General features: G+C 37.6%; 54 protein-coding genes, 1 pseudogene and 1 other annotated feature (2 of these 56 running past the window's edge). Of the genes and pseudogenes, 36 read left to right on the top strand and 19 right to left on the bottom strand.

The window, feature by feature from the left end; translation table 11 throughout:
- The 3 genes from BV906_RS02975 to BV906_RS02965 form a co-directional block, all read left to right on the top strand.
- Positions 1-254: the end of an AAA family ATPase gene (locus BV906_RS02975; protein WP_087971974.1), read on the top strand. It extends 2,839 nt beyond the left edge of the window; only the last 254 of its 3,093 coding nucleotides appear in the window; its start codon lies off the left edge, out of view; its stop codon occupies positions 252-254.
- Between the two features lie 81 nt (positions 255-335).
- Positions 336-992 carry a ribonuclease H family protein gene (locus BV906_RS02970; protein ID WP_087971973.1) on the top strand — a complete coding sequence of 219 codons (657 nt, stop codon included), beginning with the start codon at positions 336-338 and terminating at the stop codon, positions 990-992.
- A gap of 545 nt (positions 993-1,537) precedes the next feature.
- Positions 1,538-2,710 carry a hydroxymethylglutaryl-CoA synthase gene (locus tag BV906_RS02965; RefSeq protein WP_087971972.1) on the top strand — a complete coding sequence of 391 codons (1,173 nt, stop codon included), beginning with the start codon at positions 1,538-1,540 and terminating at the stop codon, positions 2,708-2,710.
- A 65-nt stretch (positions 2,711-2,775) separates the two neighbouring features.
- Here BV906_RS02965 and BV906_RS02960 read toward each other — a convergent pair whose 3' ends face one another.
- On the bottom strand, positions 2,776-3,105 hold the full coding sequence (locus tag BV906_RS02960) for a hypothetical protein (RefSeq protein ID WP_087972160.1): 330 nt from the start codon (positions 3,103-3,105) through the stop codon (positions 2,776-2,778).
- A 90-nt stretch (positions 3,106-3,195) separates the two neighbouring features.
- The gene (locus BV906_RS02955) at positions 3,196-4,578 is read right to left on the bottom strand and encodes a class II fumarate hydratase (RefSeq protein WP_087971971.1); all 1,383 of its coding nucleotides are present in this window, start codon (positions 4,576-4,578) and stop codon (positions 3,196-3,198) included.
- Between the two features lie 332 nt (positions 4,579-4,910).
- Here BV906_RS02955 and BV906_RS02950 point away from each other — a divergent pair, with 332 nt between their 5' ends.
- From BV906_RS02950 to BV906_RS02935, 4 genes are all read left to right on the top strand, one after another.
- Positions 4,911-6,125 (top strand): glycosyltransferase, encoded by a 1,215-nt coding sequence (locus tag BV906_RS02950; RefSeq protein WP_087971970.1) that lies wholly within the window; start codon positions 4,911-4,913, stop codon positions 6,123-6,125.
- Entirely contained in the window at positions 6,094-6,819 is a 726-nt protein-coding gene (locus BV906_RS02945; protein ID WP_245843803.1) for an HAD-IIB family hydrolase, read from the top strand. The genes BV906_RS02950 and BV906_RS02945 overlap by 32 nt, the downstream gene beginning before the upstream one ends.
- A 161-nt stretch (positions 6,820-6,980) precedes the next feature.
- The gene (locus BV906_RS02940; protein ID WP_087971968.1) at positions 6,981-8,372 is read left to right on the top strand and encodes an NAD-dependent succinate-semialdehyde dehydrogenase; all 1,392 of its coding nucleotides are present in this window, start codon (positions 6,981-6,983) and stop codon (positions 8,370-8,372) included.
- 120 nt (positions 8,373-8,492) lie between these two features.
- On the top strand, positions 8,493-9,263 hold the full coding sequence (locus BV906_RS02935) for a protein kinase domain-containing protein (RefSeq protein WP_176330258.1): 771 nt from the start codon (positions 8,493-8,495) through the stop codon (positions 9,261-9,263).
- On the opposite strand, the gene BV906_RS19080 is transcribed toward BV906_RS02935, so the two are convergent.
- A complete protein-coding gene (locus tag BV906_RS19080) occupies positions 9,260-9,496 on the bottom strand; it encodes a hypothetical protein (protein ID WP_176330247.1) in 237 nt (78 codons plus the stop codon). The two genes, BV906_RS02935 and BV906_RS19080, sit on opposite strands and share 4 nt — an antisense overlap.
- Positions 9,497-9,715: 219 nt before the next feature.
- On the opposite strand from BV906_RS19080, the gene BV906_RS02925 reads away from it, so the two are divergent.
- From BV906_RS02925 to BV906_RS19700, 3 genes are all read left to right on the top strand, one after another.
- On the top strand, positions 9,716-10,684 hold the full coding sequence (locus BV906_RS02925; RefSeq protein ID WP_087971966.1) for a bile acid:sodium symporter family protein: 969 nt from the start codon (positions 9,716-9,718) through the stop codon (positions 10,682-10,684).
- A gap of 477 nt (positions 10,685-11,161) precedes the next feature.
- Positions 11,162-12,214: an FUSC family protein gene (locus BV906_RS02920; RefSeq protein WP_087971965.1), complete on the top strand. Its 1,053-nt coding sequence runs from the start codon at positions 11,162-11,164 to the stop codon at positions 12,212-12,214.
- A 190-nt stretch (positions 12,215-12,404) separates the two neighbouring features.
- Positions 12,405-14,387, top strand: coding sequence for a methyl-accepting chemotaxis protein (locus tag BV906_RS19700; RefSeq protein ID WP_245843801.1), 1,983 nt, complete (start codon positions 12,405-12,407; stop codon positions 14,385-14,387).
- Positions 14,388-14,432: 45 nt separating this feature from the next.
- Here BV906_RS19700 and BV906_RS02910 read toward each other — a convergent pair whose 3' ends face one another.
- Entirely contained in the window at positions 14,433-15,899 is a 1,467-nt protein-coding gene (locus BV906_RS02910; RefSeq protein ID WP_087971964.1) for a potassium/proton antiporter, read from the bottom strand.
- A 143-nt stretch (positions 15,900-16,042) separates the two neighbouring features.
- Between BV906_RS02910 and ybaK the strand changes: the two genes are divergently transcribed.
- Both ybaK and BV906_RS02895 read left to right on the top strand, forming a co-directional pair.
- Entirely contained in the window at positions 16,043-16,525 is a 483-nt protein-coding gene (ybaK, locus tag BV906_RS02905) for a Cys-tRNA(Pro) deacylase (RefSeq protein WP_087971963.1), read from the top strand.
- Between the two features lie 563 nt (positions 16,526-17,088).
- Complete coding sequence (locus BV906_RS02895) at positions 17,089-17,580, top strand: spore coat protein (RefSeq protein WP_087971961.1); 492 nt, start codon at positions 17,089-17,091, stop codon at positions 17,578-17,580.
- A 144-nt stretch (positions 17,581-17,724) separates the two neighbouring features.
- Here BV906_RS02895 and BV906_RS02890 read toward each other — a convergent pair whose 3' ends face one another.
- From BV906_RS02890 to BV906_RS02870, 5 genes are all read right to left on the bottom strand, one after another.
- Complete coding sequence (locus tag BV906_RS02890; protein ID WP_087971960.1) at positions 17,725-18,858, bottom strand: zinc-dependent alcohol dehydrogenase; 1,134 nt, start codon at positions 18,856-18,858, stop codon at positions 17,725-17,727.
- A 112-nt stretch (positions 18,859-18,970) separates the two neighbouring features.
- The gene (locus tag BV906_RS02885; RefSeq protein WP_087971959.1) at positions 18,971-19,186 is read right to left on the bottom strand and encodes a hypothetical protein; all 216 of its coding nucleotides are present in this window, start codon (positions 19,184-19,186) and stop codon (positions 18,971-18,973) included.
- 128 nt (positions 19,187-19,314) lie between these two features.
- Positions 19,315-19,758: a YndM family protein gene (locus BV906_RS02880; RefSeq protein WP_087971958.1), complete on the bottom strand. Its 444-nt coding sequence runs from the start codon at positions 19,756-19,758 to the stop codon at positions 19,315-19,317.
- Positions 19,759-19,881: 123 nt separating this feature from the next.
- A complete protein-coding gene (locus BV906_RS02875; RefSeq protein WP_087971957.1) occupies positions 19,882-21,351 on the bottom strand; it encodes a sodium:solute symporter family protein in 1,470 nt (489 codons plus the stop codon).
- Between the two features lies 1 nt (position 21,352).
- Positions 21,353-21,535: a hypothetical protein gene (locus tag BV906_RS02870; protein WP_087971956.1), complete on the bottom strand. Its 183-nt coding sequence runs from the start codon at positions 21,533-21,535 to the stop codon at positions 21,353-21,355.
- A gap of 246 nt (positions 21,536-21,781) precedes the next feature.
- Here BV906_RS02870 and BV906_RS02865 point away from each other — a divergent pair.
- A pseudogene (locus BV906_RS02865) lies at positions 21,782-22,638 on the top strand (MBL fold metallo-hydrolase).
- A 70-nt stretch (positions 22,639-22,708) separates the two neighbouring features.
- Here the strand turns inward: BV906_RS02865 and BV906_RS02860 are convergent.
- A complete protein-coding gene (locus tag BV906_RS02860) occupies positions 22,709-23,026 on the bottom strand; it encodes a PepSY domain-containing protein (RefSeq protein WP_087971955.1) in 318 nt (105 codons plus the stop codon).
- Positions 23,027-23,241: 215 nt separating this feature from the next.
- Here BV906_RS02860 and BV906_RS02855 point away from each other — a divergent pair, with 215 nt between their 5' ends.
- Positions 23,242-24,306: a M42 family metallopeptidase gene (locus BV906_RS02855; RefSeq protein WP_087971954.1), complete on the top strand. Its 1,065-nt coding sequence runs from the start codon at positions 23,242-23,244 to the stop codon at positions 24,304-24,306.
- A gap of 52 nt (positions 24,307-24,358) precedes the next feature.
- Positions 24,359-24,868: a DUF84 family protein gene (locus BV906_RS02850; protein WP_087971953.1), complete on the top strand. Its 510-nt coding sequence runs from the start codon at positions 24,359-24,361 to the stop codon at positions 24,866-24,868.
- Between the two features lie 111 nt (positions 24,869-24,979).
- Here BV906_RS02850 and BV906_RS02845 read toward each other — a convergent pair whose 3' ends face one another.
- A complete protein-coding gene (locus tag BV906_RS02845) occupies positions 24,980-25,420 on the bottom strand; it encodes a YtoQ family protein (protein WP_087971952.1) in 441 nt (146 codons plus the stop codon).
- 196 nt (positions 25,421-25,616) lie between these two features.
- Here BV906_RS02845 and BV906_RS02840 point away from each other — a divergent pair, with 196 nt between their 5' ends.
- The 12 genes from BV906_RS02840 to motS all read left to right on the top strand — a co-directional run bounded on the left by BV906_RS02840 (position 25,617) and on the right by motS (position 38,810).
- Complete coding sequence (locus tag BV906_RS02840; protein ID WP_087971951.1) at positions 25,617-26,006, top strand: thioredoxin family protein; 390 nt, start codon at positions 25,617-25,619, stop codon at positions 26,004-26,006.
- A gap of 27 nt (positions 26,007-26,033) precedes the next feature.
- On the top strand, positions 26,034-26,843 hold the full coding sequence (locus BV906_RS02835; protein ID WP_087971950.1) for a DUF1444 domain-containing protein: 810 nt from the start codon (positions 26,034-26,036) through the stop codon (positions 26,841-26,843).
- 14 nt (positions 26,844-26,857) lie between these two features.
- Positions 26,858-27,460, top strand: a complete 603-nt coding sequence (gene ytpR / locus BV906_RS02830) for a YtpR family tRNA-binding protein (protein WP_087971949.1) — start codon at positions 26,858-26,860, stop codon at positions 27,458-27,460.
- Between the two features lie 527 nt (positions 27,461-27,987).
- Positions 27,988-30,465, top strand: coding sequence for a DNA translocase FtsK (locus BV906_RS02825; protein ID WP_087971948.1), 2,478 nt, complete (start codon positions 27,988-27,990; stop codon positions 30,463-30,465).
- Positions 30,466-30,533: 68 nt separating this feature from the next.
- A complete protein-coding gene (locus tag BV906_RS02820) occupies positions 30,534-31,649 on the top strand; it encodes a nicotinate phosphoribosyltransferase (protein WP_087971947.1) in 1,116 nt (371 codons plus the stop codon).
- Between the two features lie 145 nt (positions 31,650-31,794).
- On the top strand, positions 31,795-33,102 hold the full coding sequence (murC, locus tag BV906_RS02815) for a UDP-N-acetylmuramate--L-alanine ligase (RefSeq protein WP_087971946.1): 1,308 nt from the start codon (positions 31,795-31,797) through the stop codon (positions 33,100-33,102).
- A gap of 284 nt (positions 33,103-33,386) precedes the next feature.
- Complete coding sequence (locus BV906_RS02810; protein ID WP_087971945.1) at positions 33,387-33,794, top strand: DUF948 domain-containing protein; 408 nt, start codon at positions 33,387-33,389, stop codon at positions 33,792-33,794.
- Positions 33,795-33,814: 20 nt separating this feature from the next.
- Positions 33,815-34,414, top strand: coding sequence for a YtxH domain-containing protein (locus BV906_RS02805; RefSeq protein ID WP_087971944.1), 600 nt, complete (start codon positions 33,815-33,817; stop codon positions 34,412-34,414).
- A gap of 147 nt (positions 34,415-34,561) precedes the next feature.
- The gene (locus tag BV906_RS02800) at positions 34,562-35,635 is read left to right on the top strand and encodes a bifunctional 3-deoxy-7-phosphoheptulonate synthase/chorismate mutase (RefSeq protein ID WP_087971943.1); all 1,074 of its coding nucleotides are present in this window, start codon (positions 34,562-34,564) and stop codon (positions 35,633-35,635) included.
- 471 nt (positions 35,636-36,106) lie between these two features.
- On the top strand, positions 36,107-37,108 hold the full coding sequence (gene ccpA / locus BV906_RS02795; RefSeq protein WP_087971942.1) for a catabolite control protein A: 1,002 nt from the start codon (positions 36,107-36,109) through the stop codon (positions 37,106-37,108).
- 105 nt (positions 37,109-37,213) lie between these two features.
- Positions 37,214-38,032, top strand: a complete 819-nt coding sequence (gene motP, locus BV906_RS02790; RefSeq protein ID WP_087971941.1) for a flagellar motor protein MotP — start codon at positions 37,214-37,216, stop codon at positions 38,030-38,032.
- Positions 38,022-38,810 (top strand): flagellar motor protein MotS, encoded by a 789-nt coding sequence (gene motS, locus BV906_RS02785; RefSeq protein ID WP_087971940.1) that lies wholly within the window; start codon positions 38,022-38,024, stop codon positions 38,808-38,810. The genes motP and motS overlap by 11 nt, the downstream gene beginning before the upstream one ends.
- Positions 38,811-39,209: 399 nt before the next feature.
- Here the strand turns inward: motS and BV906_RS02780 are convergent, their stop codons facing one another.
- The 4 genes from BV906_RS02780 to BV906_RS02765 form a co-directional block, all read right to left on the bottom strand.
- Positions 39,210-40,367 (bottom strand): acetoin utilization protein AcuC, encoded by a 1,158-nt coding sequence (locus BV906_RS02780; RefSeq protein ID WP_087971939.1) that lies wholly within the window; start codon positions 40,365-40,367, stop codon positions 39,210-39,212.
- Positions 40,364-41,014: an acetoin utilization AcuB family protein gene (locus BV906_RS02775; RefSeq protein ID WP_087971938.1), complete on the bottom strand. Its 651-nt coding sequence runs from the start codon at positions 41,012-41,014 to the stop codon at positions 40,364-40,366. The genes BV906_RS02780 and BV906_RS02775 overlap by 4 nt, the downstream gene beginning before the upstream one ends.
- Position 41,015: 1 nt before the next feature.
- Positions 41,016-41,669, bottom strand: a complete 654-nt coding sequence (locus BV906_RS02770) for a GNAT family N-acetyltransferase (RefSeq protein WP_087971937.1) — start codon at positions 41,667-41,669, stop codon at positions 41,016-41,018.
- Between the two features lie 201 nt (positions 41,670-41,870).
- Positions 41,871-44,417 carry a transglycosylase domain-containing protein gene (locus tag BV906_RS02765; protein WP_087971936.1) on the bottom strand — a complete coding sequence of 849 codons (2,547 nt, stop codon included), beginning with the start codon at positions 44,415-44,417 and terminating at the stop codon, positions 41,871-41,873.
- Between the two features lie 116 nt (positions 44,418-44,533).
- Positions 44,534-44,748 (top strand) — a binding site (T-box leader).
- Between the two features lie 56 nt (positions 44,749-44,804).
- Between BV906_RS02765 and tyrS the strand changes: the two genes are divergently transcribed.
- Complete coding sequence (gene tyrS / locus BV906_RS02755; RefSeq protein WP_087971934.1) at positions 44,805-46,076, top strand: tyrosine--tRNA ligase; 1,272 nt, start codon at positions 44,805-44,807, stop codon at positions 46,074-46,076.
- 509 nt (positions 46,077-46,585) lie between these two features.
- Here tyrS and BV906_RS02750 read toward each other — a convergent pair.
- From BV906_RS02750 to BV906_RS02740, 3 genes are all read right to left on the bottom strand, one after another.
- Positions 46,586-47,425, bottom strand: a complete 840-nt coding sequence (locus tag BV906_RS02750; RefSeq protein WP_087971933.1) for a malate synthase — start codon at positions 47,423-47,425, stop codon at positions 46,586-46,588.
- A 701-nt stretch (positions 47,426-48,126) separates the two neighbouring features.
- Positions 48,127-48,729, bottom strand: coding sequence for a 30S ribosomal protein S4 (gene rpsD / locus BV906_RS02745; RefSeq protein WP_087971932.1), 603 nt, complete (start codon positions 48,727-48,729; stop codon positions 48,127-48,129).
- A 312-nt stretch (positions 48,730-49,041) separates the two neighbouring features.
- On the bottom strand, positions 49,042-49,524 hold the full coding sequence (locus BV906_RS02740; protein WP_087971931.1) for a GAF domain-containing protein: 483 nt from the start codon (positions 49,522-49,524) through the stop codon (positions 49,042-49,044).
- Positions 49,525-49,652: 128 nt separating this feature from the next.
- Here BV906_RS02740 and refZ point away from each other — a divergent pair, with 128 nt between their 5' ends.
- The 5 genes from refZ to BV906_RS02715 all read left to right on the top strand — a co-directional run bounded on the left by refZ (position 49,653) and on the right by BV906_RS02715 (position 55,188).
- On the top strand, positions 49,653-50,306 hold the full coding sequence (gene refZ / locus BV906_RS02735) for a forespore capture DNA-binding protein RefZ (protein WP_087971930.1): 654 nt from the start codon (positions 49,653-49,655) through the stop codon (positions 50,304-50,306).
- Between the two features lie 175 nt (positions 50,307-50,481).
- The gene (ezrA, locus tag BV906_RS02730; RefSeq protein WP_087971929.1) at positions 50,482-52,179 is read left to right on the top strand and encodes a septation ring formation regulator EzrA; all 1,698 of its coding nucleotides are present in this window, start codon (positions 50,482-50,484) and stop codon (positions 52,177-52,179) included.
- A gap of 310 nt (positions 52,180-52,489) precedes the next feature.
- Positions 52,490-53,629, top strand: a complete 1,140-nt coding sequence (locus BV906_RS02725; RefSeq protein ID WP_087971928.1) for a cysteine desulfurase family protein — start codon at positions 52,490-52,492, stop codon at positions 53,627-53,629.
- 6 nt (positions 53,630-53,635) lie between these two features.
- Positions 53,636-54,838 (top strand): tRNA uracil 4-sulfurtransferase ThiI, encoded by a 1,203-nt coding sequence (thiI, locus tag BV906_RS02720; RefSeq protein WP_087971927.1) that lies wholly within the window; start codon positions 53,636-53,638, stop codon positions 54,836-54,838.
- Between the two features lie 149 nt (positions 54,839-54,987).
- Positions 54,988-55,188 (top strand): alpha/beta-type small acid-soluble spore protein, encoded by a 201-nt coding sequence (locus BV906_RS02715; protein WP_087971926.1) that lies wholly within the window; start codon positions 54,988-54,990, stop codon positions 55,186-55,188.
- Between the two features lie 280 nt (positions 55,189-55,468).
- Here the strand turns inward: BV906_RS02715 and BV906_RS02710 are convergent, their stop codons facing one another.
- Positions 55,469-56,272 (bottom strand): NAD kinase, encoded by an 804-nt coding sequence (locus BV906_RS02710; protein WP_087971925.1) that lies wholly within the window; start codon positions 56,270-56,272, stop codon positions 55,469-55,471.
- Between the two features lie 105 nt (positions 56,273-56,377).
- Here BV906_RS02710 and BV906_RS02705 point away from each other — a divergent pair, with 105 nt between their 5' ends.
- From BV906_RS02705 to tpx, 3 genes are all read left to right on the top strand, one after another.
- Entirely contained in the window at positions 56,378-56,980 is a 603-nt protein-coding gene (locus BV906_RS02705) for a DUF2953 domain-containing protein (protein ID WP_087971924.1), read from the top strand.
- 11 nt (positions 56,981-56,991) lie between these two features.
- Positions 56,992-57,444 carry a GerW family sporulation protein gene (ytfJ, locus tag BV906_RS02700; protein ID WP_087971923.1) on the top strand — a complete coding sequence of 151 codons (453 nt, stop codon included), beginning with the start codon at positions 56,992-56,994 and terminating at the stop codon, positions 57,442-57,444.
- Positions 57,445-57,591: 147 nt separating this feature from the next.
- Positions 57,592-57,671, top strand: the beginning of a protein-coding gene (gene tpx, locus BV906_RS02695; protein ID WP_087971922.1) for a thiol peroxidase. 421 nt of this gene lie beyond the right edge of the window; only the first 80 of its 501 coding nucleotides appear in the window; its start codon is at positions 57,592-57,594; the stop codon falls past the right edge of the window.

The following is a 57,671-nucleotide window of genomic DNA, read 5'->3' as shown; positions in this document are numbered from 1 at the left end:
TTGGAATGTCCGATGTTATCCAAAGCTTCCAAGGCAATATATCCATTAATACGATGTTTATTGATGAAGGATTTGGTTCCCTTGATGAAGAATCATTGACGAAAGCAATCGATACATTAATTGACTTACAACAATCAGGTAGGATGATTGGCGTTATCTCCCATGTACAGGAACTAAAATCTTTATTCCCTGCAACATTGGAAGTAACCAAAACAAAAGAAGGCCATAGCCAGACAAAGTTTGTTGTGAAGTAATTTAGGTGAAAATCGGGGAGTTGAAGGCGTTGCTCTGGGGTATCCTATTAGGAGATTAAATGTAGTAAGGGTGATACTGTCATGAAGGTTAGGATTGAATTGTCATACAAAACACCAAAAGGTACGGAGGCGACATTTACTTCCGATGAGCTGCGGGCTGCACATGCGATTTTAATTGCTGAGGATTTGGTGAAAACCGGGCGCGTTAAACAGTTAACATTTATTGATAGTCACGAAAATTCATGGACAATGAAGGAATTGAAAAAGTTCATGGAAGGAATTCAAACCGAACCACATAATGTGAAGGTTTATTTTGATGGTGGCTTCGATTTGAAGGATAAAAATTCAGGCTTAGGCTGTGTGATTTATTATGAAAAAAATAATAAAGCATATCGACTCAGGAGAAATGCACTCGTTCAAGAGTTGAATACGAATAACGAGGCTGAATATGCTGCATTGCATCTTGGTTTACAGGAACTGGATCTGCTAGGTGTTCACCATTTACCAGTTACATTTGTTGGTGATTCCAAGGTCGTTATCAATCAGTTAAATGGGGAGTGGCCATGTTATGAGGCGGAGTTATCCATATGGATCGATCGGATTGAGGCAAAATTTGAGAAACTGGGGATTACACCAGATTATGAAATCATTTCACGCAAATTGAATCGTGAGGCAGATCATCTAGCATCACAAGCTTTAAGTGGAACGAATATCACGAGTACGATGGAACTATCCTGAACCTGAATACGATTGAAATATGTGTCCATCTACTGTTTAAAAGAGAAAGCTCAGGTGAAAAAGAATGTTTTATCTGAGTTTCTCTTTTAGATCATTTCGACAAAACTGGGGGAATGACAATATCCAAAAGTGTAGGCGACCGTTTAGAAGCGATAGACTGGACTGCACCGCAGGAGATAAAGGAAACACGGCGAACGGAGTGAGTCGATGTTGACTTTCACCACAAGGGTATAAGTGCGACTAAGCCTCATTCCTTCGTCAGTCGGCAAGTCTTCTTTATCGGACGGAGGTGTCAGGAAGTCTGTGAGCTCCTGGGAGCCGCAACTAGCCACAACTTGTATAGACATATGTACTATTTATAGAGTCTACAAAACTCGTGGAGTGAAAGGCACTCATAGTTGCTTTTTTAGGTGTGGTTATATTATCATTTACATATTGGATTTTGAGCGGAAGATGTATTTGTGAATCCTATCACGAAGCAATAGCTTATACATACTACTTTTTTCGTTATAAAAATAATACATAAGTAGATAAGGAGAATAACATTGAATATTGGTATAGATAAAATTGGTTTTTATGCACCACATTTATATGTTGATATGAACAATTTAGCTCTAGCAAGAAACGTAGAGCCAGCTAAATTTACAATCGGTATCGGTCAGGAGAAGATGTCGATTGCTCCGATTACACAGGACCCTGTTACATTAGCCGCAAATGCTGCCCTGGAGATTTTAGATGAGCAGGATAAGGAGAAAATAGATTTCGTTATATTTGGTACAGAATCAGGTATTGATAACTCAAAATCAGCAGGAGTCTATGTTCACGGCTTACTCGGATTAAACCCACATGCCCGTTCAGTTGAATTAAAGCAGGCTTGCTATGGTGCAACAGCAGCAATTCAAATGGCAAAAGGACATGTTGCATTAAATCCGGAGAGTAAAGTATTGGTACTAGCTTCTGATATTGCAAGATACGGCCTGAACACTTCCGGAGAATCTACACAGGGTGCTGGAGCCGTTGCATTAGTTATCAGTGCAGATCCGAAAATTTTGGCATTAGAAGATAAAAGTGCTTATTTGACAGATGATATTATGGATTTTTGGCGACCAATTTATTCGGATAAAGCTTTCGTTGACGGCAAATTTTCTAATGAGCAATATATTTTATTTTTCCAAAAAGTATGGGAATCGTATAAATCAAAATCTGGCTTAGGACTTGCTGACTTTGAAGCGATCTGCTACCATTTACCATACACAAAAATGGGACTCAAGGCATTGAGAACTGTTTTGGAACAAGGAACAGAGAAAGATCAAGAGAGATTAGTGGAGAATTACCAGATTAGTACCACATATAATAGAAATGTGGGAAATATTTACACTGGTTCACTTTATTTGAGTTTACTTTCACTTCTTGAGTTAAATGAAAATTTACAGGCTGGCTCCCGAATTGGCTTATTTAGTTATGGATCTGGAGCAGTTGGAGAATTCTTTACTGGCATTCTGCAACCAAATTATCGTGAGCATTTACATGTTGATTATCACAAACAATTATTTGATACAAGAACAGAAGTATCCGTACCAGAGTATGAAGAAATTTTTGAGAAAACATTACCTATCGATGGTTCAACGGTTGAATTTGATATTGATAGTGACCCTGCAACCATTTGTTTGTCAGGGATGAAGGATAATATGCGTTTGTATATTAACAAGCACAACTAAGATAACACTCAAGAGACCAGATTGTAGAGAAAAATTCAATCTGGTCTTTTTGTCGCGAATTTTTACTATGATTTATATTCGGCATTGTACGAATTACTTCCTGCATGTACAGAAAGTAGTGTATTTGCATACCCAACAAGTCTGTTTACAATTTCATCTGCAATGGAATATACGAGGGGGTGCAATGCTTGATCATATAATTCTGGATCGTCAAAAATTATTGTTGTGTTGATGAAAATATTCTGATTCCCCCATAAATTGTAATGAATAATAGCTTTACCTGCTGCCCCGCCGGTTTTCCTGTCTTCAAATCCGGGCAAAAAAACATACCATTCTTCAGCCGTAGACGAGCGGAAGTTTTTCGTGAATTTTAAGCCATTTATTTCTTGTTCCATGCGCCTTTTTAAAATAGGGTCTATAACTTCAACCACATTATTCTTCTTCAAGCTACCACCTCTTGGAATTTATTGTTACCTTCAAAATAGTTAAACCATCCCTTTAGGATTTAATGCCTTTATAATCTCTGGCGTGTCTAAATTCCTTTCCTGAAGTACTTGCTTTATTGTTACATTTTTATCATCCGCTTCTTTTCCAATTTGAGATGCAAGATCAAACCCCATAATAGGGCTTAAAGCAGTTACGAGTGCCAGGCTCTCCTGCATGTAATTATTGCAAATTTGCTCATTACCCTGAATGCCGATGATACATTTATTTACCATTGTAGGAATAGTGTTTGAGAGTATTTCAAGTGAATCCAGTAAGGTGTGAGCGATTAGTGGCATCATGACGTTAATTTCTAACTGACCTGCCATCCCGGCCGTTGCAATTGCGGTTTCATAGCCGATAACTTGGCAGCATACCATATGGGTCATCTCTAAAATAGCCGGATTAACTTTTCCTGGCATAATTGTTGAGCCGGGTTGAACAGATGGAAGGGTGATTTCAGCTAAACCTGTTCTTGGGCCAGATGCTAATAGGCGTAGATCACTAGTTATTTTAATTAGATGAATGGATAATTCTTTTAATGCAAGCATCGTACGAATCGGTGCATTTGTATTTTGTATAAACTGGAACATATTTGACGGTTCACGAAAAGGCAGGTTTGTCCGTTTGCAAACTTCTGCAATGACCTTTGGGATGTATTCGGGTGGTAAGTTCATCTTTGTACCGATTGCTTGTCCACCTAATCCTATTTCATATAACGCGTCAGTTGTCTCTTCAATTTGCTGGTAGGTAGACTTGATTGTTTCCGCATAACCGGAAAATTCCTGTCCTAATCTGATCGGTAGAGCATCGTGTAAATGTGTCCTTCCTGATTTCATGATGGGCATAAACGCAATGGATTTTTTCTCGAGCTCCTTTTGTAAATGTGAAACAGACGGTAGTAGTCTTTGATTAATAATTTCTGCAGCTGCTATATGGATTGCTGAATGAAATGTGTCGTTCGTTGATTGAGTCATGTTCACATGATCATGTGGATGCACGTGATGTGAATCTAACCTTCCATTTAAGATTTCTGAAGCCCGACTTGCAATTACCTCATTAATATTCATATTTTGGGATGTCCCGGCTCCTGCTTGATACACATCAACGACAAACTGGTCATCAAATTTCCCTTCAATTACCTCCTCTGCAGCTTGAATGATCGCCTCTCCAGTAGTTTTAGAAAGTCTACCCAATTCCATATTTGTAAAAGCAGCAGAAGCTTTAATTATTCCTTGTGCTTTAATAAAAGTCCGAGGTAGATGCCTTCCGCTAATTTGAAAATTATTAATGGCACGTTGGGTTTGTGATCCATAATAAGCATCCTTGGGGACCATAATTTCTCCTAGAGTATCTCTTTCTTTACGATGATTGGAAGAATTCATTTATTTAGCTCCTAACATATTATAGAGGTGTATGTAATCATTCATTTTATTGTTTCCTGAGCTGAAGTAATTTATTAACAAGATTCTGAGGAGTATATGATTAAATGTAGAGTAATGAAGTAATCTGCAAGGTTTACCGTTACACAAAAATGAGGACTAGAACATAACAGTTGAAAACATATTGTCCCAGAGTTTTATTTTTATGGAATATCATTTTATTTTTAGTATGTACTGATGGAAAATACAAACTTTAGTTGGATTGCTAAATGTTTAGCTGGAGAAAATCAGGGAAATAGAAAAAAGAGATAATTAAGTTAAGGAGATGTTGTGTTTTGGGGAAAAGAGTTCTCTTTATTTCAGATCACGGAGATCCACTAGCGAAGCTCGGAGGCGAGCAATCTGGTGGACAGAACAACTATGTTAAACAACTGGCGCTTGCATTAGATGATAAAGGAATAAAAATTGATTGTATTACACATTGGAGTAACCCTGAAGCACCGATGATAGAGGGATTTGGTGAAAACTGCCGGGTTATTCGGATAGCGGCAGGACATAAAGGATATATGCCGAAAACGAAAATGTATCGGCTATTAACAACTTTTTATGAAGAACTCAGACAAACAGTACAGCTCGAATCCTATGATATTATTCATTCCCATTATTGGTTATCCGGGTTGCTTGGCCTATATATAAAAGATGAATATAACAAACCACTTGTTCATACATCACATTCGCTTGGTGCGGCCAAATTAGAAGCACAGGAAAAGGTAGAACAAAGGCGTCTGCGTGCTGAAAAAATGATATTGCAAGGGGCAGATCGGGTTATTGCTACTACTCCAAGTGAACGGAATTTAATTAAGAAGTTTGCGGGAAATGATGTGAAAGTGGAACTTTCTTCGATTGGCGTCGATCCCGTATTTCATCCATATACGAAAAGAAAGCAATCTAGTTCATCAACTTTTGCTTTTGCGGGACGACTTGAAAAAACAAAAGGAATATATACATTGCTCGAAGCTTTTCAAGATATTCATATGCAATCGAACCGTCCACCCCGTCTCGTTATTGCTGGAGGAGGAGAAAATGATGTAGATTCCATCGCGAAAATACCATATGATTCAGATTTAAGAGGGATGATAAAAGGAATGGAATCATATGTTGATTTTATTGGTCCACAGTCCCAAGGAGAACTGGCTGAATTATTCAATATGGCTACTGCTGTAATCGTACCTTCCTATTATGAATCCTTTGGAATGGTTGCTGCAGAAGCACAGGCATGTGGAACACCTGTCATCGCATCGGATGTAGGTGGTTTAAAGAATGTAGTTGCAGATAAGGAATCTGGATTACTGACTAAGCCGAAATGCTCCAAACAATTAGCAGAAGCAGTAAATGAACTGACATATGACAGTCTTTTAGTAAAAAGACTCGGGGTACAAGCATCTAAACGTGCGAAGAACTATTTCAACTGGGATACAATTGCCCAGCAAATGAGTAAGACATATGAGGTGTTAAGCGATGTCGGCAGTCACGCACATGTTGGCGACTGACCTTGATGGCACCTTTGTTGGTGATACGAATGGTCTAAAGCTACTAATCAATTATTATGAAAGTCTGCCATACGAAGTTACATTGGTTTATATAACAGGCAGACATCTTGAATCAGCAACTTCTCTTATCAAAGAAGAAAACCTCCCTATACCGAAACTCCTCGTGACAGATGTTGGTACAAGTATTTATGAAGGAGATACCTGGCAAGCTGATCCTAAGTGGCAGAAAAAAATGAAGAAGGATTGGAACCCGGATGCCATTCGTGCAGTCGCTAAGGACTTTCCGCAAATTAGGGTTCAACAGTTACCGGATGACCGTCGAGTTTCTTTTCAAATAGAAGCAGATAACAGTTCTGCATTGGCGGGGAAGTTTAAAATGGCTCTTGAAACGGCTGGGATTGCGCATAAATTTATATTCAGCTCAGGCAGAGATATTGATATTTTACCGACCGGCAGTGGTAAGGGTGAGGCACTTCGTTTTATTGTGGAAAAATACACAAATAGTGATACCTCCATTCTTGTGGCGGGTGACTCCGGTAATGATCTGGAAATGTTGACATTGGGTTATCCATCTGTCATCGTTGCCAATTCACAAGAAGAGCTGCTGGAGATTGAGGAGCACCCCAAATTATACCGGGCAACGAAGAATTGCGCTGGAGGAATACACGAAGCTTGGATGCACTTCTATGGCTGAGTACACTTTCATTCCATAAGTTTTGTTGGTAGATAGTCTAGGTTTAACTCTAGGCTATCTGTTTGTCCTTGGTGCCCCCCAGGTACTAGTTTACTATCCACTAATTAAACAAGGAGTATAATCAAACGATAAGAACCCTAATTATACAGGAGGTTTTAATTATGTCTGAAACACAATCAATGATTGATGTATTCAACCCGGCGAATGGAGAGAAGATTACCTCTATTGCGCTTGGGGGAAAGAAAGAGGCATCTGCTGCTGTTGATGCTGCATATGAAGCGTTCAAGGAATGGTCGGAAAGAACTGCATATGAACGCAGCAATCTGTTAATGAAATGGCATGACTTAATTGAGGAAGAATTGGAAGAACTGGCGAGAACAATGACAATGGAACAAGGTAAACCACTGAAGGAAGCAAAAGGTGAAATCATTTATGCAAACAGCTTCATTTCTTGGTATGCAGAGGAAGGGAAGCGAATCTACGGTGAAACGATTCCCTCGTCTTCACGCAATAAAAGAATATTAGTTCACAAACAGCCTGTAGGAGTCATCGCAGCAATTACTCCGTGGAACTTCCCTGCGGCGATGATTACAAGGAAAGTTGCACCGGCACTTTCGGCAGGCTGCACAGCGGTTGTAAAACCTGCAAGTGCTACCCCACTTACTGCAATAAAGCTTGGTGAACTGGCGTTAAAAGCGGGAATTCCCGAAGGAGTATTGACTATTTTACCTGGTGATTCCGGTGAAATAAGTGATGCTTGGATGGAAGATACAAGAGTCCGTAAAATCTCTTTTACAGGCTCAACCGAAGTCGGTAAATTACTTATGGAAAAATCAGCTGCTACCGTAAAGAAAATCTCATTGGAGCTTGGGGGACATGCTCCACTCATCGTAATGGAAGATGCTGACCTAGACAAAGCAGTAGAAGGTGCAGTTGGATCAAAATTCCGCAATGCTGGACAAACATGTGTCTGCAGTAACCGGATCTACGTACATGAAAATATTGTGGACGTCTTTAATGAAAAATTTAAAGAAAAAGTGGCTGAATTAAAAATTGGAAATGGTCTTGAAGAAGGTGTCGATGTTGGACCGCTCATTGATAAAGATGCCTTTGAAAAGGTAAATAAACATATCCAGGATGCATTGGATCAAGGCGCTGAACTCCTTTACGGTGGTAAGTGCTATGAGGAAGGTAATGGATTTTTCGTTGAGCCTACGGTGATCGCAAATATTTCTGATGATATGCTTTGTATGAATGAGGAAACATTTGGCCCACTGGCACCAGTGTCCACATTTACTTCTGAGGATGAAGTGATTAAACGTGCAAACAACTCAGCCTATGGCCTTGCCGCATACCTATTCACTGAAAATATTTCCAAGGCAGTTCGTGTTGGCGAAAAACTGGAATATGGGATTGTTGGTATCAATGATGGACTACCATCAACAGCCCAAGCACCATTCGGTGGATTCAAAGAAAGTGGGATTGGCCGGGAAGGTGGCCATCAGGGGATGGACGAGTATTTAGAAGTGAAGTATTTTTCAATCGGAATATAGAGAATGGAAAGACCTGTTGAAGATTTGTCCAACAGGTCTTTTCATTTCCAAAACATAACTTTCCCGAATATAATAAGAGCGATACTATTTAGAATTCATAGGGAAGTGGTAGCCATATTGATGAAATTCTTTCTGGATAACTATTATAAAAACGGACAATTGTTGAATAATCATTATGAGATTTTGAAATTAATTGGTTCCGGGAGTTTTGGAATGGTATATCTCTGCAGGGATGTAAGAGAAAATGAAATAAGAGTTGTGAAGCAGCTTAGGACAAGTAAGCGAATTAAAAAAGATGGTTTGCATCTTTTCACAAATGAGATATCGATTCTTAAAAAAATGAATCATCCCAATCTCCCGAAACTTTATAATTCTTTTTCACTGAAAAAGAATTATTTTTATGTGATGAATTACATCGAGGCAGATAACATAGACGACCAAATCTTTTCACATAATAAAACATTTAATGAGGAAGAATCATTAAGCACATTTTCAAAGTTGCTTAAAATGGTTGATTATCTACATAACCAACATATTTACCATCAGGATTTGAGAATACCGAATATTATGTTGAAAGAGTCGGAGCCCTTTTTAATCGATTTTGGTCTTGCTAAGGATATGAGCAAAACATGGCAAAATCAGAGGGGAGAGGTTGAGAAGATGAAACAGCAGGATTATTACGACCTGGGAGATATATTGCTGTTTCTGCTTTATACCACTTATTCGACTAGAAATAAAAAAGCTCTTCCATGGACGGAAGAACTTACGTTGGAACAAGAGACGGTATACTTACTGAAAAGACTATTGGGCATAGAAAAGCGCTATGATACTACTTCAGAAATTAAAGCAGATTTTAAGAAGGCACTTCAAGCATGCAGAAAACAAAATTAGCTGCTACTGTATCTTTTTCTGTTTTTATAGCGTTTGCTTCCGCTCATTGGAGACTGTCTAAACCGGTGATTACTACTACTGCTTCCACGGCGATAGCCATATTTGCGATCACTACTGCTTCCGCGATGATAACGATATCGGTCATCACTGCTTCTTTTACGGTACCTGCTATGTCTTCTTCCGCTACTTCCTTGAGAGAGGTGTTTTAATTGCTTCATTAACTTTTTAAACATCTGAATCACCTTTCTTTCCAAAGCACAATATATTTTAGTGTTGTAATTATACCATACAAAAAAATATAATCATTTATAATAAATTACTATGTTTATTTTAAATTGAGTGAAAAATTTCTATCTTTCTTCTTGTTTTTATGCTAAAATCATCAATTAATCGGATGTTAATTGTTAATTCAAATAGTTTTCCGTTTATTTTTCATAGAGGGGGCAATATAGTTGAAGACGATAGGGAAGATTAGTAGTTTTGCTCAAAGCACGTTCGCATTATGGGTAATTATTTTTGCATTATTTAGTTTTTTTGTTCCGGAAGGCTTTACATGGATTGCTCCACATATTTCACTCCTGTTAGGTATCATAATGTTTGGAATGGGGCTTACACTTAAAGCAGGTGATTTTAAAGGGATAATTAAAGCACCTAAAAGTGTATTAATTGGGGTTGTGGCACAGTATACCATCATGCCATTGCTTGCATTTGGACTGGCATACCTTTTTCAATTGCCGGCAGAAGTAGCGGTCGGCGTCATTTTGGTTGGGTGCTGTCCGGGTGGAACTGCTTCTAATGTAATGACTTTTATGGCAAAAGGAAATACAGCTTTATCTGTAACGATCACATCCATTTCAACATTATTAGCACCAATTTTAACACCTGCCTTGACATTGTTGTTAGCAAGTCAATGGCTTCCAGTATCTTTCGGGGCTATGTTTATGTCGATTGTACAGGTTGTATTACTACCAATCGCATTAGGGGTAATAGTTCGATTGATGTTCAGTAAACAAGTGAAGAAAAGTGTTACTGCATTACCACTTGTCTCAGTTATTGGGATTGTTGCGGTAGCATCTGCAGTTGTTGCAGTGAATAAAGAATCTATCATCACAACAGGATTACTTATTTTTGCAGTTGTTGTACTACATAATGTTTTAGGTCTTCTGGTTGGATTCTTATTAGCTAAAGTATTTAAATTGGATTTAGATGAACAAAAAGCAGTATCGATTGAAGTTGGCATGCAAAATTCAGGACTTGGCGCCACATTAGCCATGGCACACTTTGCTCCAATTGCTGCTGTACCAAGTGCAATCTTCAGTGTCTGGCATAATATTTCTGGACCACTTTTGGCAACCTGGTGGGGAAAAAGAAGTGATAATAAAGGTATAGACGATTCAACTAAAAATAATAAGATAAGCTAAAACGTTTTGAGAGTTAAAAGTATATGAAAACGAAAAAAATCTGTAACGCAAAATACGATTCTTTGCGATACAGATTTTTTTATGTATAAAATAAGAACAACACATTCGACAAAAATCGGGAAGTGACAATATTTAGGAAGTGTAGGCGACCGTTTGGGAGCTATTAGACTGCGCCCCACAGGACGAGGATGGTTTAAAGTATCCACGTGATGTGGCGTTCTTGTTGAACATTCCTTCGCCGGAGATAAAGGAAACACCTTAAGCTGAAAGCGAATGGATGTTGACTTTCACCACGAGGGTATAAGTGCGACTAAGCCTCTAACAAGAAAGTCAGTCGGCAAGTCTACTTTATCGTGGTCAGAACTAAATAAACGGAAATAGACAAAAATCGGGGAGTGACGGCCACTGTTCAGTTTTTGGGAAGTGACAGTTTTTGTTTAAAGGGGTATACTATTTGCTAGTGAGGTGCAGAGAGAAATGGATTTTAATATTGGGCCGCGGATGGTGAAAACTGGTCTAGCGGTTGCTTTGACATTATTAATAACAGGTATCTTAGAGATGGAGCTGGAAATTGTAGCTGCAATGGCTGCGGTATTGGCAATGCAGCCCTCCATTATGCGCTCGTTTAAATATATAAAAGAAGTTGTCATTTCTAATGGAATCGGTCTGATATTTGCATTGCTTGGAATGGTTTTGGTTGGTAATAATCCAATCTCAGTAGGGGCAGTAGTAATTATATCAATTGCAATCAATATCAGGCTTGGATTGAATAAAACGGTGAGCCTAACCGTGTTGACCATTGTGAATATGATGCTTGCGAGTTATGAAGATACAATTAATATCATTTATGTTTTAGAACGATTATCACTTGTTGGTATCGGTGTAATCTCAGCATTTATTGTAAATGTTCTCGTATATCCACCTGATCATCAGAAAATCTTATTTAGTATGATTAAAAAAGCTAGTGAAAAGACAAATTTCTTGTTGCGAGTTATTCCAAATAAAACAATGAGTGTCCCCCATATGAAAGATGAAGACAGGGAAGTTGAAAAACTAATCAATAAATCTAGGGATTATTTTGAAATTATATCTGATGAGAGAAATAGTTTATTCATCCGTAAGAGAATCGATTTCTTACGCAATATCGTTATATATAAACATATGATTCGGGTACTGCGCAAGAAACATACTTTAATTCAGCAACTTGAAATAAATCTTGAAAATATAGAAGTTATTGAGAGTGGAAAATCACATTTAATTAAAAATCTCGTAAGTGAAATGAATACCTATAGTGAGAATGTATTGTTAATGTATGAAGATAGAATTATTTTAGATAGTGATCTTCAAAAAGAAACTAAAATTGCAATGCGGATTACGATTAATAATTTGATTGAAACACTGCAAGGATCTGATTATGAAAAATGGGAATATGTATTTCCAATTGCAAACAGTATCATTGAACTCTTTTATGAGCTTGATAAACTCGAAAGATTTGTTCGAATGAAAGAGATACGTAGAAATAAGCAGTAGGCTACTAAAAATACCGCTACCAACTATTTAAAGTTTGGTAGCGGTATTTTTTATGCTTTCGAACCCTAATATATTATTGATTTACTAGATGAAAGTGATTTTAGATGAAATGTTCTACACAAATACACTTTTCGGACCGATATTAATTCAGGGTGTAAACATAAAAGACGATACATAAGGAGATTACTAGATGAAAAAGATATTTGCAACAAATAGTTTAAAAAAGAAATTAATTACGATATTTCTAGCAATAACAATTATTCCATTGGTTGTTACGATTGCTCTAATTTCTCTTACGACATCCAATGGTTTTAATAAACTGATAACGGATCAACAAGCTAATATGGAACATATCATTCAATCTGAATTTGATAATGTGGCGGGAGATCTTCTAGATATTACCAAAATATATTCACAAAACACGGATTTTGCTGAGGCGCTTCATGTAGATGACCGTGATACACTGCTTAATCTAGTAAATGGGGTTTATTCACGTTTGAATTCTGAACACAACATTGAAGTCCTTGAATTTGGTGATAGCAATGGAATGGTTTATTTCAGAGGACATGAACCGACAACATTTGGGGATGACAAAAGTGATATAGAAGCGATTCAATATGCTCTAGAAGGGGAGTCTATATCCGGTTTTGAATTTGGAAAATCGGGTCTATCTGTACGTGCCTTTTCCCCGATTCTGTTGAATAATGAAATAATCGGGACACTGCAAATGGGAGTGGATGACACATTCCTAAATCAAATGAGTGAAAAACTACAGGGAGTAACCATTGACTTATATAATACAGGAGGAGAAATTGTTCAGTCTTCTGTACCAGAAAACATCGGAGGGAAATTAGATGATGGAACCGTTTTAGCATCGGTTATTGGAGGAGAAAAGGTCGCAGAAACGGATGATCAAACAATGAATTCTTATTTACCGATGATTGATCCAACGGGAAATGATACGATTGGGGTCATTGGAATAACTCAAGATATATCGACAATGAAGGAAACAAATCAGCAAATTTTGTCGATTGGATTGCTGATTGCGTTAATTGTCTTAATTATCGTGTCGATTGTATCTGTCATCTTTAGTGGTTCTATTGCGAATCCAATTCGAAGGATCTCCGAGTTAATGATTGAGCTATCAAAAGGTAATTTGAGGTTGGCGATAAAGGACAGTAAACGAAATGATGAGATTGGCCAATTGACCAAATCCATGCAGGTAATGAGGGATAATTTGCATGACACATTATCACAGGTTGCCACAGCATCCACAAATGTTGCTTCCCAAAGTGAGGAAATGACGCAATCATCAGTAGAAGTTAAAAGTGGTTCGGAGCAAATTTCAATGACGATGCAGGAAATTGCTGCGGGAACCGAAAGACAGGCAAACAGTGCAAGTTCATTGGCAAGCACGATGGGTAATTTTTCCTTAAATATACAGGAGACAAATGTAAAGGGTGAACAAGTAAGGCGCTCTTCCGAAGATGTTCTCCAATCAACAGTTGAAGGCAAGCAACTAATGGATTTATCGAATCAGCAAATGGTTAAGATTGATAGAATTGTGCAGGAATCTGTAACGAAGATGGAGGAACTCGACAAGCAATCACAGAAAATTTCCAAGCTAGTTGAAGTAATCCAGGGCATCGCCAGACAGACGAATCTACTTGCACTGAATGCGGCAATTGAAGCAGCGAGGGCTGGAGAGGCTGGAAAAGGCTTTGCTGTTGTTGCAGATGAAGTAAGAAAACTTGCTGAACAAGTATCTGAATCGGTAACTGAAATTACGGGATTTGTTTCTGCAATCCAATTGGAATCCAGTAATGTTGCAGATTCATTGAAAAACGGATACAAGGAAGTGGAGCAGGGTACGAGTCAAATCAAAACAACTGGTGATACTTTCTTGAAAATCAATAACTCTGTTAGCGAAATGGCAGAAACAATCCGAATCGTTTCAGAAAACCTTTCAGAAATTGAAGCTAACAGTCAGGAGATGAACAATTCTATTGAAGAGATTGCCTCTGTTTCAGAAGAAGCTGCTGCAGGCGTTGAAGAAGCTGCAGCAACCGCCGAGCAATCCGCAAGTTCCATAGAGGAAGTCGCTAGAAGCTCTGAACAACTTGCAAAACTAGCAGAAGAAATGAACGAACTAGTCGCTGGATTCAAACTATAAGAAATTAAAGTGTGGATGCTTTAAAAATATCCACTAGTATGACCTCTATTCTTTTAATATGCTCTTCATTCTTTCAACCTCATTGTCTGGGGTGAGAATGTAGAGCAGGTCATTCTCCTGGAGTGTAATATTACCATGTGGAGAAACGGTTTCACCATTACGCAGAATAAATGTAATATTTGCCTTTGTCGGTAGTCCAAGATTTTTAATTTTCTTTCCGACCGCCTTTGTATTTTCACCTATAACAATTTCTACAATTTCCAAATTATTTTTTCCTATCGATAATAACTCCATATGATTAACTTGTATATTGCTGTCAGGCTTGACCACTTTTAATTTCTCTGCTAACCATGAAATAGTTGTGCCTTGAAATAACGTTGATGTTAACACGACGAAGAATATAACGTTGAAATAAACTTGACTATTTTCAATTCCGGCTATCATTGGGAAAAGTGCGAGTACAATAGGCACTGCACCACGAAGCCCTGCCCACGATAAGAGTAATTTTTCCCGTATATTAAAGTTCATACCAATAGTGGATAGGAATGCTGCAATTGGTCTAGCTATCAACATAAGAATAAAGGATAAGAGTAGTGCTTTCCATATAATTTCCCACTGAAAAAGAGTACTTGGTATGACAAAAAGTCCAAGCGTGATAAATAGGACAATTTGAGCAATCCAGCTGAATCCCTCATTAAACTGAAGAATTGCATTTCGATGTTTTAATCCAGTGTTTCCAATGTAGATGGCTGCAGTGTACACTGCTAGTAGCCCACTTGCATTCAATAAGGATGCTCCACTATATGCGAGAAATGCAAATGAGAGGGCATGTAGAGGATAAAGCCCGCTAGAATTCAATGTAACTCTCTGCAACGCTTTATTTCCAAACCATCCAATCAGTAGACCTATGAAGAGCCCCCCGCCCATATTCCATAGAAAACTACCAAATAACCATAAAACACCATTACTTTCCATTTGTACGAATGAAATAAGTGTAACCGTAAGAAATACAGCCATCGGATCATTGGCACCTGATTCCGCTTCCAGTGTTGCTTCCAATCGATCGTTTATATTTTTTCCTTTTAACATGGCAAAAACTGCAGCAGCATCTGTAGAACCAACGAGGGAACCCATAAGTAAAGCCTCGGGCCAACTAAGCCCAAAAATGTACTTTGCAGCGACCCCCAAAATAAATGAAGTAATCACCACTCCAAGTGTGGCAAGGGATATGGAGGGGATAACGACTGGTTTAATTGTTGTCCAATTTGTTTTAATCCCACCATCAAATAAAATAACAACTAATGCCATCATTCCGATTAACTGTGCTATCTTTGGATTGTAAAAGTCAAATATATTCAGCCCTTCACTTCCAATGAGAATTCCCAGTGTGATAAAGAAAACAAGGGAAGGGGTATTAACTTTCGATGCGAATTTAGTTCCAAGGATGCTGACAATGAGTATAAGTGAAAACGCAAGGATGATAAAATTCGAATCGATAAGCTCTGGTAACATAAAAGTCCTCCATTTCTACAACATTCCTTCCGATATTAGTTTTTCTATACCCATAAAGAGGGAATGCAACACATAGGACATATTAACTAATCTAATTTATGCTAAACTAGATGTAACCATATAACACATAAGAGGGATCTGAAATGAAAAAGAAGAAAATACAAAAGACAAATGCGATTCGCATGCTGGAAAAGGAAAAAATCAGCTATTATGTCCATGAATATCCTTGGAGTGCGGAACATCTGGATGCAAAAACAGCAGCAGAAAAAATAGGAATGCCACTTGATAAAATTTATAAAACATTGGTAACCGTCGGAGAAAAAACAGGGGTAACAATTGCCTGTATTCCTGCTGAACATGAATTGGATTTGAAAGCTTTAGCAAAAGTGAGTGGCAATAAAAAAGTAGAAATGCTCGGTATGAAAGATATCGAGGCGACTACCGGATATATTCGTGGAGGCTGTTCACCAATAGGAATGAAGAAAAACTTTCCGACATATGTTGCAGCGACTGCCAAAACAATGGATAAAATTATACTATCTGCAGGGAAAAGAGGAATGCAGATTGAATTAGCACCAGCAGACTTGTTGAGCGTTACAGAAGCTGTTTACGCAGATTTAACATAATAAAAAACATCTGCTGGTTATCAGACAAACTGCACCTCCCATATACTTAAATTGGAGGTGTTTTTGTATTGCATAAAATAAGTTATGAATAGGTAGAACATCGTATAATTGTTAACTTTACGGAGAAAATTAAAAAGAAAGATTAACTAGGAAAGGAACATCGACCTTGAATTATTTCTTATCACATACAGAAATGGCTAATTTACGGTATATAATTGAAGAAAATGACCGAATCTTAATGCGGTTAGAAACGCTTGCGCAAACTACTGACAACATAGAAATCCGCAATAAGCTTCATACAGATGCGGATTCTGCAAAATTGGCTCAAAGTTATTTGTTATCTTCATTAAAATAAGTATAAATAGTTTCCAACCAGTGTAAGATCTGTTGGAAATTTTTATTTTTTAAAAGTGAATGATAACGTATTTCAATATCCAAAAATGTATGCCAATATAGGTGATTTAAGTATTTCTAAAGTGCCCAATTCATATGTATTCTGTACCCATTGATTAGTTCGTTGAATATAGTGAAATTGTCTAGTTTAAAAGGAGGCAACATACACAATGAAACATAATCAACCGAACCATTTAGCATGGCATGAGACACTGGAAGTACATGAGCTTGTTGTATTTCAATCTGTCGGATTAATGAAATTAAAAAAGTTTATTGGTGAGGTAAAGGACGCTGAATTACGTGCTCTTTATGAACATACGATAAAAGGTTTGGAAGGTAACTTAAATGAACTTCTTCGCTTTTACTCGTTAGCCCCCCGCGAAGGAGAAGAAGATGAAAGAAACACGGATACAGGTTTTTTCTCGGGGGATTTATTGGCTTTTTCGAAAACAGCAGTACGAAATTATGCAATCGCAATTACGGAAACGGCCACACCTGCACTAAGGCAAACATTAAACAAGCAAATGCAGAATGCTATTAACACCCATGAAATGGTTTTTACTTACATGTATAAAAAAGGTCTTTATCCAGCCTATGATTTGAAAAAACTACTTCAAAATGATATGAAAATCGCAAATAACGCTTTAAAGATGCGATACTGATTATTTGAAGTATATATTAAAAAAGGTTGTCCCAATTCAAGAATCGGGCAACCTTATTTATATGCAGTAAAGCACCAGGATTTCCAAATGAAAATTAAGTGTTATTCGTTTTACCAGTAAGTAACTACGCTTTAAACCCGCTCACTATGGCTTTAAGATTACTTTCACACAATCATCTTTACGACTGTTAAAAATATCATATCCGTGTTCCGCTTGATCTAATGAAAGTGTATGTGTGATAATGTCGGTTGGGTCAATTTTACCGTCTTTAATTTGCTCATAAATTTCCTTCATATAACTTCGTGCTGGTGCCTGTCCGGTTTTCAATGTAATATTCCGCATGAAAAATGGGCCTAACGGAAACATATTATACAATCCTCCATATACACCTGTTAGCTGCACGACTCCACCTTTTTTAACTGCCTTGGTAGCAATTTGTATCGGTCCGAGTGTTCCACCTTGAAGCTTTAATTTCTGTTCGACAAATTCAAGTGGGGACTTTTTCCCATCCATTCCAACACAGTCAATAACAACATGTGCTCCGCCTTTTGTTAGTTCTTTTAAAGTTTCACCCATATCATCGTATTTGGTAAAGTCAAATACTTCTGTTCGGTTAATATTACTGGCATGATTTAGGCGGTAGTCGAAATAGTCAACCGCAATAACCCGTTCTGCACCTTTTTGCCAGGCGAATTTTTGCGTCATCAAGCCAATTGGTCCACAACCAAGAACAATAACTGTATCGCCTTCTTTAACTCCTGCATTTACCACACTCCAGTATGCAGTAGGTAGCACATCAGAGAGAAAGAGTAATTTTTCATCTTCCAATTCGCAATCTTCAGGAATCAGAAATGGAGTATAATTGCCAAATGGTACACGAAGATATTCAGCTTGGCCACCGGGGTAGTCACCGAACTTCTCCGAATATCCAAAATAACCACCAGAGTCATAATGAGGATTGGAGTTATCACACTGGCTCTCGAGGTGATTGGTACAATAAGGACAAGTTCCACAAGCAACCGTGAAAGGGATAACGACTCGGTCTCCTTTCTTCACTTTCGTTACTTCGGGGCCAACTTCTTCAACGATACCCATCGGTTCATGTCCGATTACGTAATCTATTGGCAGAGGTATATTGCCTTGGTATAAATGAAGGTCAGATCCACAGATAGCTGTTGAAGTGACCTTAATAATTACATCTTGTGCATCCTGTATTCGTGGTGCTTCTATATTTTTTACTTCCATTTTATATTTCCCTTGATAGGTTACAGCCCTCAATTTGATTCCTCCAGATAGTTAAGATTAATATTAGAATTCTCTAGGAAAGAAAACTTATACAAAATTAAAAGCCTGAGTCATGAAAATTCCATGCTCAGGCTCTCTCAAATAATTAACGGTTGTTGTTATTATTATTGTTGTTGTTGTTGTTGTTGCGATTACGATCTTTGTTATTACGTTGGTTGTTGTTGTTGTTGTTGTCATTGTTGTTGTCTAGAAATTCATTCGCAAATTCAACATTGTCAACATTGTTGTTTTGGTTGTTGTTGTTGTTGTTTCTGTCATTACGATTTCTGTTGTTGTTGCGTTGGTTGTTATTGTTTTCCATGATATTACCTCCAGGTAGTTGTGTTTTGCAAAAACATTTCCTCAAGTGTAGGAGTGGCTTTTACACAACCTATTATTTGCCGAATTTTGAAAAATACTCATAAAAGTTCACTTTTCTTCAAATATGTTTTATTTCTCATCTTTTGGTTGAACATCATCATTATCTGAACTGAACTCTGTTTGATAATTGTTAGGAAAATAGGCAACCTTGCTTTCTCTATACTTTTCATCTTTAAAAACTGAATTTTTTAAGTATCGATGGAGGAAAACTTCGCCAACAGTAATCGCAATCGCTGACACAAATGCAGCTGTCCCAATTGCAATTCCTTCTCCATACATATTGATTCCTGCCAGCCAGACAACGACCCAGGCAAGGGCAAAATCAGCAATCGAAGCTGCAGTATTGCCAATTCGCGGTAGAATGAATAGATCCCCAAGCGAAGCAACAACTGTAAGAATAATACTTGTCATTATTATATCTCCAAATGTAACACCGAAAAATAACCCCAGTACAATCCATAAAACTGCAGTAGTCATAAGAAATTTAATAATTAAAGGCCCCAAATACTTCATATATTCACTTCCTTTCCAGTTTAGTGATTTGATGTTAATAGGTTATCCAAATTATTAGTAACCATTCACGAAATGGAAAGAAATTTTAGGCTAAAAAGGATATTAGAACAATAGTTTATTATGTTACTTGGCCTTTTTTAATGCTTCACTAATATAAGATAAAAATTCATTTGCCTTTGCCTCAGGAGCACGTGTTACAAGACTCACTCCGATAAAAAGCAAGGTTGAAATGGAAATTCCCCACAGTCCGGAAGCAAGTCCTAATGGTTTTAATTGGAACAACTCTAATAAAATAACGATAAGTCCAGCAATCGTGACACTGGATAGCACGCCAGCAGCTGTTCCTCTCTTCCAGAAAAAAGTACCCACTATTGCAGGAACGACGACAATCAAACCCGCAGAGGAAGCAACGGAGAGCACGGCAATTAAACTCAATTCCATTTCAGCAAAGAGATATGCCAAAATAGCTATAATTGGAATGACAATCTTTCCGATACGTAATTGCATTTGATCTGTAGTATTTTTCTTTAAATTTCCATAGACATCCTTGGCAAAAAGGGATGATAAAGTTAACAGAATGGAATCGATGGTTGATACTGCAGCCGCCATAATTCCAACCATGACAATCACACCAAGTATTGGCGGTACGAGTTCCGACGACAGTACTAATGGTGTTGCGAGGTCCGGGTTTTCCAGTCCAGGGAACAGAAGGGTGGCCGAGAATCCCCATACGACCGCGACAATTGTATAAATAAAACCAAACACAAGAAAGCCCATTAACATCGTTTTTAGACTTTTCAATGATGCCGGCATGTATAAACGTTGACTGACCTGTGGATTGGAGATGCTGAAAAAGAACCACGGAATGGTAAGTCCTAGAAAAGTAAGAAAGCTGAAATATCCATTACCAGGCACTGTCATCAATTCCGGTTGGCTTGTCTCTATCTTTTCAAAAAATCCACTTAGTCCTCCAAAACCATTAATTAGAACAATCACAATGAGGGTGGAGCCGATAATCATAAATAAAGACTGCAAAGAATCTGTCCATGCAACCGAACGGATTCCTGCAATATAGGAAAATATAAGGGCGAGGACAGTTGCAATAATTACACCTGTCGAATAAGGGATTGCATTGTTTGTAACACCCTGGAGCAAATAACCAACACCTGAAAGCTGAACAGCGCTATAAGGGATTAGAAATAGACAGTTCGATATTGCTACAATGATTGCTACATGTTTATTATTGTAACGGTCACCGAGCATTTCAGATGGTGTTACATAGCCATATTTCTTTCCAACAACCCAAAATCGTGGTCCAAAAAAGGCAACTAAGGAAACACCCATCAAGTAAATCAGTTCAAACCCGAGTGCGCCGACACCACCGTTATATGTTAATCCGGCAAGTCCGACGAGCATAAATGCGCTATATGTAGTGGCACTGTAACTTAGTGCGGATACAAATCCTCCAAGTTTTCTGTCTCCAAGAAAATAGCTTTCCATATTATCCTGTTTGCCCTTTCTGGACAAATAAGCAACAAACAAGGCAATAGCTATATAAGCAGCTATTGCACTCCAAACTAATGTAGTGGTCATTTTATTTACCCCAATCTTTCGTTAAAAAGTAATTGATAATAATCGTAATCAGTGCGAGAACAATCCATACTAAAAAGCTTCCATACCATTTCATTATATCTGTGAGCAAGGTATAGGGAAGAACGTAAGCCAGCAGAACAATCACAAGTATGGATAATGCCCATTTTAATTCATTGCTTTTCATAAATAACACCCCTAAAAAGTTTATATGTAGAAATTTTCTAGTGAAATAATTCACAAGTTGAAATAAAATAGTTAATTTTTATCATAGCAAAAAGATGATATATTTTCCATTTATTTATATTGAAAATTTATAATAATACAATCTCATACATTTTAATTAATGAAACGTAACAACAATATTTTATTTGAGTTTGCAGAATGTTCTGTGTTCCGCTAAAATTGTAATATAAAGAAGGGGGATGGTTCTATGGAAACACTTGAGGTAGGAAGGGCAATCCTAACGTGGTTAAATGGAGGGGTAACACATTTGGATGGTGGTGCCATGTTTGGTGTGGTTCCTAAAGCATTATGGTAGAAAAAATATCCGCATAATGACAAAAATCAGATCGAACTACGCACAGATCCTATATTACTGCAAATCGATGGAAAAAATTTGCTGATTGATTCGGGGATTGGTAATGGAAAATTAACGGATAAACAATTGCTGAATTTCGTTGTTCCTGAACAATCGAAATTGAAAGACTTATTGGAGAAGCGTGGATTAACTGTCAATGATATAGATGCCGTTCTTATGACCAATTTGCATTATGACAATGCTTGTGGATTAACAAAGAAGATTAAAGAGGATACATATGAGACCGTGTTTAAAAATGCAATTATCTATACATCGGAAGTTGAATGGCATGAGATGAGGAAGCCCAATATTCGTTCTGTGAATTCGTATTGGGAAATGAACTGGAAACCTATCGTTGATCAGGTGGAAACATTTAAAAGGAAATTGAAATTGTAAAAGGATTAAAAATGATCTACCCGAGTGGGCATAGTGATGGACATTCCATCATTGTATTTGAAGATGGGGAAGAAGTATTTATTCATATGGCGGGTATTATGCCAACACATGCACATCAAAATAAATTATGGGTACTTGCTTATAATGATTATCCGATCCGTTCCGTCCATGTTAAGGAAAAGTGGATGGATTTCGGTTATAGCAAAAAAGCGTGGTATACCTTTTATCATGATGCATATCTTCGGGCAATTAAATTTTATGAATCCGGTGTGAAGACAAATGAAGTCAAAAGAGAAAGATACGACTATAACTAAATAATAGAGACTGGCCTAATGGTCAGTCTCCTACAAAAGAATTCCTCGTTTTCATAAGTTGCAAGCAAGGTTAGGCAATTGTTTCTATTGTATCAACGATTCCACCTGTCTCCACATCGACATAGAATTCATATTGCTTATTTTCACCATCAATATTTCGTGTGATACCTCCACGATATGCACGGTAAAGAAGACCGTTTTTTTCGATTTCCTCTGGTTTCATATAGATCCAGGAACCACTAATTGGCCCTTTACGTTTAAACATTTCTTTAGCATTATTCAATGCTCTTTCAGGTGTAATTTTTTGATAGTTACTGATTTGCTCTCTTGCCAAATATCCGATAGCAACCCCAACAGCAGCGGCAAGGAGTACATTTCTTTTACTCATCTGTTCACCCCTTGAAAAAGATTAATGTTATATATATTAGTTGTAAGTATACAGGATTAAAATCAAAATTGAAAATTAAACATATATGATTAGTGGAAAGTTTTGGATTTTTTCAGTTATACTGAAGGAAGTAAAATTTAAAATGTGTCTGGTAAATTCTTTGAACACTGATTGAAGCTACTTAATTTACATAAACATAAATCGGAGGGATTAGTATGAATCAAGAAACACTTGATCTTTTTAAAAATCTAACAGAACTTCAAGGTGCACCAGGAAATGAACATCTTGTGCGTTCTTTTATGAAAAGCGAATTGGAGAAATATTCCGATGAAATTATCCAGGATAATCTGGGTAGTGTATTTGGAGTTAAGCATGGTAAGGGTCCACGTGTCATGGTCGCGGGACATATGGATGAAGTTGGGTTTATGGTGACACAAATTACCGATAATGGAATGATCCGCTTCCAAACACTTGGTGGCTGGTGGAACCAAGTAATGCTCGCGCAGCGTGTTCAAGTCATGACATCGAATGGACCTGTCATTGGTGTCATCGGTTCCATTCCACCACATCTTTTAACAGATGCACAGCGGAGCAAGCCAATAGAAATCAAAAATATGCTGATTGATATTGGTGCGGATGACAGGGCAGATGTTGAAAAAATTGGTGTGAAACCAGGTGACAGCATTGTTCCTGTTACGCCTTTTGAACCAATGGCAAACAACAAGAAAATTCTCGCAAAAGCATGGGATAACCGTTATGGCTGTGGTCTTTCAGTTGAATTGTTGAAAGAATTGCAAAATGAAACACTTCCAAATCAATTATATTCTGGTGCGACGGTCCAGGAAGAAGTTGGGTTACGTGGTTCCAAAGTTTCTGCTAATATGATTCAACCAGATATTTTCTATGCACTGGATGCATCACCGGCAAACGATGCTTCAGGTGATAAAAAGGCATTTGGACAATTGGGAAAAGGTGCGTTGCTTCGTATTTTTGACCGTACAATGATAACGCATCGAGGAATTCGTGAATTTGTTCTTGATACAGCAGAGTCAAATGATATTCCATATCAGTATTTTGTCTCTCAAGGTGGAACAGATGCTGGTAGTGTTCATCTTTCGGGCAATGGTGTACCATCAGCAGTTATTGGAATTTGCTCTAGGTATATTCATACATCTGCATCAATTATTCATGTCGATGACTATGCAGCAGCAAAAGAATTACTCGTAAAACTTGTTAAATCAACGGATCAAAACATGGTAGATCAAATAAAAACATATTAAGTGATGAACAGCTGCTGCTAAGATTGGCAGCTGTTTTACTGAGGTGATGAAGTTGAACATTGCAATCGGATCAAAAAATCCTACCAAAATTTTGGCAGTTACAGAAGTTTTCCCGAATGCTTATATTACGTCATTCGATGTCCATTCCGGTGTCGCAGCACAACCCTTTTCAGATATGGAGACTAAACAGGGTGCAATTAATAGAGCAAAACGATGTGCAGAATTGAAACCTGACACTTTCGGAATTGGTTTGGAAGGCGGGGTCATGTATGTTGATAACCAATTGTATTTATGTAATTGGGGTGCATTAGTAACTCCGGATGGACGCATTTTCACAGGGAGTGGGGCAAGGGTTGTTTTGCCTAAAGAAATCGAAGCAGGTCTGAAAGAGGGAAAGGAACTCGGTGACTTGATGGATGGTTATGCAAGGAAGCAAGAGGTTCGTAAAAAAGAAGGTGCCATAGGAATTTTTACGAATGATCTTGTGTCGCGTAAGGAGATGTTCTCCCATGTTGTTAAACTATTGCGCGGTCAGTGGGAATATTGGAAGTTGCTTTCTTAAAGATTGGGACTGCGGTTTGATGGTTGCTTTTTATAATTTCGAAGTTACTGCTGGTTGATTACTATAAGATAGAAGGCTTGAGAGAAACTACTCTCAAGCCTTCTATCTTACTTATTCAAAAATATAAGCCAAAGCATCAAGAGCCTGGTCGACTGTTTCAACCGTTACATTTGCTTTATTTGATAATTCTTTTAATGGATGGATAAGTGATTCAGGTCTCACAATAATTGTTGGTTTGTTCATTGTAATAGCTGCACTGGCATCCATAGCCGTGTTCCATTGCTTATATTTTTCACCGAATAAGGCGATGACTATGTCTGACTTTTGCATTAAGACTTGTGTGCGCAAGTTATTGATACTTGATGCTGCATCATCTTTATATACATCCCTAGGTTGCTTACCTAAAATAACTTCCCCAACTTGATCGGAACGGTCATGGTTTGTCTGTGGTGCGACAAATGTTAGAGGAATTTTTTTTTCCTCCGCCTTTTTCTGCACTTCTCCACGCCAAACATTATGAATCTGTCCCGCAAGATAAACAGTTAATTCCATCGATATCCCTCCAAAAATAATAGATTCTATATATATAGTAAACAATTATTGAAGTATTGCAAATAAATGAGTTTATAGTAAAATAATGTAAATTAGCGGATAAAATCATAAATCCGCGGAATAAATGAGTTATTCGCGGATAAATTCTGCCTAATCGCGGAATTCCGCATCATACACTCTAGCATAAGATCAGATTATGCAATCCAAGATAATTGAATCGATATCCAAACAAAGATATGATAGGGTAAGAAAGGAAGTTGATCCTATTATGAAACAACTAGAAACGGTTGAACAATTTAATAAATTGAAAAACAATGAACAAGTTATATTTATCTTTTCTGCAGGCTGGTGCCCGGATTGCCGTGTGATTGAACCTATTTTGCCCGAAATTATTGAAGGACACCCAGAGTATCAATTTATCGAAGTGAATCGCGATGAATTTATTGAAATTTGCCAGGAACACGATATATTCGGTATTCCGAGCTTCTTGGCATATGCAGATGGAAAAGAAGTAGGACGTTTTGTCAGTAAAGATCGTAAAACAAAAGAGGAAATTGAACAGTTTATAGGCGGTTTGTCTGCTTGATTTCGAATGGTTCCAGGAGGTAGCAGGATGTCTAAAATGACAAGTTTTAAATTGAGAAAAATATTGGAAGAACGACTTGCAAATGAAAACTTAAACACTTCATTTAATCGTGATAACGATACTTTCCGAGTTGAATGGAAGAATTCAAAGCAAGGGATTAACATTACATTGCCAAATATGGTAGTGAAATATAACCAGCGTGGTGAAGTGGCAATTGATGAGCTTGAGGAGCACGTGAAAGAAGCATTACGAATCATGAATGAAGAGCAGCAGCTGACCGGTATGGAAAAAAGCATTTTCCCGGTTATGCGTTCCCCCTCATTCCCGACAGAAACAAAAGCCGGTGCTAAATTGGTTTATAAAGATCATACAGCGGAAACACGTATTTTTTATGCGCTTGATTTAGGAAAGTCCTATCGCCTCATTGATGAGAAACTTCTTGAACGGGAAGGTTGGACAAAAGAGCGATTGGATGAGATAGCTGCATTTAACGTTCGCTCATTATCTCATGATTATAAACATGACCGAGTGGCAGATAATGATTTTTATTTTGTGGCAACACAGGATGGTTACGATGCTAGCAGAATTTTAAATGATGCTTTTTTGGAAGAAATGAAGGCAAATGCCAAAGGCGACCTGACTGTTGCAGTACCACACCAGGATGTGCTGATTTTTGCTGACATTCAGAATAAAATGGGTTATGATATTTTAGCACAGATGACGATGAAGTTTTTTGCTGAAGGTCGCATTCCAATCACATCTCTTCCATTTATTTACGAAGATAAAAAGTTGGAACCTATATTTATTCTTGCAAAAAATAAACCTGAAAACAGCTAGGGAGGAATAGAGGAATGGATGTTTTTTATAATCCGGATGGTATTGGTGATGTTCTGCTAATTCCAATTAATGATGGAGATCGTTATGAGCTCACACATGAAAAATTTGGCGATATTACAAAAATAGTTTCTACAGATGGCAAGCTGCTAGGATATAACATTTTCCAGGCTTCCAAGCATTTTGATCTTAAGGAAAAAGGTAAAATAAAATTAACGCAAGGTTTTTTAGATGAAATTAAACAGATTTTTGAATCCAATAATTTGAACGACCCCCTTGATTTTGATTTGAGTGCGAAATTTGTAGTGGGGTATGTTAAACGTAAAGATCCACATGAAAATGCAGATAAGTTAAGTGTTTGTACAGTGGATGTCGGTAGTGAAACATTGCAAATCGTTTGTGGTGCACCGAATATCGATGCAGAGCAAAAGGTAGTTGTAGCCAAAGTTGGAGCAACCATGCCAAGTGGAATGAAAATCAAACCATCGGAACTGAGAGGCGTTCCATCCAATGGTATGATTTGTTCGCAAAAGGAACTTGGACTGCCTAATGCACCACAAGAAAAAGGTATCTATGTACTTGATGATTCCTATACGGTAGGCGAAGAATTTGTATTTTAATACTTTAAAACAACCCCTTTATTCGATAAATCGATTCAGGGGTTGTTTTTTTAACTTCCTGATTAATTGGGGAATGCGGTTACCCATTTCACCGAAATGAATTGTTGCTTTCTAAATATCAAAGTTGAGATAAATTGCGAAGTAACTGCTGGCTGTTATCCAAAGACATGCGCTTTTGCCGCCGGCCGTGATCGCTCCGGGCGGATGCGGACCTTGGGGCACGGCACAAAGCCATGTCCGAGAAAACCACACTTCTGGTCTTCGGACAATTGCTTTTCCCGCAGGAGTCATCGCCCAGAGCGGTCGCCGAAGTTCCTTATCTTATGTAGCAGTTTATATATTTCGGGGAAAAACAATTTTTTTGGTTGGGACGAGTAATCGCCATCCCAAACTTCTAGAAAGCAGTCTATTTTATGTAAGATAAGTAACTTTCTAATAAGGTCTTTCCAAATATTTCCCAAATTTAATTAAAACCTGCTAAAATAGATAACAAGTGATTTTTAGGATATAGAAATGAGTGAATGAAAATGTGGAATGAATGGAAGAAAAAAATAAAAAATATATTTACTGAAGAGGTAGAAATAGAAGTAGAGGAAGTTGTTGAGGTTAAATCAAAGGACAACCATAATAGTGGAACCCAACAATTAAAAGCTAAAATGATGTACCAATATCCGGAACGTAATTCATTTCGTTTTCCAGTAATTCCGGACGCACCGAAAAGAAAGAAAACAAAAGAAAATCCACAATCAAAAGTAATAGAAGATTTTCCACCATATCAGAAAATGCAAAACAAGCGTACAGAGAGAAAGCCGCGGGAAGCAAGAAAAGATACAGAAAAACGTACAAATAATGAACCGATGGCAGGGGAGGGGAGGAAGGTATACAAAAAAGATCCGAATGTACCTTTTCAACTATCAGAAGTGCCTTCACCGATTTATGGCTTTCAAAATAAAAAACCGAAACAGGAAATTGAGGATGTTCCTGCCTATCAACGCAAAGACTCAGAACAAGAGATGGAGTTTGCAACGAAGGATTTAACAATAACAGATAGTCCAGATGACACGTTTCATCCATTGGAAACGGAACAACATGCACAGCCACAAGAAACACCGGAGGAAAGTATTACCGACGAGGACGAAGAGGTCGAAAAAGATGAACCAAATAATTTTTCCGAATTGCCGCAAAAAGAAGCAGCAGCAACAGTTGAACCAGTTGAACCAGTTGAACCAGTTGAAAAAGAATTAAAGGAACCAGTAACGGATATCTCTACCGATCGAGATGTCGATGCTAAAAGGAAGATTAATCCAATCAGCTCAAAAGAAACCAGAAATGCTTATGAAAAAGCTTCAAGTGATTCGAAGCCAGAACCATTTAACGTAATTATGACACCACGGGATAAGAAAAATCTCTTTGACAGACAGAAAAAGCAATCTATGCATGAACAGCAACAAAGAGATAGAAAAGAAGAACAGCAAAGAATAGAACAAGCTGAAAAGCTAAAACTAGAGAAAAAACGACGTGCGCAACGGGAAAAGTTAAGACAAGAACAACTATCGGCACAGGTGGAAAATAATCAGGATGATGAACAACCAGCACAGAAACAAAGTTACTTACCATATCATCTGTTAAATGATCCAATTGAAAAAAGTAATGATGACCAAATATGGGTTAATCAGCAACAGGAACTCCTAGCTCGTACATTAAAGTACTTTAATGTACGAGCCAAAGTAGTACGAGCAACTCAAGGTCCATCTGTTACAAGATTTGAAGTGCATCCGGAAATGGGTGTGAAGGTAAGTAAAATAAAAAATCTATCCGATGACCTGAAGTTGAACATGGCTGCAAGGGATATCCGAATTGAAGCACCGATTCCAGGTAAAAATACAGTTGGGATTGAAATTCCAAATAGGAAATCTGAAATGGTTGGCTTGCAGGGGATTTTTGAAACGGATGATTTTAAAGAAAGTAAATCACCATTAAGTATCGCGCTAGGGTTGACAATCGAAGGATATCCTAAAATAACCAACATACAGAAAATGCCGCATGGTCTGATAGCAGGGGCAACAGGCTCAGGCAAGAGTGTTTGTATCAATACGATTCTAATCAGCCTAATTTATAAGGCGAGTCATGAGGATGTTAAATTTTTGCTTATTGATCCGAAAATGGTTGAGCTCGCTCCATATAATGGTATTCCACATTTGGTGGCACCAGTGATTACCGATGTGAAAGCTGCAACACAGAGCTTGAAATGGGCTGTCAATGAAATGGAAGAACGGTATGAGAAGTTTGTTCAGGAAAGTGTTCGTGACATCGAGCGTTATAATCAAAAAGTTATCAAACAGGGCAGAGGAAATGAAAAAATGCCATTTATTGTTATTGTCATTGATGAGCTTGCAGATTTAATGATGATGTCACCACAAGATGTCGAGAATTCCATCAGCCGAATCGCTCAGAAAGCACGGGCGTGTGGGATTCACTTGTTGTTGGCAACACAGCGGCCGTCCGTTGATGTTATCACAGGCTTGATAAAAGCAAATATACCGACAAGAATTGCATTCAGTGTATCTTCCCAAATCGACTCACGTACAATTATCGATTCCAGTGGTGCAGAAAAACTTCTTGGAAAAGGGGATATGCTATTCGTAGAAAATGGAACCGGACAAAGTGTTCGCTTGCAGGGACCATTTGTATCCGATGAAGAAATCGAAAGGGTCACGAGCTATGCTAGAACCATTGCTGAACCAAACTATCTATTTGAACAAGAACAGCTGTTGGAACAAATGAATGTCGAGGAGGATGAGGACGAATTAATGGACGATGCAATTGAATTCGTGCTTAGCCATAATAGTGCAAGTACCTCCTTAATGCAACGTCATTTCAAAATCGGGTATAATAGAGCTGCACGTCTGATTGATTCATTGGAGGCAAAAGGAATCATTTCCGGCCAAAATGGGAGCAAGCCAAGAGAAGTTCTAATAACTCAATCACAGCTTGATGAGTTATAATTATTTGTTTGGATATGAAAAATTCTATATGATAAAAAGATCATGAATCCATTAAGGAGAAAAAAGTTATGAAAGAAATCGAACAGAAACTAAATGGGGATATACAACGTCTTACGAACAAAACATTTAAATTTGATGAGCGTATTAAAGAGGGCTGGTTTTCAGCTGTATATTTTTTAAAGACAAAAGAAATTGCTGAAAAAAAATTATCGAATAATTATGTGACCATGCAGTTTTTTCAAAAAGAGAATGCGGTTTTATGTGGTGCAGATGAAGCAGTTGCACTACTACATACATTTGCAGATAATCCAGAAACACTGGAAATTAACTCGTTAAAAGATGGCGATAAAATTACTCCATATGAAACAGTACTTACGATTTCAGGAGCATATCAGCAGTTCGGATATTTAGAAGGTCTTATTGATGGAATTCTTGCAAGAAGAACATCTGTGGCAACAAATGTATACAATGTGGTAAAAGCTGCACGGACCTCTGGGAAGCAGAAGCCAGTTATATTTATGGGTGATCGTGATGATCATTATACAACCCAAGCTGGCGACGGTTATGCTGCGTTTATCGGTGGTTCTACTGCCCAGGCTACCCATGCCATGAATGAATGGTGGGGGAAAGAAGGTATGGGGACGATGCCACATGCATTAATTCAAATGTTTCGTGGAGATACGGTAGCAGCAGCTAAAGCCTATCATGAACTATACCCAGAAGATGAATTAGCAGCATTGGTTGATTATAATAATGATGTCATTACAGATTCACTGAAAGTTGCAAGAGAATTTGGTGATAAACTGACATCTGTCCGTCTTGATACTTCGCGTACACTTGTGGATAAATATTTCCTAAGAAACCACCATTTATTAGGGACATTCGACCCGCGTGGCGTAAATCCTGAATTATTGTTTGCATTAAGAAAAGCGCTAGATGAAGATGGTTTCCCGCAGGTCAAAATTATGGTGTCCGGTGGTTTTACCGAGGACCGAATTACTGATTTTGAAAAAGCAGATGTACCGGTGGACATGTATGGAGTAGGAAGCAGTTTACTAAGACTAAATATCGGATTTACTGGGGATCTTGTTCTGCTCAATGGTAGTCCAGAAGCAAAAGAGGGTCGTCGTTACAGACCAAATCCGCGGCTGGAAAAGGTTGACTATCATAAACCTAATGAATAAGTCCTATTTTTACTGCTAATTCTTCATATGGAATACATTAGTGTTTGAAACCGAGTCAATCTTTGCTATAATAAATCGGTGTGAAAATCCTTTCATACAATTTTTTTAGAAAAACATTTGTATGGACAATGTTGGAGGTTCGTTTATGACAACTTACCATTTTATTGGTATTAAAGGGACAGGGATGAGTGCACTGGCACAAATTCTTCACGATTCAGGTGAAACCGTACAAGGGTCTGATGTAGAAAAGAAATTTTTTACACAGGAAGTACTGGAAGAGAAGAATATCCCGATATTACCTTTTGCAAAGAGTAATATTAAACAAGAATATACCGTTATTGCAGGTAATGCTTTTTCAGATGACCATATAGAAATTCAAGAAGCTAAAAAACTAGGCTGTAGATTTTATAGATATCATGAATTCCTTGGTGAATGGTTAAAACAATTCACAAGTATTGCTGTGACAGGTGCACATGGAAAGACATCAACGACCGGGCTGCTCGCCCATGTACTGGATGAATCGTTCCCAATTTCTTATCTGATCGGTGACGGCACAGGAAACGGCCATGCTGACAGTAAGTATTTCGTATTTGAAGCATGTGAATATCGCCGGCATTTTTTGAGCTACGAGCCGGATTATGCAATTATCACAAATATTGATTTTGACCACCCTGATTATTTTACGAGTCTTGATGATGTAGTTGATGCATTTCAATCAATGGCAGACTTGGTAAAAAAATGCATTGTCGCTTGTGGTGATGATGAGGAACTTCAAAAGATCCATACGAAGGTGCCGGTCATTTATTATGGTTTTTCCGATACGAATGATTTCCAGGCGCAGAACGTTGAGGAAACACCATCAGGTACCAAATTTGATGTGTTTGTGAGAAATACGTATTATGACACATTCTCCATACCGATGTATGGAAACCACAATGTTTTGAATGCATTAGCAGTCATCGCGATTTGCCATTATGAAGGTATCGGAGCAGAGGAAATTAAGAAGCTTTATTCATTTAAAGGGGTGAAGCGCCGCTTTACTGAAAAAAACTTAGGGGATCAGGTAATTATTGATGACTATGCCCATCATCCGAAAGAGATTACCGCTACAATTGAATCTGCAAGAAAAAAATATCCTAACAAACAAATTGTCGCTATTTTTCAGCCACATACATTCACAAGAACAAAAACATTTCTACAGGAGTTTGCAGACAGTCTGAGTGAAGCAGATGTCACTTATTTATGTGATATATTTGGCTCGGCAAGAGAAGAGCAAGGCCAATTAACAATTAATGAGTTACAAGAACTCATTACAGACTGTTCTATACTTGAATTGAATCATGCAGAAGTATTGCAGCAATATAAGGAGAGTGTCTTGATTTTCATGGGGGCTGGAGATATCCAGAAATTCCAGAAAGCCTATGAAGACACCTTGAATAGCTCGGTAAAGTAACTTGTAAAAGAACCATCCTAATGTAAGGATGGTTCTTTTGTCTTCTTGTAAGGAAGTTTTTTTGAAAGCTAGGGAGGACTTCCATCATATTTGTCGAAATTGTTAATGGAAAGCGATATACTATAAATAGTGTTTACAGGTAATGAACTTTCATCTTACATATGTTTAACTCGTTATTTTTAGGGTAATATTTAAGAAGGATAGGCTTCATTTGGACTGGAAGGTACTTATCTGTATAAACTTTAAGATTACACAACTATAGACAAAAGGAGCTGAAACAGGAAATGGAAATTATGTTGTATATTGCTGCAATCATAGCCGCTATCGCTTTCGTTGTGTTAGTCGTATATGCCATCATCACCCTTAAAGCAACAAAACAAACATTAAACGACGTATCTGGTACGCTACAAGGTCTGGAAAAGCAAATGCAGGGGGTAACGACAGAAACAACACAACTGCTTAATAAAACAAATCGATTAGCAGATGATATTAATCATAAATCCACTAAGTTGGATGGACTCTTTGAAGGTGCCAAAGGTGTTGGTGATACTGTTAATGACTTTAATCAGACGCTTAGACAGCTTTCAAGTATTATCTCCCGTAATTCCAAAGAAGATCAGGAAAAGGCTGCACAGGCCGTTAAATGGGGAGCATCCATTTTTGAATACTGGAATAAGAGAAAAAGTAAATAATACCAATAGGAGGGAATTATATGTCAGAGAATAACAATAACATTAATACAAAAGACTTTATTATCGGTACACTAGTTGGAACAATGGTAGGTGTTTCTGCTGCTTTATTATTCGCGCCAAAATCAGGCAGAGAGCTAAGAGGCAATATTAACCAGGGAGCAAGTCAAATGAAATACCGTGCTGGAGAATGGAAAGATATTGCACAGGAAAAAAGTACCAACTGGAAAGATAAAGCATATACAACTGGATCGGAACTAAGACAAAAAGCTATGGACACAACTTCACAGCTCTCTAAAACAGTTACAAAACAGTCACAGGATTTGAAAGATAATGTAGTGCAAAAAGCAGGAGAATTTACAACTAATGCTACAGAGAAGGCAAAAGAATTAAAAGATGATGCTGTTCAAAAATCTCAAGAAGTAAAACAAGACGCTGAGCAAAAGTCACAAGAAGTAAAGAAAGATACGGCAAAACAAACACAGGAAATGAAAAAAACAGTTGATAATCAAACTAAAGTAACCAACAATGAAGACTTAAAGGCAAAAGAAAAGGTATCACAACAAACTGCTAAGGCACCAGTAAAAAGTAAACCAACGAATGTAAGAAATACGAATAAATAATCGAAAAAAAGGGACCGCTCGCATTACGTGTGACGGTCTTTTTTTACTTTATTATAAACTTAATGGTGACAAATGAGAGAAACTTAGCTATAATTGTCACTAATTATTAAAAATAGTTAAAATTTGTAACAGGGGGCGCATAGAAAAATGAGTAATGAAATGGAACAGCTAAGAACACAATTGGATGAAGTTAATTTAGACATACTGGGACTAATTAATCGTCGAGCAGAGATAGTACAGCAAATCGGGCAATTGAAAACAAAACAGAGCATCAAAAGGTTCGATCCGGTACGTGAAAGAGAAATGCTGGATAAGATTAAGAATAATAATAACGGACCATTCCAAACGGCAACACTTGAACATATATTCAAGGAAATCTTTAAAGCTAGTCTTGAATTACAGGAAGATGATAACAGTAAAGCATTACTCGTTTCCCGTAAAAAGAAACCTGAGAACACAGTAATTGATATTAAAGGTAAAAAAATAGGTAACGGTGAAACAAGTTATGTATTTGGACCATGTGCTGTGGAAAGCTATGAACAAGTTGCTGCAGTGGCAGAGTCTGTAAAAAGCAAAGGATTAAAACTGCTCCGTGGTGGCGCGTTCAAACCAAGAACATCTCCATATGACTTCCAAGGACTTGGTGTAGAAGGTCTCCAAATTTTAAAACGTGTTGCAGATGAATATGATTTGGCTGTCATAAGTGAAATCGTTAACCCAGCCCATATCGAAGAAGCTGTCGATTATATTGACGTCATCCAAATTGGCGCAAGAAACATGCAAAACTTTGAATTATTGAAAGCTGCAGGGGATACAAATAAACCAGTTTTACTAAAACGTGGTTTATCAGCTACAATCGCTGAATTCATAAATGCTGCAGAATACATTATGTCACGTGGGAACTCGAATATTATTTTGTGTGAACGTGGTATCCGAACATATGAAAAGGCAACCCGTAACACGCTTGATATTTCTGCAGTACCTATTTTAAAACAAGAAACACATCTTCCAGTAATGGTTGATGTCACACATTCAACTGGAAGACGTGATTTGCTTCTTCCGACAGCAAAAGCTGCAATCGCAATCGGTGCAGATGGAGTGATGGCAGAGGTTCATCCAGATCCAGCAGTTGCATTATCTGATGCAGCCCAGCAAATGGATATTCCTACTTTTGATGAATTTTTCAGAGAGATTAAAGATATCGAAAATCGCTTGAAATAAATAATAATGGGGGACTGATCATAAACGATCAGTCCTTTTTAATTAAGGTTCTTTGATTAATGTTTGTTAATATAATCGTATTTGATATAAATTACCAAGAAACTTTAGGTTTCATTACATAATGCTGCCGTCCGGAAACACTCTGGGCGGATGCGCACCTTAGGGCACGGCCTCAAGCCTCCGAAGAGAAAACCACTCTGTGGGGTCTTCGGACACGTGCTGTTCCCGCAGGACAAGGAAGGCTTCGACAGCTTTTGCATCTTCGTAAGAAAATTGGTTTTTATTTTAAGGAGTCACCGCCCAGAGCGGTCGCAGAAGTTTATCTTACGTCGTATAGATTGTGACAATAATGCTCCTGCTTTAATGGTAAAATAAAAATTTGTAGTGAAAAATTTTGTAATTTTTTTCATGGTAGAGTATCATTAGGAGAAGATGTGGCGATTTGTAATTTTTTTAGGAGGTAGACTTTAGATGAACATAACGATTTATGATGTGGCAAGAGAGGCAAATGTCTCCATGGCTACTGTTTCCCGTGTTGTTAATGGAAACCCGAACGTAAAACCAACGACACGCAAAAAAGTTTTAGCAACAATTGAACGATTAGGTTACCGACCAAACGCGGTGGCTAGAGGATTGGCAAGTAAGAAAACGACTACTGTTGGTGCAATCATCCCTGATATTTCCAATATCTTTTTCTCTGAACTTGCAAGGGGAATAGAGGATATTGCAACCATGTATAAATACAATATCATTTTAAGCAGTTCCGATCAGAATAAAGATAAGGAACTTCAATTAATTAACACAATGTATGAAAAACAAGTGGATGGGATTTTATTCATGGGCGGTAATCTTACAGAAGACCATATCGATCAATTTAAGACTTCTTCGGTACCGGTTGTACTTGCTTCTGCATATGATCCAACTGATACTATTCCAACCGTTAATATTGACTATGAGCTTGCAGCATATGAAGCAACTATGTCTTTGATTGAAAAGGGACATAAAAAGCCTGCATTGGTAGCAAGCAAAACGAAATCGAGTGTAAATGCATTGAAATACAATGGCTATATTCGTGCATTGAAGGAGTCCAATATCGAAGTGGATGAAAATTATATTGTCGAGGGCGAATATGGTTATCAAACTGGAATTAATGGTGTGGGGAAATTACTCGAATTGGACGAGAAGCCATCAGCTATATTTGTTACCTATGATGAGCTTGCTTTAGGAGTTATCCATGGTGCACAAGACCGTGGTTTAAATGTACCCGATGATCTTGAAGTATTCGGCTTTGATAATACCAGATTAGCAACGATGGTAAGGCCAACACTTACAACAATTGTACAGCCAACATATGATATTGGTGCAGTTGCCATGCGTCTTCTGACCAAATATATGAATAAAGAAGAAATTGAAGATAAGAATGTTGTTTTACCACATCGAATTGAATATAGAAACTCAACAATTCAAAAGTAATGCCGATATAAATAGTAAAGCAAATAGTGTTCAAAACGTTAACTTCTTTGTAAGTAACATTTTGAACCCTTCTTGTTTAGTGAAGCTTATGGGGAGATAAAGAATATGAGAAAACGTGATATATTAACTCCAATCGGCATTACCTTGGGTTTTATTATGATTATGACGGCTATTATGACAAATAGTGGGACGGATGGTATCGCATCTTTTGCAGATATCCCATCTATTTTTATTGTCATCGGAGGCTTAATTGCTTCCATGTTAATCACTTTTAAAATGGAACAGTTAAAATTAACTGGTAGCATATTGAAAGAAACATTCCATAAGAATGATATGCAACTACCAGAGTTGATTCAGCTTTTTATCCGCTTGTCTGAGCGTGCCAGAAGAGAGGGTCTCCTTGCTCTGGAAAGTGAAGTGGAAGATATGGAGGATCCATTCATTAAAAAAGGAGTTCTGCTTGCAGTTGACGGTATCGAACCAGAAGTTATCTCAGATATCATGAATGCTGAAATTACAGCATTGGAAGATAGGCATTATAAAGGAAGAATGTTAATCGAAAAGGCTGCCGAATATGCACCTGCCTGGGGAATGATTGGGACATTAGTCGGTCTAGTGCTCATGTTGAATACACTTTCAGATCCTGGTACACTTGGTCCAAGTATGGCTGTTGCCCTTCTTACAACACTTTATGGTACTGTACTTGCGAATTTAGTATTTACTCCAATGGCAGGTAAATTGGAAGCTAAAACAGAAGAGGAAGTCTTTACAAAGCAAATCATCATTGAAGGAATCATCGGTGTTCAATCAGGACAAAATCCACGTGTTTTGGAAGAGAAACTTAGTGCATTCCTTCCAAAGGGTTCCAAACGAAAAGAGCTGAAGGGTTCCGATTACGTGGGGGAGAGCGTAAATGAAGCGTAGAGAGATAAGGCGAAACAAAAGCGGTGGAGCACCAAAGTGGATGGTTACCTATTCTGACATGATTACACTTATATTGGTTTTTTTCATATTGCTTTTCTCTATGTCACAAATTGATCACGCTAAGTTTGATGCCATTTCTGAATCATTTCAAAATCGGATGATATTTGACTTTTATCCTTCACCGGTTCCAATAGAAAATCCGACAGAAAGCACAGACCATATGGAAAGTGGGGAAATGACTAATGAATTTGATACCCCAACCCAAATGGACGATATTACGGATAACGATAATCCGGAAGAAGAGGAAGATTCTCTAACAGATTTAGTACATAACGTAGAAAATTATTTGGATGAATATGAACTGAATAATGTAATTTCTGCAAGCCGAACAGAGCGTGGTGTTGTCCTCGTACTTCAGGAAAGTATTCTATTTGACTCAGGTGAAGCTGAGATTCTGGATGAAGGGAAGCCTTTTCTTGACCGAATTGGAATATTGTTCCAAGATATTCCGAATAATGTTAAAGTAGAAGGACATACAGACGCAAGACCTATTTCTAATTTTCGCTATCCTTCCAACTGGGAATTGTCTGGAGCAAGGGCAAGTAGTGTTGTCCGTTACTTAATCAATGAGAATGAATTAGATATTGCTCGCTTTTCAACCGTGGGTTATGCTGACACAAGACCAGTTGTACCCAATTCGCCTGAAAGCTGGAGTCAGAATCGACGTGTTGAAATTGTAATCTTGGAAACTGCTATTGAAAAAGGAGCTGAAAACTAATCAGCTCCTTTTTAATGCCTTCTAACATAGCGTGTTCAAAAAGGAGGATAAAAAGGACCAAGGTCGGCTAAGTTCTCAGGCGTCCTGGGACTGCGGTTACTCGTCCCACCGAAAACATTTGGGACTGCGGATGCTCGCTCCACCGAAAAGCTTTGGAGCAACGCCGATACTAGCACGTCCTTTGCGTCGAAGTTCGAGGCGGCGAGCCTACTTCAGTGAATTTGCTTCAACGCTTTCTTGCACCGAGGAATCTTCTTCCCCGAATACGCTTGTAGACGGAGGTGCAGAATTCTATTCGGGCGTATGCAAATAATACATGAGTAACGGCAAAGCAAGCATTCATGCGAAATTCGATATGTCATTTTTACCGGTCTTTTTGAACATCCTCTACCAAATCTTTCACTTTATTATCTTTGTATATTTTAGTAGGTTTTGCAATAATTTAGAGTTTTTCTCTGTTATTTCTGCCTTTCTAGGAATATGTGGTATTGCTTCATCGGTGTCATGCCAAAATAATGGAAGATCAATAGGTGATTCAGTTTGCCACTTTGCAATCCATTCTTTAGGAATAATCCCTTTGGCGGGTTCACCTGTTTTCATTACATTCCAAACCTGCGCCCATGCACGGGGTACAACGCGCCACATGTCATATCCGCCACCACCTGTTGCAATCCATTTCCCATTACAATATTGATGTGCTATTTCATGTGCTATAAGAGGAATCCTATCATAAATATGCATTGTTCCACAAAGATGTGTCAATGGGTCAAAACAATGTGCATCCGCACCGTTCTGTGTAATAATAACGTCTGGCTGGAAAAAGGCAGCTATTTCTCTGAATGCGGTTTCATAAACATCTAAAAAAGATTCATCCTGAGTATATGCATCAATTGGTAGATTAAAAGAATAACCATGTCCACTTTTAATGCCACGTTCATTAACATTACCAGTTCCAGGAAATAGATATCTGCCTGTTTCGTGAATGGAGAATGTGCAGACATTCGGATCATCATAGAATGCCCATTGTACACCATCTCCATGGTGTGCATCTGTATCTACATACAATACTTTAAGGTCGTATTTTTTTCGAATATATTTAATGGCAACAGCACTATCATTGTAAATACAGAATCCAGATGCTTTTTTTTGAAAACCATGGTGAAGCCCACCACCTAGATTTAAGGCATGGTCTCTTTTTCCACCAAGTACTTCATCAACAGCAGTCAATGTTCCTCCAACAAGATAACTGCTGGCTTCATGCATGTTTGGAAAGATTGGAGTATCTTCTGTCCCCAAACCATATTCAGACCCTTCATCGTCGCTTAAATTACCACTGCCTGCACGTTTAACGGTCTGGATATATTCATTATCATGAAAAAGAGAAAGTTCTTCCACTGTGGCCATTCTCGGTGGAATAATATCAATCTCTTTTAATGTATCGTTTGTTTCCAATAATTCCTTCGTAAGTAAGACTCTTTTGTGATTGAATGGATGATCCTCATTAAATCGATAGGTCAGGAAGTCATTAGAAAACACAAAACCTGCATTCGTACTCATCGTTTTGGCTCCGAAATATTATTCGGCCACAATAATGGATACCCAGCTTCACGCAAATCCTGAATAACTGGCATTGGATTGAGTGTCTGGATTCGGAATACAAGAATCTTATAATCTGGGTCATTTTGATAAGGATAAACCAGAACAGAAACAATATTTGTATTTCTTTTGCCGAAAATAGCAGTTACTTTTGGAAGCATTCCAGGACGGTCGGGAACTTTAACCTGTATTAGAGAGCTTTGAACATTTGTGCCAGTTAATTGAATTAACGTATAGAGCATATCTTTTTCCGTAACGATACCAACAAGTATTTGATTACTGACAATGGGAAGACATGCAATTTCTCTATCGTAAAAAATGGCAGCAATTTCCTCAACAAAATCCAACGGGTGAATCGTAATTACGGGATGGCTCATAATTGCTTGAATTTCATTATTTAATTCACTGCTGTCTGCATCTGTAAGGAAAGTAGAAGGACTTGCATCCCTTACATCTCGATCAGATACAATTCCAATGACATGCTTATCATTATCTACAATTGGGATATGTCTAATTTTGTTCTCCTTAAGCAATAGCAATGCTTCTGCAATGGTTGCCGTCGGAGGTAGTGTAATGACATCTGTTCTCATAATATCTTCTACAAGCATCTTATAAACCCTCTCTCATTTTTCGATGATTATGTCTTGTTAAAAAGCGTAGTTTATCAAATTGTTCAACCGATTCTTCCGGTACATTTTTACCAATACGTACCATCAGACAATTAGCAGGATGAGAAATGATTTCTGGATCGTCTGTTGGTGCAGGTAGTAAGCCTCCAGTGGCCATCATTTTTTCCATTACTTTTCGATAATTCCAGATGCTTAGGTTAGTACCATCCAAATCCCAATGCCAATAATATTCAGTGGATATTATGATGTAATTTTCCATAAAATCATCCATCATAGAAAGTTTTAGTAGATTGGATGCAACTCTTGCCCCTCGATATGCTGGTATGATTTCAATGGCACCCAACTCAATTAAATCTTTCATATTGAACTCAGACCATCTTTCCAGTGGATCTGGATGTAAATAGGTGACATAACCAACAATGGTATCCCCTGCTCTTGCGACAAGAATTCGACCTTCGGGGAAATCAGCAATGCCCATTAAAGCAGCGAATTGCTTGTCAGCGGGTCGGAATGCGGTTAGCTGCTCATGGAATTTAAAGTGGCCTAGCTCATTGGAAGATAATGGTCCTTCAATCACAATTGGTCCAAGATCTGTATCATGAGTCATTGAATGATATGTTTTCATGTGTTTCATTTGTACACCACCTAATTTAATACACTTACAATTTCATTATACAGGAATCTTCATATTATTTTTAGTATTTTGTGAAAGTTGTTTAGAATATCATTTATTGAAGGGGATGTTAGGGTCGGGGTAAAAACATAAATGTATAAATAACGTTGGTAAATAAAAAAAGGGAGCAAATTCGCTCCCTTTCTGTACTTAATTAGATGCTTATTCAGCTGTTTCTTCATTCTCATTTTCCGATGTTTCGTTTACTTTATTTTCATTGTTATTGGTTTCAATAGGTTTCTCTGCATCTTCATCTTTAGTTGGTGAAACATCTTCTTCGGTTTTATCACCTGGTAGTCTGATTTTTTTCCAATTTTCATTTGGATAAAGTTGTGTCAGATCACTGAATTTATTATATCCCGTTCGTTCCAGCCATTCGGGGTTAAACATGAGGCCATTTCCACTCTTAATTAAGCTGTCATCAACCTCTGTAGGGACGAATTTTGCATTGAATATATCTGTTTTAACCAGGCCTGCTTGTGAGCATAGCTCGGAAGGAAGCATTCCAGAAATGGCACAATAACTTTTTTCCACGATTCCATCTGGTCGTTCAAAACGTTCGGTTGGTGCGACAAGTTCTGGTCGGATGTCGCTTGCAACATTAATCAGCTGTGCCCAAAGGTTTAGATTCCGTTGGCTGTAACTTAATGGATAGGACCTGTCATTAATAGATGAATTTGTTTTATACCCGATCCTTGTTCCCATAGTTACGTTGGGGTTTGTAGCGATAAACCATGAATCATGGTAGTCACTCGATGTCCCGGTTTTTCCAGCCCAGTCAACAGTCCCATGTTTCAACCTTGAATTAAGATACCTTGCAGTACCATTTGTAACAACATCTCGCATCATATCGACAGTTAAATAGTTTGTTTGTGGTGTGAAAACATCCACTGGATCGGTTTCATGTTCATAGATGATGTCACCATCATTCGTAACAATTTTTTCGATCATATAGGCATCCGCAAACTTTCCGTTGTTTCCAAAAGTTGCAAAAGCATTGGTATTTTGCTCGACGGTTATTCCGTAGTCCATTCCACCAAGTGCAAGTGATGGATAACTTTTTTCACTATCCGTTAATGAAATTCCCATTTTCTCGAGATATTCAGTAGGATTATGATTATAAACTTTTAAATAGGTTGCCACTGCAGGAATATTATAGGAATTGGCAAGTGCAGTTCGAGCTGAGACAATCCCATGAAAGCCACCACCATAGTTTCCGACGTCATTGTATGGAGCATTGCCTGGAAAGTAGAATGTTTGCTTCACATCTGCAATTGCTGTAGCTGGTTGTGTGAGCCCCATTTCCATTGCTGGTGCATAGTCAATAAGTGGCTTGATGGTGCTTCCAGGCTGACGTTCACTAAATGCATAATTAATCTGATTGTCTTCACTGTATCCACGGCCACCGACAAAACTTATAATTCTGCCTGTATTATTCTCAATCAGCATCCCACCAGGTTGAACTTTCTCTGTAACTTCAACCGATTCTCCAGTTTCATTATTAATCTCAGTAAATGTTCTGTCCCGTCCGTAATGTTCATAATTCTGGGCGACCTCTTGGAAAGCATCATAAATTTCCTTGTCGATCGTGGAATGAATTTTATATCCATTCATTCTCATTGCTCGTTCAGCAAGTTGATCATATTCTGTGTTGAGGTCGGAATCAGCTTTTATATCTTCTTTCGTATATCCATCTTCTTTTAATAATATATCTTTAATAATTTTTCTTGCCTCTTTTTCAATTTCGGCCGTCAAGTATGGGTATTTCTCATTTGGAGAGGGAACATCTCCTTTAAAATCTGCAACTATATCATATGCAAGGGCTTCATCCAGTTCTTCCTTTGTAATATATTCCATATCATGCATCCGGTTCAGCACCGTTTGCATACGATTTAATCCGGCTTGGATGCCTGCTTCATCCTTTAACCCTCCGGTATTTACAAAAGGAGTATATGCAGAAGGGCTTTGTGGAAGTCCAGCAAGATATGCAGCCTGTGCAAGATTTACTTCATCCGCATTAATTCCGAAAATCCCCTGTGCAGCTGTTTGGACACCAGCAATATTTCTGCCTGAAGAATTACGACCATATGGAATTATATTTAAATAAGCTTCAAGAATATCATCTTTTTCGAGGAACTGTTCTAGACGCATAGCAAGTAAAATTTCTTTCGCCTTTCTTTCAAAGGAAACTTCATTGGTCAGAATTTGATTTTTAATCAACTGCTGTGTTAGTGTACTCCCACCAGTTTGGGTGGAGGAGTTCGTCACTTCCTGAACAACTGCACGCAATATTGCCTTTGGTACAACTCCATGGTGATCTGAAAAATATTGATCTTCTGTGGCAATTACGGCCTGAAGAAGGGTAGGAGAGATATTATCCAACGATGTCTCTTCTCGGTAAAGATCGGACCTTATATCCCCAAAATAGACATTGTCTGCAAAGTAGAGCTTTGATGTTTCCGAATAATTATAAATATCCTGTGTCATCGTTTCTTTACTGCGGAGTGGCTCATCTTTTACAAGCGATGCAAAATAGCCTGCACCAACACCACCGGCAAATATAAGTAGAACAAAGCCAACTACTAGACCGAATAAGATAATGTTCCAGGCAACATCATAAGTGATTCTTGACGAGCGCTGAACTTTTCCTGTCTTCCATAATGTTTTAGCTTTGTTCCTGTATAATTGAAACTTTTCTTTAAAATTCATTTGTAAACCCCCTAGAATTCTTTTATAATTATAGCATAAGTGCATTTTTTGTTGTATAATTTTAAAAAAGAGATATATTGAACTTTCACTACATTTGTGATATGAATATATTATACTTTATTGCTATGAACGATCGCAGTAGCTTGGCAAATCCCTATACTAGAGAGCTGGCGGCAGGTGCAAGCCAGAATATATTTGCAGGTGAATTACAATCTGGAGCATTTTCTTATGATTTGAAACATCTCATAAGAACGGTGGAGACATCGTTAACAATCCCAAGTGGCTAATTTTAGCAACAAGGGTGGTACCGCGTGTTAAACTCGTCCCTTATCATTAGATAGGGGACGGGTTTTTTTGCTTTTAAAAATAATAATGGAGTGTGAAAAAATGAATATTTTACAGGATTTAGAAAGTCGTGGATTGATCCATCAAACAACCGATCGAGAAGGGTTGGAAAAACATTTAAAGGAAAATCAAATAACATTATACTGTGGATTTGACCCTACAGCAGACAGTTTACATATTGGCCATTTAGTTCCGTTAACCATGCTGATGCGTTTTCAAAAAGCAGGACATAAACCAATTGCTCTTGTCGGTGGAGGCACGGGAATGATTGGTGATCCAAGTGGCAGATCAAGTGAGCGTTCATTGAATACAAGTGAAGTGGTGCAAGGATATGCAGATAAAATTCAAGCGCAAATTGCAAAGCTCGTTGACTTGGATACAGAGCATAATCCGGTCGAATCCCGCAATAATCATGATTGGCTTGGCAGTATGACAATTATCGATTTCCTTCGCGATGCTGGAAAACACTTTGGTATCAACTATATGCTAGCAAAGGAATCTGTCTCAGCCCGGATTGAAAAAGGAATTACATTTACAGAATTCAGCTATATGATTCTACAGTCTCTGGACTTCCTTAAACTATACGAACAGGAAAATTGCACACTTCAAATCGGTGGCAGTGACCAGTGGGGAAATATCACTGCCGGTATGGAACTAATTCGTCGCTCTAGGGAAAATCAAGATGAGGATATAAAAGTATTTGGCCTAACAGTTCCATTAATTACAAAAGCAGATGGTACAAAATTTGGAAAAACTGCAGGTAATGCTGTATGGCTTGATGCAGAGAAGACAACACCATACGAGTTTTACCAATTCTGGATAAATACAGATGACCGTGATGTGATTAAATTTACTCGTTACTTCACATTTCTTTCGGAAGCAGTAATTGCTGAACTTGAAGATGAAGTTCTGAATCGACCTGAAAACCGTGTTGCTCAAAGACGTTTAGCAGAAGAGATGACGAAAACTGTTCATAGTGAAGAAGCGTTGCAACAGGCGGAGAAGATTTCTCAAGCATTGTTCAGTGGAGATTTGAAACAATTATCTGCTAGTGACATTGAACAAGGATTCAAGGATGTTCCTACTTTTGAAGCTAAAAAGGAAGAGATTGGTCTAATTGATCTTTTAGTCAATGCCTCCATATCTTCATCTAAGCGACAAGCAAGGGAAGATATCAAGAGCGGTGCCATCTATATTAATGGGGAAAGACAACAGGAATTGGAGTATGTTGTTAAAGAAGATGACCGGATTGAAGATATCTTTACAATTATTCGTCGTGGGAAGAAGAAATACTCACTAATTACATTTCAATAAAACAAATGGCAAGGTCAGTTAGTCATAAACTGCCTTGCCATTTTTTATCCATTTCTTTTGCTCTTTTTACAATTTTGTTACTTTATAATATTCGTATTCCGAGATACACACGGCGTAACTTCTAGCGCTATTTATCGCCATCCATTTGTAGGCGCTTTAGGGATAAGTCTGATTAAAGCCAATGAAATGTACCATCCTTGACATAGTTTTTACCACCTCATGATAAAAAGTGTACGAATGAATGACAGACTGTTTACCACTTCATACCTTCTGGATGATCAAAGATTATAAAACATAGTTATTGGAATCAAAATGTTATAATTTTTATACGAATTTGATTAATTTTCAATAAAAACGGTCTCCCAAAAACGCACCAGATTGTGAAATAGAGATGCCCAAACACACAAAAGTTTAATCACTTCCTCCTAAGCAGAGGGAAAGCTTAGGGAAGGAAGTTGTTTGACATATTTTTCAGATCATGTGAACCGTTCCTATATCTCATCTGATTATTATTGCTTTAAAGCTCCGTTCGCCTCTGGGATGTTATCCATGTCAAGGGCATTCATTTGACAGAAGTATTTCAGAAAATATTTAGCTTCTTTGATTTGCTCTTCATCCGTTTTTAATGCAATGATATCTTTTAAGATTTGAGCAGTCCAAACATTATCAAAATAACGATATTCACCAGTATTCCATGTAGTTCGATGTGGATAGTTCTTATTGATATAATAATTCCAGAAGAGCATTTTCTCTGCTTCTTGATCGGTGAGCTCGATTCTATATTCTGTATGGGACGGAACCATTCCATCATCGCTCAGATTGCCGGAAAACGTTTCATTTACCATATAGAGGCCGAGAATCCGTCTTTCTGTTTCTGTTTGATCCGACTCTCTTGCAGTCAGAAGACCGGCGCTGTTCGGACGCAAACGAGTTGCTCTGTTTGGCTGACCTTTATTTTTTCCGTTTTGAACCCTGCCAGTAAATACTTGCCAGTCGGTAAATACATTTTGTTGTTCTTCTTCGTCCAGCCAGAAAACAATTTGTGAGCTTTCGTGAATTTTAAAGTTCTTCAGTTTTTCCCTACGCTGTTGTTCAAGCGCCTGTCGATCTTTTTCTTCTTCATGTTTCCTTTCAAGTGCTTCTTCTTCCAATTCCCTTTTCAAAAGGACTTTCTTCAAAGATTTTGCAGTATTCTGGTCATTTAATGTGATAAAATTTCCAAAAGCATCAGGGTAAACGAATTTTTTAGTATCTTCTTTAAAATTAATGGTAATAATAGATTCGTCTTGATCCACGATATTTCCTTCACCAAATACTTTATGAGTTATTTCTTCATTAATTAAATTCACTAACCCACTCTCCTTATATAAAATATTTAGGTATTTATTTTGATACCTATTACTTTCTAATTAGCCTGCTTTCAATAGAGTCATTTGATCGAATGGAATGAAAATAAGTTTTCAAATTAAAAAATCGTACTCAAATTCTATCTGGAAGAGGTTGCGTGCGATTTTCAAATGCTATCTTAAAACTATTCTAATTATATATTATCACATAATCTAAAATATTGCATTTTTATGATTGACAATGGCAGTTTGTTTATCGTATAATCATGGGTTATTTAATGTAAAAGTAATCAGAGGGGACGATAGAAATGGTAGATCCGTTTTTGCATTTCACGTAAAGTGCCTGAGAGGCATACATACACTGATACCTCGAAGTGAGGGGTGCAAAGACCTGGGGAAGAACTTCAAACACTTGGAATAGTAGTCATTTTAGGATATTACACTGTTACTAATGGAATAATAAACGGCATAAAAAAAGCCTCTTGTAAGCTGGGATGGTGCGTATAGAAGATTATGTAAATTTCAACTACTACTGTAAAAATATAATGTGTACTGACCCACGTTTTACTTTTTTAAAAATCTCCCAATTGTTCCCCTAATCAAGTGGGGGATTCGGAAACCTTTATACATAAAAAACCCTAGAACACTTGATATAACACAAGGTTTCTAGGGTTTGAAATACTACTTTTCACAAAGCAGTTCTATTAACGTGAGTAGAACTCAACGATAAGTGCTTCGTTAATTTCTGCTGGAAGTTCAGAACGCTCAGGGTAACGAGTGTAAGTTCCTTCAAATTTCTCAGCATCAAAAGTTGTATATTCAGGTACAAAGCTGTTTGCTTCGATTGATTCTTTAATAATATCAAGCTTTTGAGATTTTTCACGCAAGCCAATTACTTGACCAGGTGCTACTGCGTATGATGGAATATCAACGCGTTTGCCATCAACAAGAATGTGACCGTGGTTTACTAATTGACGTGCTTGTCTGCGAGTACGTGCAAGGCCAAGGCGGTAAACGAGGTTATCAAGGCGGGATTCAAGTAAGATCATGAAGTTCTCACCATGAATACCTTTCATTTTACCAGCTTTAACGAACAAGTTTTTGTATTGACGTTCGTTCAATCCATACATGAAGCGTAGTTTTTGCTTCTCTTGCATTTGCAAGCCGTATTCAGAGATTTTTCTGCGTGAGTTCGGTCCATGTTGACCAGGAGCGTAAGGGCGTTTATCTAATTCCTTACCAGTTCCAGTTAATGAAATTCCAAGACGACGTGATTTCTTCCATATTGATCCAGTATAACGAGACATAATGTCATTCTCCTTTAAGTGTTTTATTTGCATAAAATAAAACGCGTGAGTTCCTGCACCAGTCCATTTTGTTTTCCTGTACCATCGCTCCAGCAGCAGAGAGTTACACGATACACCTTGGTGGCCTTCTAGCCACTCTAAAGGAACAAAATGGGTGCCAGCGTCGGTTCACTTAGGCTACCTAATTATTTTACACAAAGAGTAGTATATAATTTTATTAGACTAATGTCAAGCCCATACGTACGTTCATTATTCCAAAAAAATAAAGACAGCCTGAGAGGCTATACGGCTGCTAGTTTGTTATACTTGCTATTACCCGAGATGTTTCACTAATATAGCTACAAACTTTTCAAGATAGATTTGGTCTGTTTCATCAAATCGATCATTGATTGGGCTGTCAATATCAAGTACACCATATATTTGGTCGTGTATAATAATTGGTACAACGATTTCTGACTTGCTTGCACCATCACAGGCAATATGTCCTGGAAACTGATGAACATCCGCAATACGCTGTGTTTTGCGTTCTTCCACGGCAGTACCACAGACACCTTTTCCTGATGTGATGCGAATGCACGCTGGAAGGCCTTGGAAGGGTCCGAGAACCAGTTCGTTCGCTTTCCATAAATAAAAACCGACCCAGTTTACCTCTGCAAGGAACTGATTTAATAATGCTGAGGCATTAGAAAGAATAGCAATTTCATCTTTCTCTCCATCTGTTAATGCGTCCAATTGGTTAATTAATAGCTCATAATCTTTTTCTTTAACACCGGAATATAATGTTGATTGAAACAAGAAAATCCCTCCCTAAGTAACGATATGTATCTAGCAAAATTCAACATTATCCATGCATTTTGTCGAGAAGAAATTGCAGGATTTTATGGGTTCATTGTCGTAATTGTGTTATAAGGAGATGAATAATAGTGAAAAAGAACCCAACTAGACAAAAAGTGATTGATGCTGCTTCTTCATTGTTTTTCCAGAAAGGTTTTCACGGGACATCCGTTAGAGATATTGCTGAAAAAGCCTCTGTCAATGTGTCATTGATCAGCTATTACTTTAAAGGCAAGCAAGGTCTTTTGGAGTATGCTGTAACCAACTACTACGAGGATTACTTAAAAACACTGGAAGAAGCAATGACAAAAACAGATTCCTTTACTCCTTTGGAAAAACTACATGATTTGATTTTTACTATTATACATTATAAACAAAGCAATCATCAATTAACATGTTTTATTCAACGGGAGCTTTCACTCGACTCTGTATTTGTTCGAGAAATGGCTGTCACATACTTAGCAAAGGAAAATTACTATATAAAACAGACTTTCTTCGATGCGATTGATGGGCGGGTAAAGGGGGAGACGCGACAGTATTTATTGCTGCAGCTAAAAGGAATGTTTATTACACCATATATTCTACATAGTGAATGGAAAGAACAGGTCATTGGTGATTATTCGCATCAGGTTTTTGTCAGGAAATATGTAACTACGATTCAACAATGGGTTCACTTTATAATAGAAAAAGGAATTTATTCGGAGAAATATATGTCGAATTTACAAATGAATGAAGAAACGTGACAAAATGGTAATTTTTTTGTATTTTTTTAGCCAAAAATGCATGTTACGTGGTATCATAAGTATTGTGTTTATAAGATTAATGTTTATTTAAATGTAAAATACATTCAATTACTTAACTAATTAATTAAATATAGAAGGAAACCTCTTTTTGGGAAAACTGGTTGGGAGGCATTTTATGGGTTTCGTCATCGGAATAATTTTAATAATAATCGTACTAATTATCATTGGTTTAATTTTAAGGAAAAGAATCTATGACGGGGTTGATCGTCTGGAGAACTGGAAAATGGATATTATGGGGCGTGATGTTGCTAAACAGCTCAGCAAGATTAAGGCGTTAAATCTATCTGGAGAAACACAGGTGAAGTTTGAAGCCTGGAAAGAACATTGGGAAAATATACTCACTAGCGAACTCCCGAATATTGAAGAGCATCTATTTGATGCAGAAGAAGCTGCTGATCGTTTTCGTATTAATAAAGCTAAGTTAATCCTGAGCGAAGGCGAAGAAACACTAAAAGGTATTGAAAAAAGCATTGAAACGATACTAAACGAGCTTGATGAACTTCTGGAATCTGAAAAGACAAGCAGAAAAGAAGCAGGCGAACTTGCACCAACAATTAAAGCATTACGCAAAATGATTTCACAAAGTCGTTACCAATACGGTAAGGCGGAGAAGTTCTTTGACAGTAGCCTGGATGAAATGGACACAAGACTAGCGTCCTATTACGACTTAGTGGATGCAGGCGACTATATGGAAGCAAACGACTTGATTACGGAGCTTAAATCAGACATCCAACTATTGGAAGAGGAGATAACTGAGTTTCCGACTGTTTACAAAAAATGCAAACATGATTTACCTTCACAATTTGATAATCTGCTTTCTGGTCTGAAAGAAATGGATGAAGAAGGTTATCGTGTAGAACACCTTGGATTGGAAAAAGAAATACATACATATCAGGAAAAGCTTTCAGAATTACTTCATCAATTGGAAGAAGCTGACATGACAAATGCAGAAGAAATGATAATTGAAGCCGAAGAAAGAATGAAGGAAATGTATGACTTGCTCGAAACAGAAGCACATGCAAGAAACTATTTAGAAACACATATACCTGAATATGAACATTCCTTGGGTGAACTCACCGGTACGTTTGATGCGACAAAACACGAAGTAGAAGAAATAAAAAAAGCATATTATGTAGAGAATAACGAATTAGATGGATTTCTATCTGTTGGTACAACCATTTCCAAGTTAGTTGAACAACTTAATAAGCTTTCTGAGGAAATGGAAAAGGACGGTAAATCTCATACAGAATTACGTATACAGGTTGAAGAGGGCTTCCAAAAAATAGAAGAACTGAAATCAAAACACGAAGAGTTTAAAAAAAGCATTCAAAATCTGCGTAAAGATGAATTGGAAGCCAGAGAAAAGCTTGCAGAAATGCGTAACCAACTTTCCTATTTAAATAGGAAAATGAAGAAAAGTAATATTCCGGGTGTCCCGAACTATATTTGGTCGAGTTTTGAGACTGCTTTATCCAAAAACGATCGAGTTATCCAAGCCCTGGAGAAGTATCCCCTCGATATGAAAAATGTGCAAAAAGCATTATCAGAGGCCAAGATTTCGCTTGACCAAACAGCAGAACAAGTGGAAGTGATGTTGGAACAAGCTTATTTAACAGAGCAGGTTATTCAATATGCAAACCGATACCGCCGCCAAAATGCGATTCTTGCAGCAAAACTACAAGAAGCAGAGCGTTTATTTCGGGCATATGAATATGAACTGTCACTCGAAAATGCTGCAAAAGCTATAGAAGAGGTAGAGCCTGGTTCCTTAAAACGGATTGAAGAGAACCAAACCGTCATGATGAATAAGTAATAAACGAAGGGGCTGGCACTAAGAAATTGGATTATCCGATTTCTTAGGTCAGCCTCACATTTTTGTTTAGAAGATAGCAAAGATATAAACTTACCATAAAAATTGATTGCAATTATTTTACGGACATAAACTGCCACGGCCAGCTCAAGTGCTTAAGCGTATTGGACTTCCTTCACCTCTGTGCGATAAGTCAACATCGATTCACTATCGTTCATCGTGTTTCCTTTATCTACGACGCTCAGGGATATGTTCATACGTAGCTAACCGGGCACTTGCGCTTTTGTTCGTATCAAGTGAGGAGATTTTCAGGATGATTTATTTAGATAACAGTGCAACAACTAAACCAGATACTGCTGTCCTTGAAAGCTTTCAGCAAGTATCCAGTAATTTTTTTGCCAATCCTTCATCTATCCATCAACTGGGTGGAACGGCAGAGAAACTTCTGTTAACAGCTAAAAGACAGGCGGCTGGAATCCTTGGAATTGAACCAGAGGAAATTGTTTTTACATCAGGTGGAACGGAAGGGAATAATACGGCTATTAAAGGAATTGCGTTTGAACATCAGGGCCGGGGGAAACATATTATTACGTCTGACATTGAGCATGCTTCGATAGATGAAACATGCAAAAGTCTCGAAACACTTGGATTTGACGTAACCTATTTACCAGTAGACAAAAATGGTGTAGTATCAGTAGATGATTTAGAAAAAGCGATTCGACATGATACAATCTTAATCAGCATTATGCATGTAAATAATGAAACAGGTTCCGTACAGCCTGTCCAAGAGATCGGGAAAATAGCAAAAAATAATCCCAAATTATTCTTTCATGTGGATGCTGTACAAAGTCTTGGTAAGATTCCACTGAAATTAAAGGATAGTGGGATCGATTTATGTACCTTTTCCGGACATAAAATTCATGGGTTAAAAGGAACGGGTATGTTATACGTAAACAGGCGTATTAAGTTATTCCCGCTATTTCATGGCGGGAATCAGGAGCAGACACGAAGATCCGGGACGGAGAATCTTGCTGGTTCGGTAGCATTTGTGAAGGCGTTACGCATGATAAAAGAAAATGAAAAAAATGATGTCCAGCATTTATATGACATGCAAAGCTATTTGTTGGGTGAACTAAAGAAGATGGATGGGGTAGAGGTTAATACACCAGAACATGCTGCACCCCATATCATTAATATGTCTGTACCGGGAATAAAACCAGAAGTAATTATTCATATGCTCGGCGAACAGGATATTTTTATCTCAACAAAATCTGCTTGTTCATCAAAATTAAAGGATGAAAGCAAAGTACTTTCTGCCTGTGGTTTTACTCGTGATAGATCAACATCTGCACTGCGCGTCAGCCTTTCTTATCAAAATACAATGCAAGAAATGGAAATTTTTACGAAAGCATTGGCAAAAGCAATGAAACAATTTAAAGAAGCACTGGAGTAGATAACTATGCAATATGATCATATATTAATCCGTTATGGAGAAATGGCTTTAAAGGGTAAAAATATTAAGCAGTTTATTATCCGATTACAGGAGAATATCCAGCAAAAAGTGAAAGAATTTCCAAATGTTAAGGTGAAACGTACACAGGGCAGAATGTTTGTTTTATTAAACGGACATGATCCCGAACCAATTATGGATAAACTACAAAAAGTTTTTGGTATCCATAGTCTGAGCCTGGCAATCAAAGTAGAAAATGATTTGGAGAAAATTAAAGAAGCAGCATTATATGCATTAAATAATACTGAAGATGTCCACAAATTTAAAGTAACTGTAAAGCGAATTAATAAAGATTTTCCTGTCCGCGCGATGGAAATGAATCAAATTCTTGGTGGCCATTTGCTTAAAAACACGAAAGATATTCTTGTTGATGTCCATCATCCGGATTTAGCAATTAAAGTGGAAATCAGATTGGAAGCAACCTATATTACTTCAAATGTCGTTCCAGGACTTGGTGGTTTACCTGTTGGTACATCTGGTAAATCCTTATTGCTTTTATCAGGTGGAATTGACAGTCCAGTTGCAGGCTACCTTTCAATGAAGCGGGGAGTACAGCTGGAAGCTATTCATTTCCATTCTCCACCATTCACAAGCGAACGCGCTAAACAAAAAGTACTTGATCTGACAAAACAACTGACAAAATATGGTAAGTCAATTAAAGTTCATATTGTACCGTTTACAAAGTTGCAACAGGAAATTTTCCGAGAAATGCCTGACGATTATGCGATGACGATTATGCGCCGGATGATGTTCCGGATTAGTGAACGTGTATGTGAGAATGAATCGATTCTTTCATTGGCAACTGGTGAAAATCTTGGCCAGGTGGCAAGTCAAACAATGGACAGTATGCATACAATCAATGAAGTTACCAATTATCCGATTATTCGTCCGTTAGTTACGATGGATAAACAGGAAGTGATTCATATTTCACAGGAAATTGGAACGTACGAAACATCGATACTCCCTTATGAAGACTGTTGTACGATTTTCGTTCCAAAATCACCGAAAACAAAGCCGAAGCGTGGTAAAGTGAATTACTATGAATCCACCTATGATTTCAGTGCTTCGATTGAAGAAGCAATTAAAGGAATCGAAACAATTAAAGTGAATGACCAGAAAGAAGTTGAAGATTCTTTTACAGACTTATTTTAATGACGTGGTTTTTAAACCTATGATGTCATTATGAAGCTGAACAATCACTTTAGAAAAATATAGTCAAACTAACAGCAAATACCAATTAAAATTTTGCATGGTTTACTTACCCTTGTGACATTCTATAAGTACCAAGGAGGTGAACTAACATGGCAAATAACAATAATTCAAATCAATTGCTAGTTCCAGGTGTACAACAAGCTTTAGATCAAATGAAGGTTGAAATTGCTCAAGAATTTGGTGTTCAACTTGGTGCAGATACAACTTCTCGTGCTAACGGTTCTGTTGGTGGAGAAATTACAAAACGTTTAGTTTCAATGGCTGAACAACAGTTTGGCGGTTCCCAGTAAATAATTAAATAAAATATGGCTAGAGCTACTCCTTGAGAATAGGAGTAGCTCTTTTACATTTATGTATTATAGCTGTTTGATTAAGTTTTATTTTGGACACGTGCTTTTCCCGCAGGAGTCACCGCCCTCCGCTCACCCGGACTGGTGAAGTTGTAGGACGCTTTTTTAACTATTATCACCTTGGGAAGAGAAATCTCATTCCAAAACTTTAAAAAACAGCCATTACAAAAACCTTCTTATAGAAGGTTTTTATAAAAATTATAGACTACCGAATAGCCGGTTATAAAAATGTCCGTTTTATACGGTCCCAATACGTATTGTTTTTTAATTTGACTGTTTTAATTACTTTGTCGTCCATCAGAACCTCAATGGATTGCGTTTTTCGTATCGGTAGTGCTTCATTATCAAGACTAATTATTGGATGGTCATTCCCATCTTGAATAATATCGAGTTGTAGCTTTCTATTATTGTTTAATATAAAAGAAGAACCAAGTGTACGATATTGATTGTTATTCAAAGAGGCAATTTCTGAAACTTGGTAACAGGCAGTTAGTGGGTCGATAACTGCACCATTGGTAGATTTCGTATAGCCTGTACTCCCTGTTGGTGTAGCCACAATTAATCCATCTCCACGAAACGTTTCGAAATGTTGCCCATCAATCGATACATCAATAACAATTGTTTTTACAATAGTTGAACGAATCGTGACTTCATTCAAACAGTAAAATTCTATACCGTCATTTACCTGCGTTTTGATAATGGGAAAGCGTCTGACTTCCAACTCATCGTGTTGGAGTGAGTGTAACATATCATCAAAGTTATCGATATTGAAGTCACAATACAACCCAGACTGACCTTCACGAGTAATTCCAGTATAAATACAGTCCTGGCGAAATCCAGTTTTTCTTACTGCCTGCAGGAATGCACCATCTCCCCCAATACTAACAATAATACTAGCATCTTCATGACGTTCAACAATTTGAAAGCCATTTTCTTCTGCAAGGCGATGTAATGTCTCTACCTTTGAATCAGTTTCACCATCTTTATGATAATAAAAGAATATATTTTTCTTACTATTAGCCATGATTACCCCTCCATTGTCAACTTACCTATATTCTACCATTTCTGTTCTATTCAACCAAATATGACAAAGAAAACGTTTAAATATAAGTTAATTGTTACAGAATAGATGGAAAAGAACTGTATTGGAAAGTTGGTACAATATATGTTACTGGTTATTATTTGTTTGATCGCTGTATTACTATTACTCGTGTTTTTTTCGAAAATCGTCATTTCCATTCAGTATACATATGAACTTAATAAACAGTTTGTCACGTTTTCTATTATTGTGTTGCGAATCAGAATTTTTAAAAAGAAATATGATCTCACGGATGTCAAAGAACATAAAAACATAGAGGATCATTTAAATTTTGAATCTTTCCCAGAGAAAATAAAAACCATTCATCAAACATGGAAGAATCTAAATCGGGTCATCAATAAAATATTACAAAAAGTTCGTGTCCATCATTTCAGTTGGGTAACAACTGGAGGTACTGGTGATGCTTTTACTACTGGTATGGCGAGTGGGGGGATATGGTCAGTAAAGGGGATTCTGACTGGATTCCTATTTGAGAAGATTCAATTGAAATGTAGGCCATATATACATGTAGAACCCAACTTCCAGCAACGTTTTCTACAATCTGACCTAGAGTGCATGATATCTATCCGTTTTGGGCAAGCTATACATGGCCTTATAAAGATAATTAAAACCCCAATTAAATTACAAAACTAGGAGGCAAAATCATGACGGACGAACATCCGATTGAAGGACTAATGACTACAGCAATGGAAAATTTGCAAAAAATGGTGGAAGTAAATACGATTATTGGTGATCCAGTTAAATCACCGGATGGAAGTCTTATTATACCGGTATCTAAATTAGGATTCGGTTTTGCAGCAGGGGGAAGTGAATTTAATTCCAATCAGTCACAAGGAGATTCAAATGCTACATTGCCATTTGGTGGAGGTAGTGGTGGCGGTGTTTCAATTACTCCCGTAGCCTTTCTAATTGTTAGTGAACAGGGGATAAAAATGGTTCATCTCGACCAAAACACTCATTTATATGAAAAGATGATTGATTTTGCCCCCCAAGTAATTGAAAAAGTGCAACAAATTATTAAAGAATCTGGTGGCTCCAGAAAAGAAGAAAAAAAAGAGAAATCTGAAAAAAGCAACCCATCCCAATATGATATATAGATGTTTTGAAATGGCAAAGTAATGGTAAATTGAAATAAATTATTGACTTCACATAAATTTAACATTTCCTCGTCTGCTATTATTGGACAGATGGCGTGATCATCCGCCATAATAATAGGAGAGTTTAAAAGGGAGGAATATATTTTTATGTTAAATGTTACTTTCAAACAAGAACCTGTTACATTAGTTGGCTCCGAAATAAAAGTAGGGGACAAAGCACCAGATTT

It is taken from the genome of Oceanobacillus rekensis (genome assembly GCF_002153375.1).
GTDB classification, from domain to species: Bacteria; Bacillota; Bacilli; order Bacillales; family Amphibacillaceae; genus Oceanobacillus; species Oceanobacillus rekensis.
This window is presented reverse-complemented; position numbering and strand designations above follow the sequence as displayed.

Coding starts and splice junctions, on each gene's coding strand:
- BV906_RS02970 (WP_087971973.1), top strand. CDS start 336: ATGAAGGTTAGGATTGAATTGTCATACAAAACACCAAAAGGTACGGAG.
- BV906_RS02960 (WP_087972160.1), bottom strand. CDS start 3,105: ATGGAACAAGAAATAAATGGCTTAAAATTCACGAAAAACTTCCGCTCG.
- BV906_RS02955 (WP_087971971.1), bottom strand. CDS start 4,578: ATGAATTCTTCCAATCATCGTAAAGAAAGAGATACTCTAGGAGAAATT.
- BV906_RS02945 (WP_245843803.1), top strand. CDS start 6,094: ATGTCGGCAGTCACGCACATGTTGGCGACTGACCTTGATGGCACCTTT.
- BV906_RS02940 (WP_087971968.1), top strand. CDS start 6,981: ATGTCTGAAACACAATCAATGATTGATGTATTCAACCCGGCGAATGGA.
- BV906_RS02935 (WP_176330258.1), top strand. CDS start 8,493: ATGAAATTCTTTCTGGATAACTATTATAAAAACGGACAATTGTTGAAT.
- BV906_RS19080 (WP_176330247.1), bottom strand. CDS start 9,496: ATGTTTAAAAAGTTAATGAAGCAATTAAAACACCTCTCTCAAGGAAGT.
- BV906_RS02920 (WP_087971965.1), top strand. CDS start 11,162: ATGGATTTTAATATTGGGCCGCGGATGGTGAAAACTGGTCTAGCGGTT.
- BV906_RS19700 (WP_245843801.1), top strand. CDS start 12,405: ATGAAAAAGATATTTGCAACAAATAGTTTAAAAAAGAAATTAATTACG.
- BV906_RS02910 (WP_087971964.1), bottom strand. CDS start 15,899: ATGTTACCAGAGCTTATCGATTCGAATTTTATCATCCTTGCGTTTTCA.
- ybaK (WP_087971963.1), top strand. CDS start 16,043: ATGAAAAAGAAGAAAATACAAAAGACAAATGCGATTCGCATGCTGGAA.
- BV906_RS02895 (WP_087971961.1), top strand. CDS start 17,089: ATGAAACATAATCAACCGAACCATTTAGCATGGCATGAGACACTGGAA.
- BV906_RS02885 (WP_087971959.1), bottom strand. CDS start 19,186: ATGGAAAACAATAACAACCAACGCAACAACAACAGAAATCGTAATGAC.
- BV906_RS02880 (WP_087971958.1), bottom strand. CDS start 19,758: ATGAAGTATTTGGGGCCTTTAATTATTAAATTTCTTATGACTACTGCA.
- BV906_RS02875 (WP_087971957.1), bottom strand. CDS start 21,351: ATGACCACTACATTAGTTTGGAGTGCAATAGCTGCTTATATAGCTATT.
- BV906_RS02870 (WP_087971956.1), bottom strand. CDS start 21,535: ATGAAAAGCAATGAATTAAAATGGGCATTATCCATACTTGTGATTGTT.
- BV906_RS02860 (WP_087971955.1), bottom strand. CDS start 23,026: ATGAGTAAAAGAAATGTACTCCTTGCCGCTGCTGTTGGGGTTGCTATC.
- BV906_RS02855 (WP_087971954.1), top strand. CDS start 23,242: ATGAATCAAGAAACACTTGATCTTTTTAAAAATCTAACAGAACTTCAA.
- BV906_RS02845 (WP_087971952.1), bottom strand. CDS start 25,420: ATGGAATTAACTGTTTATCTTGCGGGACAGATTCATAATGTTTGGCGT.
- BV906_RS02840 (WP_087971951.1), top strand. CDS start 25,617: ATGCAATCCAAGATAATTGAATCGATATCCAAACAAAGATATGATAGG.
- BV906_RS02835 (WP_087971950.1), top strand. CDS start 26,034: ATGTCTAAAATGACAAGTTTTAAATTGAGAAAAATATTGGAAGAACGA.
- ytpR (WP_087971949.1), top strand. CDS start 26,858: ATGGATGTTTTTTATAATCCGGATGGTATTGGTGATGTTCTGCTAATT.
- BV906_RS02825 (WP_087971948.1), top strand. CDS start 27,988: ATGTGGAATGAATGGAAGAAAAAAATAAAAAATATATTTACTGAAGAG.
- BV906_RS02820 (WP_087971947.1), top strand. CDS start 30,534: ATGAAAGAAATCGAACAGAAACTAAATGGGGATATACAACGTCTTACG.
- murC (WP_087971946.1), top strand. CDS start 31,795: ATGACAACTTACCATTTTATTGGTATTAAAGGGACAGGGATGAGTGCA.
- BV906_RS02810 (WP_087971945.1), top strand. CDS start 33,387: ATGGAAATTATGTTGTATATTGCTGCAATCATAGCCGCTATCGCTTTC.
- BV906_RS02805 (WP_087971944.1), top strand. CDS start 33,815: ATGTCAGAGAATAACAATAACATTAATACAAAAGACTTTATTATCGGT.
- BV906_RS02800 (WP_087971943.1), top strand. CDS start 34,562: ATGAGTAATGAAATGGAACAGCTAAGAACACAATTGGATGAAGTTAAT.
- ccpA (WP_087971942.1), top strand. CDS start 36,107: ATGAACATAACGATTTATGATGTGGCAAGAGAGGCAAATGTCTCCATG.
- motP (WP_087971941.1), top strand. CDS start 37,214: ATGAGAAAACGTGATATATTAACTCCAATCGGCATTACCTTGGGTTTT.
- motS (WP_087971940.1), top strand. CDS start 38,022: ATGAAGCGTAGAGAGATAAGGCGAAACAAAAGCGGTGGAGCACCAAAG.
- BV906_RS02780 (WP_087971939.1), bottom strand. CDS start 40,367: ATGAGTACGAATGCAGGTTTTGTGTTTTCTAATGACTTCCTGACCTAT.
- BV906_RS02775 (WP_087971938.1), bottom strand. CDS start 41,014: ATGCTTGTAGAAGATATTATGAGAACAGATGTCATTACACTACCTCCG.
- BV906_RS02770 (WP_087971937.1), bottom strand. CDS start 41,669: ATGAAACACATGAAAACATATCATTCAATGACTCATGATACAGATCTT.
- BV906_RS02765 (WP_087971936.1), bottom strand. CDS start 44,417: ATGAATTTTAAAGAAAAGTTTCAATTATACAGGAACAAAGCTAAAACA.
- tyrS (WP_087971934.1), top strand. CDS start 44,805: ATGAATATTTTACAGGATTTAGAAAGTCGTGGATTGATCCATCAAACA.
- rpsD (WP_087971932.1), bottom strand. CDS start 48,729: ATGTCTCGTTATACTGGATCAATATGGAAGAAATCACGTCGTCTTGGA.
- ezrA (WP_087971929.1), top strand. CDS start 50,482: ATGGGTTTCGTCATCGGAATAATTTTAATAATAATCGTACTAATTATC.
- BV906_RS02725 (WP_087971928.1), top strand. CDS start 52,490: ATGATTTATTTAGATAACAGTGCAACAACTAAACCAGATACTGCTGTC.
- thiI (WP_087971927.1), top strand. CDS start 53,636: ATGCAATATGATCATATATTAATCCGTTATGGAGAAATGGCTTTAAAG.
- BV906_RS02715 (WP_087971926.1), top strand. CDS start 54,988: ATGGCAAATAACAATAATTCAAATCAATTGCTAGTTCCAGGTGTACAA.
- BV906_RS02710 (WP_087971925.1), bottom strand. CDS start 56,272: ATGGCTAATAGTAAGAAAAATATATTCTTTTATTATCATAAAGATGGT.
- BV906_RS02705 (WP_087971924.1), top strand. CDS start 56,378: ATGGAAAAGAACTGTATTGGAAAGTTGGTACAATATATGTTACTGGTT.
- ytfJ (WP_087971923.1), top strand. CDS start 56,992: ATGACGGACGAACATCCGATTGAAGGACTAATGACTACAGCAATGGAA.